The following is a 56467-nucleotide window of genomic DNA, read 5'->3' as shown; positions in this document are numbered from 1 at the left end:
CGCCCGACGCGGTACCGGATGTTGGCTTGGAGGTCGTCGTTCCCGGCTTGCACGGCCAGGTCCAGCGCCCGCGCGAACGCGGCCAGCGCGGCGGCGGGGCGGTCCTGGTCGAAGTTCGTCCAGCCGGCCAGGTTGTACAGGTCGGCGACGGCGGTGCAGAGCCTCGCCAGGACGACGGTCTTGGTCACGCCGTCCAGCAACGCGACGGCCGCGGGCAGCCGCGACTCGACGGCCACCTGGCAGGCACCGCCGCCGTAGCGGTAGTCCAAGCCCCTGAGCTCGGCGACGACGTCCTCGAGCCGTCGCGCGTCGGCGAGACCCACGCGTGCGCCACGCCGGTCGTCCCGCCCTCCACTGCCGTCCATGGCAGCCCTCCGTCCGTAGAGAGCTGCCGGGCAGCTCCCGTTCATTCCCCGCCAGGCCAGGCCGGAGCCCGCTCCTTCGAGGGACTGGCGCCGGGCAGCACCCCGGCGGCGGTCAGCACCACGCCCGTGGCGGTTTCCGCGATCTTGACGGCGGCCAGCAGGCCCGTGAGGGCGAGCGAGCCGCCGAGCCCCAGCTTCGCGAACTCGTCTTCGGAGGGTCCGGTTCCGCGTTGACGCGGTAGCGCGCCGGTCACGATCCGGCCTTCCGGCTCGGTCCGGACACCGTCGGGCGACAGCCGCGGAGAATCAACCGCTGCCGCGCGACAGAAATCCACCGCATGGTCGAAGTCCTGGTTTCCTGTTGTCCACGCCACGAGTTCTCGAACTGAATACGCGCGCACACGGCGCCGCCTCCCGCACTGCAGATCGATTCCTGATGATCGCCCGGATCGTCAAATTCCGGACCACCGTAGCCAGCCGATCGCCCCGAAATCAGCCACCAACCAGGTCATATCCTGAAATGCGCGTGCAGCCGCACGCGCGGCGCCGGTTCGGCTCCTGCACGAGCAGAATGCAATTTCATCGTAAAGGACCCGATTACCCGCACACGAAAACATCGGCGGGAAATCGTTTTATCCCGCCGATGTTCCGAGAATTCCGGAAGTCGATCAGGATTTCACGAGTTCGACCCACGTGCGCACCGATTCGGCGTCCACGGGAGCCTGCCAGCCGCCGGGCCGGACCGCGCTCCCGACATGGAACCCGCGTACCCCGCCCGCGCGCAAGAGGTGCACCTGCTGCGCGCGCAGGCCGCCGCCGACGAGCAGGTCCGGTCCGCTGTCGCGCTGCGCGAGTCGCTGCAGCACGGAAAGCCCACTGCCTACCCCGTTCGGGTGCCCGGCCGCGAGCACCGTGTCACAGCCCAGCTCGGCCAGCTGGTCGTACGCGCGCAACGGGTCCCGCGTGCGGTCGATGGCGCGGTGGAACGTCCACGGCAGACCGTCGACCTCCTTGATGAGCGCCTCACAGGCGTCCAGGTCGATCTCGCTGTCGATGTTGAGGAACCCGAAGACGAACTCGCGCGCGCCCGCGTCGATCAGCCGGGCGGTGTCGGCACGCAGCCCTTCGAGGTCGCCGATGGCGAAAGAACCGTTGTCCCGCAACATGACCCGCACCGGGAGGTCGGTCGCCGAAAGCACGTCGCGCAGGGTCTCGATCGTCGGCGTCAGGCCGTCCTGCGCCATGTCCGTCACCAGTTCGAGGCGGTCGGCCCCGCCCGCCTGCGCGCCTTCGGCGTCCGCCGCGTCCAGCGCGATCACTTCCAGCAGGGGCGTCTTCGAGCTCATGCCTCATCCGTTTCACTGGTTCCGGGTGTCGTCTCCCCTCGCATGACGCCCTCGCCGGAAGCCGCCTTGAAGGCTCGTCATCCGCTCGCGCACCGCTTCCGGGGAAAGAGAGAGTATCGGCCGCTGCTCCGGCACCGCTCCGGGGCTCGCCGCCGAATCGGCGGCCTGCAGGAACGGCCAGGTGTCCTCGGCGCCGTCCTCCTGCTCCAGCTCGGCCGGCGTCGGCCACTCGTAGTCGGGCTCGATCGCGGCCGGCGGCGGCGCGACGGGCGTGAGCCGCGGCTCGGTGTCCTCGTCGTCCGGGCTCGGCCCGGAGCTTTCCCGTGAAAGCGGCGGAGGTGGTGGAGGAGGCGGCGGGGGTGCGGCGGCCAGCGCGTGGCGCGGCTCGGGCTGGACGGCTCGCGGTTGCTCGGCCACCGGACGCGGTTCCACCGCCGGCCGGGGCGTCTCGGAGGCCCCGGTCGCCCCGGGCGCCGCGGACGCGTCGAACCAGCGCGACAGAACGTCGCGGTAGGCCGGCATCCGCTCGGTCGGGGCGTCGAGGTCCAGGTGCGAGTCGTCGTCCGCGGTCGGCCACTGCGGGCTCTGGTCGCGCGCCACCACCGGCGCCCGGCGCGGCGGCCCGGCCTCGATCGACGGCGGCGTCAGCTCCTCCGGCTCCGGCTCGGGCTCGGGCTCCGGCGGCGTGAGCGGGGCCAGCGGCGCCAGCAGCTCCGGTTCGGGGGCCGCGGCCGGCTCGGCAGGCGGCGGCGGCCCCGGCATCGGCGGCAGCTCGACGATCAGGCCGGTCGGCACCAGCACGGTCGCGATCAGCCCACCGTCCGGGCCCGCGCTCAGGCTGACGTCGATGCGGTGGCGCGTGGCGAGCGTCGCGACCACGAACAGGCCCATCCGGCGGGACACCTCGACGTCGACGTCCGGGGGGTGCGCGAGCCGCGCGTTGGTGCGGTCGATCTCGGCCTGGGGCATGCCGGCGCCGTGGTCGATGATCTCGATCTGCCAGTCGCCGTCGTGGGTTTCGGCGCTCGCGACGGTGACCGTCGTGTTGCCGGAGTAGCTCGTCGCGTTCTCCAGCAGCTCCGAAACGACGTGCACGAGGTCGTTGACGGCCTCCCCGCGCACGGCCACCTGCGGCGCCGGGCCGAGCTCGATGCGCTGGTAGTGCTCGACCTCCGAGAGCGCGGCGCCGATGATCTCGTCGGCCGAGACGGCGCCGGCGTCCTCGCGCGCCGAGTCCTGGCCGGAGAGCACCAGCAGGTTCTCGCTGTTGCGCCGCATCCGCGTCGCGAGGTGGTCGAGCTCGAAGAGCCCGGCGAGGGTGTCCGGGTCCTGCTCGTCGGCTTCCATCCGGTCGAGCACCGAAAGCTGCCGCTCGACGAGGTCCTGGCTGCGCTGCGAGAGGTTGACGAACATCGCGTTGACGTTCTCGCGCAGCATCGCCTGCTCGCCGGCCAGCCGGACGGCTTCGCCGTGCACCGCGTCGAACGCGCGCGCCACCTGCCCGAGCTCCTCGCGCGTGAACACTGGGACCGGGGCGACGGCGAGCCGTTTCCGCAGGTTCTCGGGCGCGGGCTCGGGATCGGTGAGCAGGTTCTGCACGGCCGCGGGCAGCCGGTGCTCGGCGACCTCGAGGGCGGTCCGCCGCAGGATTCGCAAGGGGCGCAACAGGGACCGCGCGATGACGACCGACAGCACGCCCGCGACGAGCAGGACGCCGAGCACGACGCCGCCGTCCCAGATCGCCGCCGCGCGCGCCTGCGCCGCCAGGGCGTCCGTGCGTTCCTGCAACTGGACCAGCAGCGCCTGCTGCACCTGGTGGGCGAGGTTCACCGTGTGCGTCGCCGAGACATCCCACTGGTTCGCGTCGAGACCGTTGAGGTTCTGGCCGTTCTCGGTGCGGGTGAGCGCGGACTCGACCATGTCGTTGCCGATGTCGACGACCAGGCCGATCACCGTGTCGTCGAACATCCGCTGCTGTTCGGGCGTCGCGAAGGTGCGGTAGTCGTTGCGCGCGGCGGCGAGCTCGGCTTCGGCGCCGAGCAGCGCGCGCGTGCGGTCGCGGTTGAGGCTGCCCGCGGCGAGCGCCTCGGCCAGCACCGCGCGCTTGACCGACATCTGGTCCTTGATCCGGGCCAGTGCGTTGCCGGCCAGGCGCAGCCGCGCGAGCTCCGGGTCCGCGACGTCGGCGGCGGCCGAGTCGCCGATGTCGAGCAGGCCGGAGATCAGCTCGCTGTAGGAGCGCAGCACGGCGTCGGCGGGGAACGCCGAATGTTCCGCGGAGAAGCGGAGACCACCGAGGACGCGCAACCTGTCATCGGTCTGTTGCAGGCTTTCCGCCGCTTTGGCGTCCAGGCGGGGTTTACTGTCGGCGAGGGTCCGTTCGAACGTGCCGATCGCCTGGTCGACGCGTTTGCGCTGACCGGTGAGGTCGGCGGTGTCGCCCTGGCGGTCCTGGGCGACGAACCGGACGGTGAGGTCGCGCTCGCGCTGCAGCTCGTGCAGGGCCTCGGCGACCGTGCTGTCGACGCGGTCGTGGGTGGCGAACTCGGCGAGCTGCCGGGCGTCCCGCAGGTCCGAGCTGATGCGCAGGCCGACGAGACCGATCACCGCGAGCGCGGGGATGAGGAGGACGGCGAAGAGCTTCGTGCCGAGACGCCAGTTCCGGAGCCGCCACCGGCCACCGGCCGGACGTGGATCCGCCGCGTCGCCCTTGGGGGGACGCTGATCGCGACGGGTCACCTGGTTTCCTCTTCCACCGCGGGCGGGAACCCGCGTACCTGACGACACTCGAACCTACTGAACGGTAGCCCGCTCGATGAAGATCCGAAAGCCGCGCTGGCGCGATACGGCCCTGCCCGCGATCGTATGGGGCGCGGACCATACGATCCAGCACGAGAACCAGATTCTCGCGGTAGGTGAAGGTTCATGATCAGACGCGGACGGACGATTCCGCTGGTGGCGGCACTTCTGGCGACCGCCGGCTGCAGCGTGTTCTCTTCCGGCGCGACCGCCACCCCGCCGCAATTGGAACGGACCACGTTGCGCGTCGGTGTGGGCAACGCCATCGACACGGCCCCGCTGCGGATCGCCGTCGCGGCCGGGAAGTTCGGCGCCGCGGGCCTGAACGTGCAGCTCGTCGAGCTCGGCGGCGAGGACGGGCTGGCCAAGCTGACCGCCGGTGACCTCGACGTCACGTTCGGCTCCGACATCGCGCTGTTCCGCGCCGCGGCCGGCGGGACGGCCCTGCAGCTCCAGGGCGAGGCCTACACGTCCGGCCCCAACACGATGGCGCTGGTCACCCTGCCCGGCTCCGACTACACCGTGCCAACGTCGAAGAAGAACCCCGACATCGCGGTGAACATGCTCGACGACATCGGCGCGCTGGCCGCCCGATCGGTGCTCGGGACAGCCGGGGTCGATGTGGCGAAGATCAAGTTCAAGCAGGTGGGGTTCGACGCGATGCCCCAGTCCCTGCAGTCGGGCGACGTCGACGCGGCCCTGATGATCGAGCCGTACATCACCCGCGCCGAGAAGGACCTCGGCGCGCACATCCTCGCCGACGGCGCCCGCGGCGCGACGCTCGACTTCCCGCTGTCGGCGTACGCGTCGGCCAAGCCGTTCGCGCAGGCCAACCCCCACACGCTGGCGGCGTTCCGCAAGGCGCTGGGCGCGGCCCAGCAGACCGCGACCGACCCGGCCGTGATCCGCGACTCGCTGCCGAAGTTCTCGGACATCGACCCGACCACGGCGGCGCTGATCTCGCTCGGCTCGTACCCGACATCGCTCAACGGCATCCGCCTGCAGCGCGTCGCGGACCTGATGCACAACTCGGGCCAGCTCGCGGACCGCCTCGACGTCCAGGCCTTGCTCCCCGACCAGAACAGTTATTAGCTGTCGGCATACTTGCACTTGGCCTACTTTTGCACTCAGTCTACTTGAGGAGTGCCCGATGACCGACGTCCTGATCGCCGGAGCCGGCCCGACCGGCCTGATGACCGCCGCCGAGCTCGCGCTGGCCGGGGTCGACGTGACCGTCCTCGAACGCCGGACGGGCCCGGGCCTGCCGCGACCCGTCGGCCTTCAGCCCCGCACCGCCGAACTGTTCGACCTGCGCGGCCTGGACACCGGCACGGACAGCGACGGCCCCAGCGGGCACTTCGCCGGCCTGCCGGTCCCGCTCGACCACAGCGTCTGGCACACCCGCCACCCCCGGGTCCTCAACCGCACGCAGGACGACGTCGAGGCGATGCTGGCCGAGCACGCCGTCGAGCACGGCGCCGTCATCGAGCGCGGCCACGAGGTGACGGAAATCGAGACCACCGACGACGGCGTCACGGTCGACGGGCACCGGGCCCGCTGGCTCGTGGCCTGCGACGGCGCGCACAGCACCGTCCGGCGGCTGCTCGGGGTGCCGTTCCCCGGCCGCACCGAGACCTACGTCGCCACGCTCGCGCACGTCCGGCTCGCCGCCGCCTCCGACCTCGTCCCGGCCCGCGCCGCGCACTTCAGCCAGGTGACGCGGCAGGCGAACGGCTACTGGTCGATGCTCACCCCGCTCGGCGACGGCGCCCACCGGTTCGTCTTCGGCTCCACGACGACGCAGCCGGGCCGCGACGCGCCGGTCTCGGACACCGAAGTCACCGAAGCGCTGACAGCTCTGTACGGCGCCGAGACGCGCTTGGGCGAGGTGTACGGCGCTTCGCGCTTCAACGACGCGACGCGGCAGCTGGAGCGCTACCGGCACGGCCGGGTCCTGTTCGCCGGCGACGCCGCGCACATCCACCCGCCGCTCGGCGGGCAAGGGCTCAACCTCGGCGTCCAGGACGCGCTCAACCTGGGCTGGAAGCTGGCCGCGACGGTCCGCGGCACGGCACCGGCCGGGCTGCTCGACAGCTACCACGACGAACGCCACCCGGCCGCCGAGCGCGTCCTGCGGCACACGGCGGCGCAGCGCGTGTTCACGGCCCCTGGCCGCGGCGAGAACGTCGAAGCGCTGCGCGAGATCGTCGTCGACCTCATGCGAACGCCGGACGGCAACCGCTACTTCAGCGGCCTGCTGTCCGGGCTCGGCCACCCGGAACGCGTCCCCGACCTCGACCTGACGACTTCAGCCGGTCCGACGCGGCTTTCGGCGCTGCTGCACGACGGCCGCGGGCTGCTCCTCGACCTCGGCGACCACCCCACGCCACCCGGCTTCCGCGGGCAGGTCCGCGTCGTCCGCGCGGCCACCGCCGACGCCGGGTACCGCGGCCGGCACCTGCTGATCCGGCCGGACGGCCACGCCGCCGACCCCGCGGACCTGGGCCGCTGGTTCGGCTAGATGTTCTCGCCCGGCGGCGCCAGGCACACCACGCGCATCGGCGGACCGGAGTAGATCCGGATGTCGTCGGCGTCTTCGCAGTCCTTGGGGTCGCGGGAACTGGTGAAGACCTCGGCGCGTTCCGTCGCCGCCGGGTCGGAGCAGCTCACCTTGGCGATCGTGACCTCGTCGTCGGCATCGCGGAGGCAGTCGCCGGTACGGACGTTCAGGGCGAGGCAGAGCGTCCGCTCGGCGCCGATGCCGGCCGTGGTCTTGAACCGCACGTAGCCGTTGGAGGAGCAGCGGGAGGACCCGGTGCGGGTGGCGTCGACCTTGTAGGTCGCGCTGTCCGTCCCGCAGCCGACGCGGTGGTAGGCGAGCTTGCCCGCGCTCTCGCGCGTCAGGTACAGGCAGTCACCGTCGCCGGGCGGGCCGCTGCGGTCGGCCCAGTAGACGGCCAGCGCACCCAGCGAACCCAGGGCCAGCGCCAGGACGACGCACGCGGCGAGCGTGATCTTCACCTTCGTGGTGAACCAGTTCGGGATCGGCTGCCTGCCGGGCACCGGCGGCATCGGCGCGGACGGCGTCGCGTGGTCCGGCGACCGGAACGGGTTGTCGTCGAACGGTGGTGTGGTCAACGTGCCCTCCAGTGATCCCCTCGGCAGATCGTCCCACCGGCGACCCGCGACGGGAGCGAGCCGGAGCGAGCCACGTATAACAGTAGTTGTGACTGATGGCCCGCTGATCGTCCAGTCCGACAAGACCGTGCTCCTGGAGGTCGACCACCCCCAGGCCGGTGACGCGCGCGTCGCGATCGCGCCGTTCGCCGAGCTCGAGCGCGCGCCGGAGCACGTCCACACCTACCGGATCACGCCGCTGGCCTTGTGGAACGCGCGCGCCGCGGGCCACGACGCCGAGCAGGTCGTCGACGCGCTGACGACGTACTCGCGCTTCCCGGTGCCGCAGCCGCTGCTGATCGACGTCGTCGACGTGATGGGCCGGTTCGGCCGGCTGCAGATCGCCAACCACCCGGCGCACGGCCTCGTGATGTCGACCACCGACCGCGCGGTGCTGACCGAGGTCTCCCGGAACAAGAAGATCAGCCCGATGCTCGGCGCCCGGATCGACGAGGACACGGTCATCGTGCACCCGTCCGAGCGCGGGCGGCTGAAGCAGGCGCTGCTGAAGGTCGGCTGGCCGGCCGAGGACCTCGCCGGGTACGTCGACGGCGAGGCGCACCCGATCGCGCTCGACGAGCAGGACTGGCACCTGCGCGACTACCAGCGGATGGCCGCGGAGGCGTTCTGGGCGGGCGGCTCCGGCGTCGTCGTGCTGCCGTGCGGTGCCGGCAAGACGCTGGTCGGCGCGGCGGCCATGGCGAAGGCGCAGGCCACGACGCTGATCCTGGTGACGAACACGGTCGCCGGACGGCAGTGGAAGCGCGAGCTGATCGCGCGGACGTCGCTGACCGAAGAGGAGATCGGCGAGTACTCCGGCGAGAAGAAGGAGATCCGGCCGGTCACCATCGCGACGTACCAGGTCGTCACCCGCAAGACCAAGGGCGAGTACCGGCACCTGGAGCTGTTCGACTCGCGCGACTGGGGCCTGGTCGTCTACGACGAGGTCCACCTGCTGCCGGCGCCGGTGTTCCGGATGACGGCGGACCTGCAGTCCCGCCGCCGCCTCGGCCTGACCGCGACGCTCGTGCGCGAGGACGGCCGCGAAGGCGACGTCTTCTCGCTGATCGGGCCGAAGCGCTACGACGTGCCGTGGCGCGACATCGAGGCGCAGGGCTGGATCGCGCCGGCGGAGTGCACCGAGGTCCGCGTGACACTGACCGACGCGGAGCGTCTCGAGTACGCCACGGCCGAGGCCGACGAGCGGTACAAGCTGGCCGCGACGGCGCTGACGAAGACCCCGGTGATCAAGTCCATCGTGGCGAAGCACGCGGGCGAGCCGACGCTGGTGATCGGCGCGTACCTCGACCAGCTGGAGATGCTCGGCGACGAGCTCGACGCCCCGGTGATCCAGGGCGCGACCCGCAACAAGGAACGCGAAGAGCTCTTCGACAAGTTCCGCCGGGGCGAGATCAAGACGCTGGTCGTGTCGAAGGTCGCGAACTTCTCGATCGACCTGCCCGAGGCGTCGGTGGCGATCCAGATCTCCGGGACGTTCGGTTCGCGCCAGGAGGAGGCCCAGCGACTGGGCCGGCTCCTGCGTCCCAAGGGCGACGGCCGCCAGGCGCACTTCTACTCGATCGTTTCGCGCGACACGGTCGACACGGAGTACGCGGCGCACCGGCAGCGCTTCCTGGCGGAGCAGGGGTACGCGTACCACATCGTGGACGCGGACGACCTGCTCCGGCCGCTCTGACCGAGACACGGAAGTGCGGGCCACGCCCCCTCGACGTGGCCCGCACTCACCGCCGGATCAGTAGCTCGTGAGCTGGAAGTCGCCCACCCCACTGGTCTGCTCGACCCACGCGCCGTACGGGCCGCCGTCCTTGACCGCCAATGAACCGTCTCCGCGCAGCACGCCCACCCGGCCGGTCGGGGCGTCGACCTCGATCTTCGCCGCGCCCGGGAGCTGGTTGATCCAGCCCGCGTAGAGGTTGCCCTGCTTGACCGACGCGAGGCCGTCGGTGAAGACGACGCCGAGGTAGTCGCCGGACAGGTCGACCTGCTTCACCCCGGACGTCTGCTCGACCCAAGCGCCGTACAGGCCGCCCTCCTTGACCGTCAGCGAACCGTCGTTGCGCACGACCGCGAGCCGGCCCGTGCTGGCGTCCACCTCGACGTCGGCCCCGCCGCCCAGCTCGTTCACCCAGCCCGCGTACAGGTTGCCCTGCTTGGCGAACACCGCGCCGTTGTTGTCGACGACGGCGATGTAGTCGCCCGAGAGCTCGACCTCCTTGGCGTTGTTGGTCTCTTCGACCCAGCCGCCCTGCAGGCCGCCTTCCTTGACCGCTACCGTGCCGTCGGTGCGCAGGACGGCGATGCGGCCCGCCGACGACTCGAGCGCGAAGTCCTTGACGCCGCTCGCCTGGTGGACCCACTGCTGGTACAGGTTGCCCTGCTTGACGAACAGGTCGCCCGCGCTCGTGAGCACGCCGACCATGTCACCGTGCACTTCGGACTTGACGGCGCCGCCGCCGTAGACGTTCGTCCAGCCCTCGAAGAGGTTGCCCTCCTTCACCTGCACCGAGCTGTCCCCGAACCGCACGCCGAGGCGCGGGGTGACCGGCTTCCCGGGCTCGGACAGCCCGACCGGGCTGACAAAAGCGGAGATCTGCTGCCCGGCGAGGTACTGGCCGACCCGGCCGGGCCCGGACCCGAACTGGACGCTGGTGCTACCGGGGCCGCCGTTGCCCCAGTTGCCGTTGATCGTGCGGATGGTGCCGTCGGCGTTGACCGTGTCGACCATGCCGACGTGGTCGGCGTAGCCGTTGCCCTGGTAGTTGAAGACGACCGCGTCACCCACCTGGGGGACGTAGCCGGGATCGGTGTGCAGCGTGCCCTTCTGCTGGCCGTACAGGTAGAAGCTGCCCGCCGCGGCCGTCAGCCGGTCGACGTTGAGGTTCCGGTTGCCCCACACCCATCTGACGAAGTCGGCGCACCACGCCCACTGCATCCGGCAGCTGTCCATGAACCCGGTGCCGCCGAGGCTGTTCGTACTGCAGGTCTGCTTGTGCAGGTTCGCGGCGGCGAGGTCGCGGACGTCGGTGCGCGTGTCGGCGTGGGCCGGGACCGCGCCCAGCAGGGCGAGGACCGCGGCGGCGAGGACGGTCGTGGTGGCGCGTTTGAGCGACATGGCGTTCTCCTTGCGGGAAAAGGGGATCAGCGGGTGCAGTTGATCGCGCCGTCGGCGACGGGCAGCGAGCCGCCGTTGAAGTAGGCGAGCGCCTTCTTGTAGTCGGCGCAGCGGTTGAGCGACTCGGTCGGGTCGAGGGCGTAGGAGTAGCCGATCGCCCGGCCGACCGCGCCCATGTCGTAGTTGTCGGCGGCGGCGTTGATGTTGCGGTAGCCCCAGTACCAGCGGGCGACCTTGGCGCTCCAGTCGAGCGTCGCGGCGTCGTCCGGGTGGTTCAGCAGGTCGTGGCCGAGCGCGTTGCCCGCGGCCTGGTAGTTGAAGTCGCCGGTCAGCTGGATGAACCCGCGGCCCCGGTACGGCTCGGAGTGGCCCGCTTCGCCCGCGTTGTAGCGGAATCCGCTCTCGTGCTTGAGCGTGGCGAGCAGCGCGGCCTTGCGGCTCGGCGTCGTGATGCCCCCGGCCGTCATCTCGGCGTTGAGGCTCGGCAGCCCGGCCGCGACGGTGTCCGTGGCGTAGGTCGAGCCGTAGACGGCGGTGATGTCGGCCAGCGACACCTGGCCACCCGTCGAGGGCGTGCCTGCGGCGGCGAGGGCCAGCTGCTGGACGCCGCCGATCTGCTCGACCCACGTCCCGTAGAGGCCGCCGTCCTTGACGGTGACGCTCCCGTCGGTGCGCAGCACGCCGATGCGGTCACCGGCGATCTGCAGGTTGGCGGCGTTCGGGAGCTGGTTGACCCAGCCCGCGTAGAGGTTGCCCTCCTTGACGGTCGCCAGCCCGTTGTCGAGCACGACGCCGATGCGGCTGCCGGAAAGCTTCAGCTGCTTGACGCCGGAAGTCTCCTCGACCCAGTTCGACCAGAGGTTGGACTCCTTGACCGCCACGGTGCCGTCGGTCCGCAGGACCCCGACCCGGTCGGCGGAGAGCTCGAGGTCGGCGACCCCGCCCATCTGGTCGACCCAGGGTGCGTAGAGGTTGCCTTCCTTGACGGTCGCCAGGCCGTTCTCGAACACCACGCCGACCCGGTTCGGGGTCAGCTCCAGGTCCTTGACGCCGCTGGTCTCCTCGACCCAGGCCGCGTCCAGCGCACCGTCCTTGACCGCGACCGTGGTGTCGTTGCGCACCACGCCGATCCGGTTGCCGGCGAGCCGGAAGTCACGGACGTTGTTCGCTTCCTCGACCCAGCTCGTCCAGAGGTTGCCTTCCTTGACCAGCAGCCGCGAATCGGCGGTCAGCACGCCGATCCGGTCGCCCGCGATCTCGAACTTCTTCACCCCGTCGATCTCCGGAACCCAGGAGTCGTACAGGTTCCCCTCCTTGACGAGCAGCTGCCCGCCGGCCAGCACCCCGATGCGCTGGGCGCCCGGCGGCAGCTCCCCGGCCGACGCGCTCGCCGGCAGCCCGCCGACCGCGAGGCCCGCGACGAGCGCGGCGGTGGTCAACGTGATCCTGACCGAAGACATGGTTGATCCCTTCTTCACCGTGGGAAAGATCCGCACCGTCCCGAGTGCGGTGCCGCGCACCGCCCCCTGTTCTCCTTCGGGACGGGAAGAGCCTCTCCCGGCGGGGTCAAAGAAACCTGAAAGCCGTTCTTCAGCTGCCGACCGGACGGACCGCGTCGGCGAGACGTCGTGGCTCCCGCGCCTCGCGGCTGCCGTGCAGGCGGAAGAGGCCCTCGGCTTCCACCCACGCCGCTTCGGCGCCCGCCGTCTCGCCGAGGGCGTCGAGCGTCGTGGCGAGATCGCGCAGGGTGCGCGCCCGCCAGACCGGCAGCACGAGCGCGTCCCACCACTGGACCGACCGCTCGAGGTGGGCGCGCGCCTCGGGGAACCGTCCGGCGGCGAGCTCCAGTTCGCCGAGGGTGCGCAGCATCAGGCCCTGGCCGAAGCCGTCCTGCATCTCGTGGCACGTCGCCAGGCACGCGCGCATGGCGTCGCGCACCTCCTCACCGCGACCTTGGCGGACGCGGACCTTGGCGAGCGCCTGCACGGCGTAGGCGGACATCAGCGGGTCACCGACGTCGCGCAGCAGGTCCACCGCCTCCTGGCCGTAACGGGCCGCTTCGCCGAGCCGTCCGGCGGCGCGGTGCACGAGGCTCACCGAGCGCAGGGCGACCGCCCGGCTGGTCGCGTCGCCCGTCTTCGCGTATCCCGCCGCCGCGAGCTCGACGGCGACCAGAGCGCCGTCCAGCTCGCCCTGTTCGGTGAGGACGCGGCCGAGCCCGTGCAGCGCCTGGACGACCGCCTGCTCCTCACCCAGCTCGCGCAGTTCGGGAAGCGCGAGGTCGAGGGACTGCCGCGCCTGGGCGAACTGGCCGTACTCGCACTGCACGGTGCTGAGGTCGAGGCGGCTCATGGCCTGCCCGTGCCGGTCGCCACCGAGCTCGTAGGCGGCGAGGGCCTGCTCGTGGTAGGCGATCGACTCGTCGAAGCGGTCCTGCTCGTAGCGCAGCCAGCCCAGGCCCGAGAGCAGCCTCGCCTCCCCGGTCCGGTCACCGGTCCGGCGCGCGGCCGCGAGAGCCGCGTTGTGCGTGCGCCACCACTGGCCGAACAGGTTGCGCACGGCGAACACCGACGAGCACAACGCCGCGGCCAGCCGGGTGGCGACGTCGGTGAGGTCCAGCCCGCTGACCCGCTCGACCACGCCGACGAGGCCGGTCTGCTCGGCGTCGAACCACGCGTCGGGATCGGTGAGGATCTCGTCGATCCGGGCCGGGTCGAGGTACCGGACCAGCGCGCCCGTCTCGGCGGGAACGTGCGGCGCCTGCCGGCCCGCGAGCTCGACCAGCTCCAGCCAGCACTCGGCGGCCCTGGCGGTCACCGCCTTGACGTCGTCCGCGGTCTCTTCCGCCTCCCCGCGTTCGCGGGCGAAAGCGCGCGTCAGATCGTGGATCTGGTAGCGCACCGCGCCGCCGTCGTCCACTGTGGACACGTCGAGCAGCTGGGCGTCGACGAGCCGCTCGACGACCTTCTCCGCCTCATGGCCATCGCAGCCGAGGAGCGGCGCCGCGACCCACGCGCCGAACGAGGACACGTCGAGCAGGCCGAGCCTGCGCAATGCGGTGCGCTCCCGCTCGTCCAGGCCGTCGTAGCTGAGGAAGAGGCTGCCGCGCACCTCCAGATCGCCAAGAGTCAGCTCCTGCAGGATCCGGTGCTGGCCGCGGAGACGTTCGGTGAGCTTGCCGACCTTCCACTGCGGCCGCGCGGCGAGCCGGGCGCCGGCGATGCGCACGGCGAGCGGCAGGTTGCCGCACAGGCGCACCAGCTCACGGGCGGCTTCGGGCTGCTCGGCCACCCGGGTGCCGCCGACGACCCGGCTCAGCAGTTCCAGCGCTTCCGGCTCGTCCAGCACGGGCAGGTGCAGGTGGGTGGCGCCGCCGACCGCGCCGAGGCGTTCGCGGCTGGTCACCAGTGCGGCACAGGTGTGGCCGCCGGGCAGCAGGGGACGGACCTGGCGTTCGTCGGAAGCGTCGTCGAGCACGACGAGGATGCGCCGGTCGGCGAGCATCGTGCGGTAGAGCTGGGCGCGTTCCTCCAGCCGCGCCGGGACGTCCTGGTCCGGCACGCCGAGCGCGCGCAGGAACCCGGCCAGCACTTCGGCCGGGTCGGCGCGGACGACCTGCACGCCGCGCAGCGACGCGTAGAGCTGGCCGTCGGGGAAGTGCTCGCGCACGCGGTGCGCGACGTGCGCGGCGACGGTGCTCTTGCCCGAGCCGGGCTTGCCGTAGACGGCGCACAACCGCGACCCGGCGGCCGCCTCGGACAGTTTCCGGGTCAGCTCCGCGACTTCGCGCGCCCGTCCGGTGAAGTCGGCGATGTCGAACGGGAGCTGACTCGGGACCCGGCGGCCCTCGGGGCGCGGCCGGCCGGCGGGCGGGTCGTGCTCGTCGCGCAGGACGCGTTCGTGGGCGGCCTGCAGCACGGGGCCGGGTTCCAGCCCCAGCTCGCCGAGGAGCGTCTGGCGGCCATCCTGGTAGCAGGCGAGCGCGTCACCCCGGCGGCCGCTCTGGTGCAGCGCGAGCATGAGCTGGGCGCGCAGCCGTTCCCGCAGCGGGTGCGCGGCGACGGCGGAGGTCAGTTCCGGGACCAGCGGCTCCCCTTCGCCGGTCTCGAGTTCGACGTCGACGCGGTCCTCCAGGGCCGCGACCCGCAGTTCCTCCAGCCGGGCCCGTTCGTTCTCCGCCCACCGGCCCTGCGTGCCGCCCAGCGCGGTCCCCCGCCACGCCGCAAGAGCGTCCCGGATGAGGGCACTGGCGCGGCCGGGTTCACCGGCGGCCCGCGCGCGACGGCCCGCCGACAGGTCCCGGGTGAAGACGTGCAGGTCGACCTGGTCGACGGCCAGCCGGTAGCCGCCCCCGCTGCGCGCGAGCACGTCGGGGTCACCACCGCCCGCCAGTGCCCGCCGCAGGGCCGAGACGTAGGTGTAGACGGCGGCGCGCGCCTGGTCCGGCGGGTCCTCGCCCCAGATCGCGTCGATCACCTGCTCCAGCGGGACGACGTGCCCCGCGTTCACGGCGAGCAGCGCGAGGAGCGTGCGCGGCTTCGGGCCGCCGAGGCCGATCACGCGGCCGTCGACCGCCACCTCGACCTGCCCCAGCACGTGGAACTCCATGCACCCTCTCCGATGGACCGTCGTCCTGGACGAGCCTGGCAATCGATCACGGCCCAGGCAAGATCCGCACCGGTGACCGGTCTGTCGTGTTCGTCTCCTGGCGTCCGGCCACCCCTTCGGCGCAGTGGCGTGTCTCAGCAACACCTCGTGTCACATCAGTATCAGCAACGCTCTGACCTGCAGATTTGCGGATTCACTCGAACGGATGAGCGGCCAGATCGCTGGAAATTGTCGGACCCTCGAACTACTGTTCGACATGCACCATCCGAACACAAGTTCGAGGGGACGTCATGACGATCGCACCGCTCCGCCCCGGTACGCCCGCACCACCGGTCCAGACCCTGCCACCGGGGTCGTGGCACGGCAGGCTGTGGGTGTCGGACCTGCCACTGACCCGGCCCGAGCGTTACCTGGGCTGCGTGGCCGAGTTCGAGCGGTCCGGGCTGTGGCCGGTGCTGATCCCCCACGACCAGCGTTTCGCGGCGAACGGCGAGGACTGGATCGACGACCGAGGCCGCCTGGCCCCAGCAGGCCACCGAGTGGCCTCGGCAGACGCGGCGGGAGCATTGGCCCGCTGGTGGGACAGTTCCTGCTGCGACGGCGCGTGCCTGCGCCCGTTCGGCCCGAGGTTCCCGGGCCTGGCCAAGCGCAGCCCCCGCAGGTCCGACCCCTTGGCCGAGGCGGGCAACACGGGCTCAATCCTGTCCGCGCGCGCCCCGCACCGGCTGGGCCTGGTCCAGACCGAGCGCCCGGCGGACATCCCGGCCCTGCTGGGCTGGACGGGCATGATCAAGTGCACGGACCAGGTGGCCGAGCTGTCGGCGGTGCTGCGCAGCTGGGAGGACCGTTTCGGGGCAACGCTGGTGGTGCTGGGGTTCGACACGCTGGAGCTGTCGGTGTCAGCACCCCCGAGGAACCAGGCGAGGGCATTGACGGTGGCAGCGGAGCACCGGGCGTTCAGCCTGCCGACATTCGCAGGCCAGCCGGGGAACCTGAGGGAGTACGCCTCGGGGTTGGTGCAGTCGAGGGTATGGCGGTTCTCCTGGGCATGAGGCGCGGGCCGAGGCCGCCGCGACATGAGGCGCGGGGGCCGAGGCTGGCGCGGCACGAGGCGCGGGGCCGAGACCGCCGCGACATGAGGCGCGGAATGAGGAGCGAGATCCGAGACAGGCGCGGGGCCGAGGCCAGCCACGGCATGAGAGGCGAGATCCGAGGCCGGCCGCGGAATGAGGCCCGATGGCCGAAGGCCGAGGCCGGCCGCGCGGCGCGGCCGCAGGCCGCGGTGCCCGAAAGGAGAGCTGGGAGGTCATCCCGTCGCCTGAGGCCGTCAAATCACTTTGAGCCAGGCCCGCAACCACCAGCCCAAGCCCAGAAGAAAGCGCAAGCTTGCGGGCCTGGCTCAAAGTGATAGGCCTCGATCAGGCGACGGGATGCCCCCCAGCGCCCCCCAACGCAAGCCGAGCCGACAGCAGCCCCCAAGGCCATCCCAGAGCCTGCCCGTCCGGCGAGGACAGCCTTTCACCCAGAGCCTGCCCGACCGACGAGAACAGCCTTTCACCCAGAGCCCACCCGTCCGGCGAGAACAGCCTTCCACCTACAGCAGAACCCAGGCCCCCGATGAGCAAACGACGAAAAGGCCCCACAAGACGACCGTCCGCAAAATCAGGTCACCTGTCCCACCCCACGGTCCACCCGTCCAAGATCCGCAGAGTTTGGAACCACCACCGACCGGGAACCACCCCCCGCGGAAAGGCGGTGAGGAAAATCGCCGAAATCCGCACAGGCACGTCAGGCTGGCGCTACCCACCCTGGCGCGGAGTGTTCTACCCACCGGGTCTGGCCCAGCGACGTGAGCTCGAATACCTGTCCCGCCGCATGAACACGGTCGAGATCAACGGCTCCTTCTACTCACTGCAGCGCCCCGAGCGCTACCGCGCGTGGTTCGACGAAACCCCGTCCGACTTCCTCTTCGCGGTGAAGGGCGGCCGCTTCATCACGCACATGAAGCAACTCCGCGACGTCGAAACGGCACTGGCGAACTTCTACGCCTCCGGAGTCCTCGCCCTGGGCGCGAAACTGGGCCCGTTCCTCTGGCAGCTACCCCCGAGACTGACGTTCGACCCCGACCGCCTCGCGAACTTCTTCGCCCTCCTGCCCCGCACGACGACCGACGCCGCCGAGCTGGCGACGAAGCACGACGACAAGCTGAAAGGAACCCCTTACCTGGAAGCCGGGCCGCGAAAACCGCTGCGACACGCACTCGAAGTCCGGCACCCGAGCTTCGCCGAGCCCGCGGCGAAGGAACTCCTCCGAAAGCACGGCATCGCCCTGGTCGTCGCCGACACCGCGGGCAAGTGGCCGTTCCTCGAGGACCAGACCGCGGACTTCGCCTACCTCCGCCTCCACGGCGACGAGGAGCTGTACGTCAGCGGCTACTCGGACCGCGCCCTGCGCGACTGGGCCGACAAGATCCGCACCTGGCACGACGACGGCAAGCGCGACGTCTTCGTCTACTTCGACAACGACGTGAAGGTCGAGGCCCCACGCAACGCCGAGACCCTGGCCGACCTGCTCGGCGTCACCCCGCGAACAAGACCCCGCGAGCAAGACCCCGCGAGCAAGACAGTGACGCGAACAGGACAGTGAGTGGACAGTGAGCGCCATCGGCTTGAGTGGACAGGCGGGCCGGACCGGCTTGCGTGCTGTCACTGGGGGTCGGCACGCGGGCGGTCCGCCACGCGCACCCCGTCAGCTCCCGGTGCCCACCAGAGCCGCCAGCTTCGCGCGCACGTCGTCGGCGTCCGGGTGCCCCAGCTCCGTCAGCAGCCGCACCGAGCGGACCCAGCACTCCCGCGCCACCGCCCGGTCGCCGGTGCGCAGGTGGATCGTCCCCAGCTGGGCCAGCACGTCCGCCGCCTCGTACTGCTCGCCCATCTCGAAGAACATCGCGACCGAGTCGCGGATGCAAGCGATGCCCTCGTCCACCCGGCCCAGCCCGACCAGCGCCAGCCCGCGCGTGTGCAGGGTGAACCTCCGGTCCACCGGCTCACCGTCCGGGCCGAGCACCGCCAGCGCCGCATCGGCCAGCCGGAGCGCCTGGTCGTGGTCGCCCATCGACGTGCAGATGTCGCCCAACGCCCGCAGCACGCTCGCCTCGAACGCCCCCAGTCCCAGCTCGCGGACGATCTCCAGCGCCTGCATGCCGTGCTCGTACGCCCCGGCGTAGTCGTCGAGGTTGTGCGCCGCCATCGCCAGGTTGTACTGCGCCCGCGCCTCGCCCTCCCGCGCGCCGAGCTCGCGCTGGATCGCCAGCACCTGCTCCAGGAACCGCCGCGACTCGTCGTACTTCCGCGCGACGCCGTTGACGACGCCGAGCCCGCTCAGGATGCCCGCCTCGCCCGGCCGGTGACCGCCGGCCCGCGCGGCTTCGAGCGCCACCGCGAACACCGAGCGCCACTCGTCGAGCCGCGAGCGCGTCGCGAAGTGGCTTTGCAGCAGCCAAGCCAGCTTCCAGCAGACGTCGTCGCGGCGGTGCCGCGCCAGGTGGACCGCGGCGATCAGGTTGCCGGCTTCCTCGCCGAACCAGTCCAACGCGTCGTGGTACGCCGTGAACGTCTGGCCGCCGTCCAGGTCGTCGAGGTCCAGTAGCCGGTAGTAGCGCTCCGGCCGCATCCGCCGTGACGCGTTCAGCGCCGACGCCAGGTACCAGTCCAGCAGCCGATCCAGGGCGGCGTCGCGCTGCGAAGGCGTGTCGACCTGCGAAGCGACTTCGCCGGCGTATGCCCGGATGAGGTCGTGGAACTGGTAGCGACCCGGCCGCGGCTGGGCGAGCAGGTGCGCGGCGGCCAGGGTTTCCAGCATCGGCCGCGTCGCCGACACGTCCAGCCCGGCGACCGCGGCCGCCACCGGCGCGGTGAAGTCGACGCCGGTGGGCAGCCCGAGCAGCCGCAGCAACCGCGCCGTCGGCGGTTCCAGTGCCTGGTAGGAGTACGAAAACACCGAGCGGATGTTCGTCCCCTCACCGTCGGCGAGGTCGAACGAGCCGAGCAGGTCGGCTTCGAGCGAGTCGACGAACTCGTCGAGCGGCAGGTCGGGGAACTGCGCCGCCCGCACGGCGAGGATCCGGATCGCCAGCGGCAGCCCGCCGCAGTAGCGGACGAACCGCTCGGTCGCCGCGGAATCCCGCGCCACCCGGTCGAAGCCGATGGTCGACGCGAGCAGCTCGACGGCGTCCTCCTCGCCCAGCTCCTCCAGCGCGATCCGCCGCGCGCCGTGCGTCGCGACCAGTGCGCGCAGCTGCCAGCGGCTCGTGATCACGACCAGGCAGCCCGGCCCGGGCAGCAGCGGGCGCACCTGCTCGGTGCGGTTGGCGTTGTCGAGCACGACGAGCAGCCGCCGGCCGGCGCTGTGCGTCCGCCAGCTGGCCGCACGGCCGTCGAGGTCGGCCGGGATCGCCTCGCACGGCACGCCCAGCGCCGTGAGCATCGCCTCCAGCGCCGCCGACGGCTCGACCGGCTCGCCCGGCCCGTAGCCGCGCAGGTTGAGGTAGACCTGCCCGCCGGGGAACCGGTGGGCGATCTCGTGCGCGAAGTGCACGGCCAACGTCGTCTTGCCGATGCCGCCCATGCCCTCGACGGACGCGATCGGCGTCGACGTGCCGGCGTCGATCGCTTCCGGCAGCAGCGCGTGCAACGCCTTGAGGTCGCACTCCCGCCCGGAGAAGGCCCGCAGGTCGGCGGGCAGCTGGTGCGGCACCTGCGGTTCGGCGCCGAGCCGGTAGCGCGCCAGCCGGGCGGGGTCGGCGCCCTCGCTGCCGGTGAGGATCGCCTGGCGGGTGCGCTGCAGCGACGGCCCGGGGTCGAGGCCCAGCTCCTCGGCCAGCACGCTGCTGATCCGGCGGTGGACGTCGAGCGCCTCGGCCTGCCGGCCCGACCGGTAGAGCGCGACCATCAGCTGCTCGTGCAGCCGCTCCCGCAGCGGGTTTTCCCTGGTCAACCGGGTCAGCTCGGGGATCACGGTGCCGTACTCGCCGACGTCGAGCAGGGCGTCCGCCCACTGCTCGCGGACGCGCAGCCGTTCCTCGGCGAGCTGACCGGCCTCGTCGCGGTGCAGCGCGTCCGACTCGACGTTCAGCAGCGCCGCGCCCCGCCATTGCCCGAGCGCTTCGGCGAAGTGCGCGGCCGCCCGCCGGCTTTCGCCGCGGTCCATCGCGGCCTTCCCCCGGATGGCGAGGGCGCGAAACCGCGAGAGGTCCAGCAGGTCGTCGTCGAGCTCGATCAGGTAGCCGCCGCTCTCGGTGCGGATCGAGACCTGGTCGCCGAGGGCGCGGCGCAGGCGCAGGACGTACGTCTGGAGCGCGCCCTTGGAGCGGCGGCGGTCGTCGTTCCAGAGCCAGCGGCCGAGCTCGTCGACCGGCACGACCCGGTTCGCGCGCAGCAAAAGCCCGGCCAGGACGATCAACGGCCGGCTGCCCCCGAGCGGCACCGGGTGGCCGTCTGCCGTGACCTCGGCCGGACCCAGCACGCGGAAGTCGAGGACCACGGAGTCATTCTGGCCGGAAACGCGCAGTTCGGCACCCGTTTACCGAAGTCGGGGGATGGCATGATCGGCGACGATGAAGGTCTACGCGATCCCCCTGCGCAATCGGTTCCGCGGCATCACGGTCCGGGAGGGCGTCCTGCTGCCGGGTCCGGCGGGCTGGGGCGAGTTCTGCCCGTTCGCCGACTACTCGGACGCCGAGAGCCTCCCCTGGCTGCACGCGGCGCTCGAAGCGAGCGAGACGGGCTGGCCGGCGCCGGTGCGCGACCGGGTCGAGGTGAACACGACGGTGCCGGTCGTCGGCGCGGAGAAAGCGTACGAACTGGTGCGCGCGTCCGGCTGCCGGACGGCGAAGGTGAAGGTGGCGGACCCGCGTTCGTCGTTGACGGACGACTGCGACCGGGTGGCGGCGGTCCGCGACGCGCTCGGCCCGGCCGGCGCGGTGCGGATCGACGCGAACATGGCGTGGGACGTCGACACGGCGGTCCGCGCGATCATCGACCTCGACAAGGCGGCGGGCGGCCTGGAGTACGCGGAACAGCCGTGCCCGACGATCGACGACCTGGCGGCGGTCCGCCGCCGGGTCCCGGTCCGCATCGCGGCCGACGAGTCGATCCGCCGGGCGGAGGACCCGCTGAAGGTGGCGGTCGCGGGAGCGGCGGACATCGCGGTGCTGAAGGTGGCGCCCCTGGGCGGCGTGCGGCGGGCGCTGGAGGTCGCGGAGGCGTGCGGACTGCCGTGCGTGGTGTCGTCGGCGGTGGAGACGAGCGTCGGCCTGGCCGCGGGACTCGCCTTGGCCGGCGCGCTCCCGGAGCTCGAATTCGCTTGTGGACTGGGGACGATTTCCCTGCTGGAAGGCGACGTCTGCGCGTCACCACTGTCCCCTGTGGACGGATACCTGCCGGTGCCACGCCAGGCACCGGAGCCGACGGACGCGTACCCGGCGTCAGCCGAAGTGCGGGCGGCGTGGGAAGCCCGGCTCGATCGGGTGCGCGGGCTGTCGTGAGTGGGAAACAGTGTTCTAACCCTGTTTCCCACTCACGACCTCAGGCCGCCTGCCACGCCGAGTCGTAGGCCCGCACGAGCCACCGGTCGACCCAGGCCCGGTCCGGCTGCTCCGGCAACGGCGACGCACCCCGCACCAGCCGGTCGAGCCGGTCTTCCAGCTCCGCGGCGACCGCGATGGCTTCGTCCTGCGTGTGCTTCCCGCGCCGCAGGTCGCGCAGCCAGGTCAGCCAGGGTTCGGCGATCGGGAGGGTCATCCGGCCGGTCTCGAGCAGCTCGACACCCTGGACCCCCAGCCGCACCATGTGCATGGCGTACTTGGTGTCGAAGCCGTACTTTTCGATCAGCTCCGGCCGGTTGACCTTGATCGCGCCGTCGAGCAGCCGCTGCCGCCGGGTCCGCAGGTAACCCGCGAACCGCAGGCCGGCCTGCCGCGACACGATCTTCCGGGAGTTCGCGCGCAGTTCGTGGCCCAGCTCGGTGATCCGCACGATCTCGTCGTCCGGCACGAAGAGCGGCAACAGGATCGTGGGGTTCCCGGTGACGGCCAGCCGCATCCACTTGCGCAGCGAGTAGACGATCAGGTCCAGATCGCCGGGCCCGGACCGGACGCCTTCGGGCTGGGTGCGGCAGCACGCCGCTCAGGGACCGAACAGCCCCCGCCGCTCCCAGGGGGGCTGCCCCGTGTCCATCGTATCGGCGGCCACCGACGGAAACCGGTAAATCGGGCCTGCGACGGCGATCTGTCCACATCACGGCCGGCCTGGGGACAACTCGTGGTTCGCCGGCGTGCCCCGCCGGTGGCGGGCAATATCCGGTTTTCCCCGAGGTCAAGTTCAGGGTCGGGGTCCGGGCCGTTCCGGATGTGGCAGCACCCCGCCGGGAAGCACCATTGCTGCATGACGAACAGCGTGTACACCCCGGAAACCAAGAAGCTCCGCCGCAGCACCGGCGACAAGATGCTCACCGGCGTCTGCGGTGGCTGGGCCACCTACCTCGGCATCGACGCCAGCATCCTGCGCATCGGCATGGTCGCCGCCGTTTTCCTTTCCGTCGGGATCGCCATTCCGGTCTACGTCGCCGCCGCGATCCTGACGCCGGAAGAGGGCTCCTGACCCGGGCGGGCGCCGGCTCGCAGGGGGAGCCAGTGCCCGCCGGACGATCAGGGGTGTGACGCAGGCGTCGGGGGACGCCATGAGCGCCGGTCCGCGGGGGACGTCGGCGCGGGAACGGCCCGGACGCCAAGGGGACGTCCGGGCCGTTCGGCGTAGCGCACTGGTCCGACCAGCGCAAATGGCCACCGCGAACCCCGTGCGAGGGGTTAGGGTTCGCGGTCGTGGATCAAGGGAGCAGAACGGCGGCGAAGATCGTCGTCGGGATCTTGGGCGGGCTCTACCTGATCGCCGGACTGGGGCTGACCGCCTTCTCCGCCTTCTTCGCGCTCGCCTTCAACGACACCGGCAGTACCAGCGTCACCAAAACCGTGCTCTACACCGCCGCCGCGCTCGCGATCTGGATCCTGCTCACCGGGATCGGCGCCATCGTCGTCGCGCTGGAAGCGGAAGAGGCGAGCACCGCCTGGCTCGGGGGCCTCGGGGTGCTCGCGCTCGGCGTCGTCATCCTCGGCGCCTACGCCGTCTGGTTCTTCACAAAACCATAGACAGCGCCCATAAAGAACGCCCGGCCCGCCGAAGCGGACCGGGCGTTCGAAGCAGCCGAACTCAGAAGTCCATGCCACCCATGCCACCGGACGGGTCGGCGGGAGCGGCCGAAGCCTTCTCCGGCTTGTCCGCCACGACGGCCTCGGTGGTCAGGAACAGCGCCGCGATGGAAGCGGCGTTCTGCAGCGCGGAACGGGTGACCTTCGTCGGGTCCGGCACGCCGGCGGCGAGCAGGTCCTCGTAGACACCCGTGGCGGCGTTGAGGCCGTGACCCTGCGGCAGGCCCTTGACCTTCTCCACCACGACGCCGCCTTCGAGGCCGGCGTTGATCGCGATCTGCTTGAGCGGGGCCTCGACGGCCACCTTGACGATGTTGGCGCCAGTGGCCTCGTCGCCCTCGAGCTTCAGGCCCGCGAAGGCAGCCTCGGCAGCCTGGATGAGAGCGACGCCACCACCGGCGACGATGCCCTCTTCGACGGCGGCCTTGGCGTTGCGCACCGCGTCCTCGATGCGGTGCTTGCGCTCCTTGAGCTCGACCTCGGTCGCGGCGCCGGCCTTGATGACGGCCACGCCGCCGGCCAGCTTCGCGAGCCGCTCCTGCAGCTTCTCGCGGTCGTAGTCCGAGTCCGAGTTGTCGATCTCGGCGCGGATCTGGTTGACGCGACCCTGGATCTGGTCGGCGTCGCCCGCACCCTCGACGATGGTCGTCTCGTCCTTGGTGATGACGGCCTTGCGGGCCTTGCCCAGCAGGGACAGGTCCGCGTTCTCCAGCTTGAGGCCGACGTCCTCGGAGATGACCTGGCCACCGGTCAGGATCGCGATGTCCTGCAGGATCGCCTTGCGGCGGTCACCGAAGCCCGGGGCCTTGACGGCGACGGACTTGAAGGTGCCGCGCATCTTGTTGACGATGAGGGTGGCCAGGGCCTCGCCCTCGACGTCCTCGGCGATGATCAGCAGCGGCTTGCCGGACTGGATGACCTTCTCCAGCAGCGGCAGGACGTCCTTGACGGTGGAGATCTTGGAACCGAAGAGGAGGATGTAGGGGTCCTCCAGCTCGGCTTCCTGGCGCTCCGGGTCGGTGACGAAGTAACCCGAGATGTAGCCCTTGTCGAAGCGCATGCCCTCGGTGAGCTCGAGCTCGAGACCGAAGGTGTTGCTCTCCTCGACGGTGACGACGCCTTCCTTGCCGACCTTGTCCAGCGCCTCGGCGATCAGCTCGCCGATGGTGCGGTCAGCGGCCGAGATCGAGGCGGTAGCAGCGATCTGCTCCTTGGTCTCGATCTGGACGGCGGCCTTGTGCAGCTGCTCGGTGATGGCCTCGACGGCCGCCTCGATGCCGCGCTTCAGGCTGATGGGGTCGGCCCCGGCCGCGACGTTGCGCAGGCCTTCCTTGACGAGGGCCTGGGCGAGCACGGTGGCGGTGGTGGTGCCGTCACCCGCGACGTCGTCGGTCTTCTTGGCGACCTCCTTGACGAGCTCCGCCCCGATCTTCTCCCACGGGTCCTCGAGCTCGATCTCCTTGGCGATGGAGACACCATCGTTGGTGATGGTCGGCGCGCCCCACTTCTTTTCGAGCACGACGTTCCGGCCCCGCGGGCCGAGGGTCACCTTGACGGCTTCGGCGAGGATGTTCAAGCCACGCTCGAGACCGCGGCGGGCGTCCTCGTCGAACGCGATCAGTTTGGCCATTGCGGTGTGGTCCTCCGGTATTGGGCGCCACCGCCGCGCTGCGCTGTCCGATGTCTCAGCACTGCAGCGGCGACGGCAGGACTCTTTTCCTCGGCCAGGCTCGGTGCCCGCGACGGACGACTGGACCCGGGTGGGGGCCAGCCTCACCGTCCCGACCTTTGGCACTCGACGGCGTCGAGTGCCAAGTCCGTGTTTAGCACTCTGCGGGGGAGAGTGCAAGAAGGCCAGCTCAGCGCGGCACGATCTCGTGAGCCCGCGACGTCGCGAACGACGCCCGGGTCAGTTGCCGGGCTTGATGGAGATCGACGTCGGCGGGGCGTTGAGCGACGACGTCGGGTTGCCCTGCGAGTCCCCGCCGGGGCCGACCGGGATGTTCGGGGCCGTCGTCGTGCCACCGCCACCACTGCCGCCGTCGCTGAACAGGAAGATCGCGCCGACGATCAGGCCGGCCACCACGAGCAGGCCGAGGACGAGGAAGATCCACTTCTTGCCGCCGCCGCTCTTCGGCTGGTGGAACGCGCCCGCGCCGCCGGCCGGCATCGGGGGACGCAGCCGCATCGGGTCCTGGCCGTAGCCCTGCGGCGGCATGCCCGGCTGCTGCGGGTAGCCGTACCCCGGCGGCGGGCCCTGCGGCATGCCCGGGGGCGGACCCTGCGGAGGCGGGCCCTGCTGGGGGTAGCCGTAGCCGGGCGGCGGGCCCTGCGGCGGCATGCCTTGGGGCGGCATGCTCGGGGGCGGCCCCGGCGGCCCGGGCTGCTGGCCGTAGCCGGGCTGCTGTCCTCCGTACGGATGCACGGGGGCCCCCTCTCCCTGCGGTGCGCTGTTCTGGTGCGGCCCCTGTTGTACCTGACCGGGGCGCTGCGGCGCGGGGATTCCCCCCGAATTCGACCCGGGAGGACCCGGTGGGGTGTCGGACGCCGCCAGGGGGCCGAGCGCGCGGCGGGCGGCCGCGATCAGCTCGACGCAGCTGGGGTAGCGGTCCGCGGGGCTCTTCGCCATCCCCTTCCGGATGACCTCGTCGATCGCCGGCGGCAGCGCCACGGCGCGGGAGATCGCCGGCGGGTCGCCGTTGAGGTGGCCCTTGATCACCGTCGGCACGTCGCCCTTGAACGGCGGGCTGCCGGTGAGGCAGGCGTAGAGGACGCACGTCAGCGCGTACTGGTCGGTGCGCCCGTCCAGCGGCTCGCCGCGCAGGTGCTCGGGCGCCGCGTACGTCGGCGAGCCGAGGAAGTCGCCGCCGCGCGTCCGGTGTCCCGTCGCGCCGCGCCGCGTCAGCCCGAAGTCGGCGACGTACACGTGCTCGCGCGAGGTCTCCTTCTTCGTCACGAGCACGTTGGCCGGCTTGACGTCGAGGTGGACCAGACCACGGTTGTGCAGGGTGTCGAGGGCGTCCGCGACCTGGTCGAGCATCGTCAGCGTGCGCGCGGGGGCGATCGGGCCGCCCGCGATCAGGCCGGCGAGATCGCCGCCGTCGACCATGCGCATGGCGATGTAGAGCATGCCGTCGAGCTCGCCGAAGTCGTACAGCGGCACGACGTTGGCGTGGTCGATCGCGGACGTGTTGCGCGCCTCGTCGACGAACCGCTCGCGGAACTCGGCGTCGGTCCCGAGGTGGTCACCGATGACCTTGAGCGCCACCTTCCGGCCCAGCCGCACGTCGGTGGCCTTGTAGGTCACGCTCATGCCGCCCTTGCCGAGCACTCCGTCGATGCGGTAGTTGCCCAGCCGGCGACCGGTGAGGTCCCCCGACACATCGCCTGTCACGCCCGGCAGCCTAACGTCCCTGGTTCGGAGCCTGCCGGGGGTTCGCCAATCGGGTGATGAAGGTCGTTACGACACCTTGCGCACGTCCGCGGCCTGGCTCCGCCCGTCACGCCCGGACTGGACTTCGAACTCGACGCGGTCACCTTCGTCCAAAGTGCGGAATCCGTCGGCCTGAATGGCCGAATAGTGGACGAACACGTCCGGTCCTTCGGTGGATTCGATGAACCCGTAGCCCTTTTCCGAGTTGAACCATTTGACGGTGCCGACAGCCACGGCGCCCTCCCTCAGCACAAAGGATCCGCTGGCCCGAGCGGATGCCAGCGGCGGAAGTGTCAATCACGCTACCGGAATTATTCCCCTCGGCAATGGGCAATTCGTCTGAAGATCACGCCGAAGAAAGGCGTCGGTTCCGCGCTTGCACGAGCACCGTCCCGGGCCCCGCGAAGTCGACCGCGAGCCCTTCCCCGCTGCGCAGCGACTGCGGGCCGCCGGGATCGAGCGCCCGCAACCGGCACTGCACGGTGTCGGGGTAGGCCAGCAGGTAGTCCGGCCGGACGGTGACCAGCTCGCCCTTGCCGAGCTCGAACGCGTCGACCGGGCCGGGCGCGGCCAGCACGAGCGGCCCGGCCCCGCTGTAGTGCTCGAGGAACCCGGAGTCGGCGCCGAAGAGCTGCTGCAGCGGTACCCAGTTCGGATCGTGCCGGACCGACGACGGCCGCACCAGCACGGCGTCGCGATGCACCGACCAGCCGGTGCCGCCGCCCAGGTCGAGCGGGTAGACGTCACCGGGGCGCAGCGGCGCGAAGTCGATCCAGCCGCCGTCCGAAGGCGCGGTGTAGACCGCCGTCGTGGACTTGCCCGCGCGGACGCCGCCGCGGCCCGCCGGTGCCTCGGTGACGCCGAAGCGGCTGGCGAGCAGCGTTTCGGGCGCGGCCTGGACGGACTCGCCCGGGTCGAGCAGGACGCGGGCGACACCGAAGCCGGGGGTGTGCCGGGTCTGGACGCGCATCAGCGGGAGGGGACGTGCGAGACGATCCAGCTGACCAGCGCGGACGGGTTGCGCGTCTGCGTCATGATCTGGCCGGGGCCGACGAAGTCGAACACGAGGCCCTCACCGCTCTTCATGGACTGGATGATGCCCGTCGCGACCTTCCGGATCTGGTACTGCACGGTGTCGGCGTACGCGACGACGTGCCCGGTGTCGACGGTGACCATCTCGCCCTGCTGCAGGGTGATGGTCTCGACCGCGCCGTAGCAGGCGACGAGCAGCTGGCCCTGGCCGGTGGCGTGGGTCAGGAACCCGCCTTCGCCGCCCATCAGGTTCTTCATCCCGCCCCACTTGGTCTCGGTCTGCACGCCGTGCGACGACGCGAGCCAGCAGCCGCGGGTGACGGCCCAGCCGGTCCGGCCGTCGAGGGTGATCACCTGGATGTCACCGGGCAGGTTGGCCGCGACGTCGACCCAGCCGCCGTTCTGCGGCGCGGTGAAGGTGGAGATGAAGAAGGACTCGCCGGAGAGGAACGCGCGGCCGAGGCCCTTCATGATCCCGCCCTGCGACTGGGACTGGACCTGCACGCCGTAGCTGGTGGCCATCATCGCGCCGGACTCGACCTGGCACGGCTCGCCGGGCGCCAGCATCATCCTGGCGACGGCGAACGAGGGCTGTTGACGGACCTGGACCTGCATGCGTACTCCCCGATGGCGTGCTCTCGAACGACGAGAGTCTTGCATGCCCCGCACGGGGGTGGAGGATGGTCCGGTGATCTCCGTCGACGACTACCGCGACCGCGTTGCCGCGCTCCTGGGCACCACTCCCGCGACCGACCTGCCCCTCGCCGCCGCGGCCGGTCTCGTCCTGGCCGAGGACGTGCGGGCCGGCGTTTCCCTCCCGCCCTTCGACAACTCGGCGATGGACGGCTACGCGGTCCGCGCCGCCGACATCGCCGCGCCACCGGTGACACTGCCGGTCGCCGACGACATCCCGGCGGGCCGCGTCGACGTCGGGACGCTGGAACCGGGCACGGCGCACCGGATCATGACCGGCGCCCCGCTGCCGCCCGGCGCGGACGCCGTCGTGATGGTCGAGGACACCGACGGCGGCACCGAGACCGTCACGATCTCCGCCGCCGCCAAGGAAGGCGCGCACATCCGGCACACCGGCGAGGACGTCGTCGAAGGCAGCGTCGCGCTGTCCGCCGGGACCGTCCTCGGCCATTCGCAGCTGGGCCTGGCGGCCGCCGTCGGGCTCGCCGAGGTGCGGGTGCACCGGCCGCTGCGCGTGCTGATCGCCTCGACCGGCACCGAGCTGATCGACGCGCCCGCCCCGCTGCGGCACGGCCAGATCTACGAGTCCAACAGCGTGATGCTCGCCGCCGCGGTCCGCGACCTCGGCTGCGAGGTCGAGGTGGTCCGCAGCGTCGTCGACGACGTCGAGGAGTTCCGCAAGGTCATCGAGCCGAAGCTGGCCGACGCGGACCTGCTGGTCACCTCCGGCGGGGTCAGCGCGGGCGCGTACGAAGTGGTGAAGGACGCGCTGACCGGCCAGGGCGTCGAGTTCGCGAAGATCGCGATGCAGCCGGGCGGGCCGCAGGGCTGCGGCCGCTGGCAGGGCGTCCCGGTGGTGACGCTGCCCGGCAACCCGGTGAGCGTCCTGGTGTCGTTCGAGGCGTTCCTGCGCCCGGCGATCCTGACGGCGCTGGGCCACACCGACGTCTCACGACGGCGAGTGCGGGCCCGGCTGACCGAGGCGATGTCCTCGCCGGGCGGCCGCCGCCAGTACCGCCGGGGCGTGTTCACCCCGTCCGACGGGGAGGTCACCGGGGTCGTCGGGCCGCGAGGCGGCCCCGGCTCGCACCTGCTGGCCGCGTTCACGCAGGCCAACTGCCTGATCGTGCTGCCAGAAGACGTCACAACGGCAGCGGTTGGCGACGAGGTGGACGTCCTGCTGCTCTGACCGGGAAGTCGCGCAGCTTCCGGTACGGCGCGAGCAGCGGGAGCGCCGCGATCAGCAGCACAGCGGCGACCCAGAGCGTCTCGCGGACGCCGATCGCCTCGCCCAGCGCACCGCCGAGCACCCCGGCCAGCGGGATCGTCCCGTAGGCGACGAGGGAAGCGCTCGAGGTGATCCGGCCGAACAGCTCGGGCGGGCAGTAGCGCTGCCGGAACGTCGCGGTCAGCACGTTCGAGGCGACGACGCCGGCACAGACGCCGAAGTCCGCGAGCACGAACAGCACCAGGCCGGCGCCCGGTCCGGCGAGCGGGCCGAGCAGCATCATCGGGGCCGCGAAGGCCTCGCAGAGCAGGAACGCCCGCGCGGCGCCGAAGCGCGCGCCGAGCCGGGCGGCCAGCATCGCGCCGAGCACCCCGCCCGTCGCGGCCGAAGCCAGGACCAGGCCGACGAGGCCGGGACCCGCGCCGAGCGTGCGGGACAGGAACACGATCTGGATCGACGTGTACCCGGTGAGCGCGAGGTTCGAGGCGGCGGCGAAGGCCATCATCGACCGCAGGTACCGGTCACCGGCGACGAACCGCAGCCCTTCGGCGATCTGGCTGCGCAACGGCGTGCGCTCGAGCGGGACGACCGTCTCGCGCACCCGGATCGCTCGCACGCACAGCACGGAGATCCCGAAGCTGACCGCGTCCGCGAGGATCCCGCTGACCGGGCCGAACGCCTGCGCCAGCAGCCCGGCCAGGCCCGGCCCGGCGACCTGCGTCGCGGACTCGCTGCCTTGGATCTTGGCGTTGGCGCCCAGGAGCTCGTCCTGGCCCACCAGCGCCGGGAGGTACGCGCGGTAGGCGAGGCTGAAGAAGACCTTCGCGGTACCGCCGAGCAGAGCCGCGCCCAGCAGGTACGGCATGGTCAGCACGCCGAAGGCCGCCACGGCCGGGACGCTGCCGAACACCGCCATCGACACCGTGTTGCAGACCAGCATCACCGGCCGCTTCGGCAGCCGGTCGACCCACGCGCCGGCGGGCAGCCCGACCACCAGCCACGGCAGCCACGCGACCGCGGTCAGCACGCCGACCTGGAAGGTGCTCGCCTGCAGCGTGAGCACCGCGACCAGCGGCAACGCCGTGCTCGCGACCATGCTGCCGAGCATGCTCGTGGTCTCGCCGGTCCAGAGCAGCCGGAAGTCCCTGTTCCCCCAGAGCCCCTTCACGGCTTGCCCAGCGAAGCCCGCGCGGCGAAGAAGACCGGTCGGCGCTCGACGCCGTCACCGGGTTCGGTGCGGTCCTCGAACTCGGCCAGCAGCAGCAGGACCCGCTCGTTGAGCTCTTCGAGCTCGGCGGCGGACAGGCGCATCCAGGTGTCGGTGCTGAACGCCACGCCCCGCCACTCCGGCGGGTAGGTCTCGCGCGTCGCGAGCCACTCGCGCGCGACCGCCATCTGGTGGTCGAGGGTCAACACTTCGGCGGCCTCGGCGACCGGGTCGTCCGGGAAGTCCGCGGCCGCCCACCGGAGGGTCTTCGCGGATCGTTTCCACCAGCGTTCCCGCTGGTCGCGCGCCAGCTCGGGCGCCACTTCGACCAGCTTGGCCGCGGCCAGCACCTTCATGTGGTGGCTGATGTTGCCGACCGCCTGGTCGGTCTTGCCGGCCAGCATCGACGCCGTCGCCGGGCCGTCGAGGTGGAGCAGCTCCATCAGCCGTCGCCGGAGCGGGTGTGAAACCGCCGCCAGCACCTTCGAATCCCGGATGTCCCGGACCTCGTCGCTCATGAAGCACAAGAGTAGTTGTACAAGAGTTCTTGTGCAATGACTCTTGTACATCTCGTCCGACCGGCCCCGCGTAAGCTCCCGCCATGGGTTTCGTCGCATGGGTGATCTTCGGGGCGATCGTCGGCTGGGCCGGGAACCTCGTCGTCGGCGGCCGGGACCGGCGCCGGCAAGGCTGCCTGGTCAGCGTGCTCGTCGGCGTGATCGGGGCGGCCCTGGGCGGGCTGCTCTACCGGCTCGCGACCGGCCAGTCGAAGACGTTCGACTTCGACTTCCCCAGCTTCGGCGTGGCCGTCCTCGGCGCCGTCGTGCTGCTGGCGATCCTGCGGCTCGTGAGCGGTCTCGGCCGTCGTCCGGGCGACCGTTCGTAACTTTTGCCGGACGAACCGCGATCGAGGCCGTCCAGGCCGTTAAAATGCTTCCTCACGCGCATCGCCCGGTGGCCGGGTGCCTGCGCCGTCGGGGGGCGCATGCACCCGGCCGCGTTTCTTCGCCTCGATGACGATGTCGACGGCGCGCACCGGGTCCACCAGCCGCGGCACCGGCACCTCCTCGATCTCCCGGCACCACGCGCCCAGGAGCTCGTCGAGGCGAGCTTCGGCGGGATCGCGGTGATCGGTCATCGTCCCCTCACAAGGTCTCGTGGCAGCGCCGCGAACGGCGCCGACTACTGAGTGTTATCGGTGAATTCGACCTTGCGTTACCGGGATGTGGCCGCTCCCACCCGCTGCGGGGACACCCTCACGAGGGAGCCGACCAGGGGCACGCGCCGACCCCCACCTGGGGCAGCGGTAGCGTGGGGGCGCCCGTACGCGGCCGCCGGACCCCGGCGCCGACGCGTCCTTCCGACACGAAACCAGGGGACCCGACCATGAGCGGCACCCGGCCGGATTCCGCCGGCAACCCCGTCGCGCACGCCGTCCAGCTCGCCCGCGAGACGCTGCCGCCGATGCACCCGGCCGGCCGCCCGTTCGTGGCGGGCGGGGTCGCCGCGACGCTGCTCGCGCGCCGGTTCTCCAAGCGTCTCGGCGTCCTCGGTGCGCTCACGACGGTGGCCATGGCCGCGTTCTTCCGCGAGCCCAAGCGGGTCCCGCCGCCGCGTGACGGCGTCGCGCTCGCTTCGGCCGACGGTCTCGTGTCGCTGATCGAGGAAGCCGTCCCGCCCGCCGAGCTGGGCCTGCCGGCCGAGCCGCGGATGCGCGTGTCGGTGTTCCTCTCGGTGTTCGACGTGCACGTCCAGCGCGTGCCGGCGAACGGCGTGATCGAGCGCGTCGCCTACCGCCCGGGCAAGTTCCTCTCCGCCGACCTGGACAAGGCCAGCGACGACAACGAACGCAACTCCGTGCTGATGCGCACCGAAGACGGCCACGAGCTCGTCGTCGTGCAGATCGCCGGGCTGGTCGCCCGCCGCATCCTCTGCGAGATCCGCGAGGGCGACAAGGTCGGCGCCGCCTCGACCTACGGCATCATCCGCTTCGGCTCGCGGGTCGACCTCTACCTCCCGCCGGGCTCGCGCGTGCTGGTCGCCAAGGGCCAGCGCACGGTCGGCGGCGAGACCGTGATCGCCGAACTCCCCGCCTCGCCTGTGTCGCTTTCGGAAGGCTGATCGATGGTCCGCGTGACCACCCCGGGCGTCCGGCTGCTGCCGAACGCCATCACCGTGCTCGCCCTGTGCGCGGGCCTGTCGGCCGTGCAGTTCGCGCTGACGAAGAACTTCGCGATGGCGATCGCCTCGATCGGCATCGCGGCGGTGCTCGACAGCCTGGACGGCCGGATCGCCCGCCTGCTCGACGCGACGTCGAAGATGGGCGCGGAGCTGGATTCGCTGTCCGACGGCATCTCGTTCGGCGTGGCGCCGGCGCTGGTCATCTACGTGTGGCAGACGGGCGCGGACCGGATCGGCTGGGTGGCGTCGCTGATCTTCGCCGTCTGCATGATCCTGCGGCTGGCGCGGTTCAACACGCTGCTGGACGACACCGAGCAGCCGGCGTACGCGAGCGAGTTCTTCGTCGGCGTCCCGGCGCCCGCGGGCGGGCTGCTGGGGATGCTGCCGCTGGTGGCGTACCTGCAGTGGGGCGAGGGCTGGTGGTCTTCGCAGTACGTCGTGTGGGCGTGGACGATCGCCATCGCGGCACTGCTGATCAGCCGGATCCCGACGCTGTCGCTGAAGACGGTCAAGGCCCCGGCCAAGGCGATCGCGCCGCTGCTGCTCGGCGTGGCCCTGCTGGCCGCGGCGATCATCCAGTTCCCGCTGGTCGCGCTGCTCGCGGCGATGATCCTGTACCTGGCGCACATCCCGTACGCGGTCTACCGGCACCGCTGGCTGGCCGCGCACCCGGAGGCCTGGACCGTCCCGCCGCGCGAGCGCCGCGCGATCCGCCGGGCCTCCCCGCGCCGCCTGGGCCTGCGGCGCCCGCTGCGCCGCCGGGTCGCGGGCGCGGCGATGCGCGCGGTCCGCCTCCCCCGCACCGGCGAGCCGATGCGCACCCCCCGCGAAACCTCCCAGAACGGCAACGGCCAGCGCCGCCGCTCCTGGCGCCAGATCGGCCTCCGCCGCAAGTAGCCGTGTCGACCCGCCAATCACGCGTGATGCCCTCCCAATCACGCGTGATGCCTCCCCAATCACGCGAGCCGACCGGGCCGGTACGGCGATCACCCGTGCTCCGAGGGGCTTCACGCGTGATCAGCGGGGCATCACGCGTGATTGAAGGGGCATCACGCGTGATCAGGCGGTCGACACGCGTGATTGAACGGACGACACGGGTTCTCGGCTCCTGGAGGGCCGCCGGATCGCTAGGGTTAACGGCGTGAGCCACCCGCAGATCACGCTGACCGTCCGGCACACGCCGTCCGCGCTGGACACCCGCCGCGGTGTCGTCCGGCTGCACCCCGAAGTCCTCGACGCGCTCGGCCTGCGGGCCTGGGACGCCGTGCACCTCACCGGCGCCCGGGTCAGCGCCGCCCTCGCCGCGCCCACCGACGAGGCCGACGTGCCCGGCATCGTCCTCACCGACGACGTCACCATGTCGAACCTCGGCGTCACCGAGGGCGCCGAGATCGTGGTCGCCCCCGCCGACGTCGCCGCGGCCAGGACGGTCACCGTCGCCGGGTCGCGGCTGGCCAGCGTCTCGGTCAGCCCGCACATGCTGCGGCTCGCCCTCATCGGCAAGGTGCTCACCGTCGGCGACGCCGTTTCCCTGCTGCCGCAGGACCTCGCGCCGACGCCGGGGTCCGACCCGGCCGGCCTGCGCGGCCAGCTGTCCCGCGCGATCGGCGCGACCTGGACGAACGAGCTGCTCACCGTCACCGCGACCGAGCCGGCCGGCCCCGTCGCGGTCGGACCGTCCACTGTGGTCGTCTGGCGGGACGGCGCCCGCCCGGCGCCCGAGCCCGCCACGCCCCGGGCGGCGACCGCACTCGTCCGCACCTCCGCCGTCACCGCGGCCGAGGAGTGGATCGACGCGGAGGTCGTCGAAGACGAAGTGGTGATCGTGGAGAGCGTCGAGCAGGTCGTGCCGCTGGCCGACCTCATCGGCGCCGAGGCGCCCGCGCGCAAGCTCGCCGAGTGGTTCGACCTGGCCTTCCACCGGCCCGAGCTGCTGGCCCGGCTGGGTGCGCCGGCCCACCTCGGCGTCCTGCTGTCCGGCCCCGAGGGCGTCGGCAAGGCGACGCTCGTCCATTCGGTCGCGAACGAAGCCGGCATCCGCGTGGTGCCGGTGGCCGCCCCGAACCTCTCGGTCCTGGACCCGAACGTCGCGGTCTCGCGCCTGCGCGAAGCGATCCGCGCGGCGGAGGGGCCCACGGTGCTGCTGCTCACCGACGTCGACGCGCTGCTGCCCGCGGCCACGCCGCCGCCGGTCGCCACCGTCGTGCTGGAGGAGCTGCGGACGGCGCTGCGGCGCGAACGCTTCGCCGTCGTCGCGACGACGGCCCGTGCGGAGTCCGCCGACCCGCGGCTGCGCGCCGCCGACCTGCTGGACCGCGAGCTCGGCCTCGCGCTGCCGGACGCCAAAACCCGCCGCGAGCTGCTGAACGTCCTCCTCCGCGACGTCCCGCTCGACACGGGCATCGACTGCGGCGTCCTGGCCGAGCGGACGCCGGGGTTCGTCGCCGCCGACCTGATCGCGCTGCGGCGGGACGCGGCGCTGCGAGCCGCGCTGCGCCAGCGTGAGGCGGACGAGCCGCGGATCTCGCAGCAGGACCTCCTGGACGCGCTGGCCACCGTCCGCCCGGTGTCGATGTCCACTTCGGACAACCTCGCCACCGGCGGGCTGACCCTGGACGACGTCGGCAACATGGTCGACGTCAAGCAGTCGCTCACCGAGGCGGTGCTGTGGCCGCTGCGGTACCCGGACTCGTTCGCCCGCCTGGGCGTCGAACCGCCGCGCGGCGTACTGCTCTACGGCCCGCCCGGTGGCGGCAAGACGTTCCTCGTGCGCGCGCTGGCCGGCACCGGCGCGCTGAACGTCTTCGCGGTCAAGGGCGCCGAGCTGATGGACAAGTGGGTCGGCGAGTCGGAGCGCGCCGTGCGGGAGCTGTTCCGCCGGGCCGCCGAAGCCGCGCCGTCGCTGATCTTCCTCGACGAGATCGACGCGCTCGCCCCTCGCCGCGGCCAGTCGTCGGACTCGGGTGTCGCCGATCGGGTGGTCGCGGCGCTGCTGACCGAGCTCGACGGCGTCGAGCCGATGCGCGAGGTCGTCGTCCTGGGCGCGACGAACCGGCCCGAGCTGGTCGACCCCGCGCTGCTGCGGCCGGGCCGGCTCGAGCGGCGCGTCTACGTGCCGCCGCCGGACGCCGAAGCCCGCACCGCGATCCTCGTGGCCAGCTCGAAGAACACGCCGCTGGCCTCCGATGTGGACCTCGCCGAGGTCGCGTCCACTCTGGACGGTTACTCGGCCGCCGACTGCGCGGCGCTCATCCGCGAGGCGGCGCTGACGGCGATGCGCGAGTCCCTGGAGGCCCGCGAAGTCACGGCGGCGCACCTGGACGCGGCCCGCAAGACGGTCCGGCCGAGCCTCGACCCGGCCCAGCTCGCGACCCTCGAGGCCTACGCGAAAAACCAGGCCGGCGAGTGAAAAAAGGGGCGCCACCCGCGGGTGGCGCCCCCTTTTTCCGAAGGTTGTCAGCTGCCCTTGTGGCCGGATTCGTAGTTGTTCGTCACGATGACGATCACGCCCGGGGTCGCGTCCTGGATGCCGGCGAAGCGGGGCTCGGCCTTGAAGCCGAACTCCTGCGCCAGCTGCTTGGCCGCTGCTTCCTCATCGGTGCCCGGGCGGTAGTACGCCGTGGTCGCCGGGATGACGCCCTGCGAGTAGTTGCTGACCTCGGTGACGTTCCAGCCCGAGCCGGCGAAGTCGTCCTTCGCGCGCGCGGCGAGGCCCTTGATCGTCGAGTTGTTGAACACCCGGACGGTGACCCACTTGTTGGACGCCTGCTGGTCACCCGGCTGCCCCGGCTGACCCGTCGTCGGCTGGCCGGGCGCCGGTGAGGTCGGCGGCGGCGTGGGCGACGGCGGGTTCGTCGACGTCGAGCTCGGCGGCGGCGAGGACGGTGAGGTCGGCGCCGACGAGCTGCCGGACGTGCCCGGCGGCGTCGACGACGTGCCGCTCGGCCCGGCTTCGTTCGACCCGTCACCACTCAGCGCGGTGACGCCGCCGATGACCGCGGCGATGATCGCCACCCCGATCAGGACGACGCCCGCAGCCTTCATCGGCCGGGACATTCCCGAAAACACGCTCATTTCAGCTCGATCCCCAGTCGCCGGGCGCCACGCTTGCGCTGGCGGGTGGCGCGCGTCTTGCGCAGCCGCTTCACCAGCATCGGGTCGGCTTCGATCGCCTCCGGCTTCTCCAGCAGCTTGTTGAGCAGCTGGTAGTAGCGCGTGGCAGACAAGTCGAAGCGCTCGCGGATGGCGTTCTCCTTCGCCCCGGCGTGTCGCCACCACTGGCGCTCGAAGGCGAGGATCTCGACCTCGCGTTCGGTCAGGCCGGGCACGGGCTTCGGCGGCGACGGCTGCGGCTCAGCCATCGACTCCGCGGCGTCCATCCGGATCCCTCTCAATCGGGCGACATGGGCGATCAGACCTTGCTCTTCCGCGGGCGTCATTCAACCACGGAAGCCCACGCCGACGTGGGCATCCGCGTCGGCGCGTCACGGTCTGATGCAGGTCTACCAGAAGGGTCCGACTAAACTGGCTCGCCGTGACCATCCACCCCATCGTGATCGCCGGCGAACCCGTGCTGCACCAGCCGACTCGGGAGATCACCGAGTTCGACGAGAAGCTGCGCACGCTCACCGACGACATGTTCGAGACGATGTACGCCGCCGAGGGCGTCGGCCTCGCGGCCAACCAGATCGGCCTCGACCTGCGGGTGTTCGTGTACGACTGCCCGGACGACGAAGGCGTGCGGCACAAGGGCCTCGTCGTGAACCCGAAGCTCGAGACGTCGGAGATCCCGGAGACCATGCCGGACCCGGACGACGACTGGGAGGGCTGCCTGTCGGCGCCCGGCGAGTCGTACCCGACGGGCCGCGCGAAGTGGGCGAAGGTGACCGGTTTCGACCTCGACGGCAACCCGATCGAGGTCGAGGGCACCGGTTACTTCGCGCGGTGCCTGCAGCACGAAACCGACCACCTGGACGGCTTCATCTACCTCGACCGCCTGGTCGGGCGGCACGCGCGCGCGGCCAAGAAGATGCTGAAGTCCAACAAGTGGGGCGTCCCCGGCAACTCGTGGCTGCCCCCGAAGACCCCCGAGGACGACGGCGCCGTCATCTGACCGCCCGCCCGGTCGTGAGTGAGAAACAGCGTTAGAACACTGTTTCTCACTCACGACCACTTGCGCCGAGCGTCAGCAGCCGAGGAAGTGGCAGCGGACCACCTTCGGCGTCTCCAGCACCGAGCCCGCCTTGACGTCCCAAGCCAGCCGCACGTACTGCGCGTGCGTCCAGGCCAGCGGGGTCGCCGAGGTGTTCGGCGTGCCCGTCGGGAAGCCCGGCTGACCGGACGGCGCGTTCTCGTCCCACACCTGCTCCGGCATGGTCTCCGCCGAGCTGCTCACGCGGCCGAGGTCACGCAGCCGCCGCGCGGCCGACGCCGGGTCGCCGAGCGTCAGCTCGTACTCGCCGCGCTCGCCGGCGAGCAGCGGCCACAACCGCCCGAACGTGGTGCGGCTCTCGGCCGGGAACGTGTAGTCCCACGGCGAACCGTCGGCCTGCTCGCCGTAGCCGTCCTTCGTGTACCGGTGCCAGAACTGCCCGGTCGGCGTCGTGAACGCGATGTCCTTGTCGGTGACCCTGATGCTGTTGCGGATCACCGGATCGTCGGCCCGGTAGACGCCGAGCCGGACGAGGTCGAGGAAGCCCGCGTCGGTGACCGCGCGCTGGTCCATCGTGACGCTCGAGTTGCCGAGGTTGTACGTCGTCCCGGCGTTCGCGTCGGCGTCCTTGGTGAGCCGGACGAAGTACGGGTCCTTCGACAGCGGCCCGTTCGTGGTGATCGTCTGCTTCGGCAGGTCGGCCTTGAACTTGTCGGCCGCCGCGAGGTAGCGGGCGGCGTCCGCCGGAGCGCCGTTGTGCGACGCGAGGTCCGCGGCGCAGACGAGCCCGGCGATCACCGAGGCGATGGTCGAGGGCGACCAGCCGTCCTGCTCCTCCCAGCGCTCCTGCTGGGTGTACGGCGCCCGCTGCCCGTTCGGGCCGACGTAGCCGATGATGAAGTCGGCGGCCTTCCGGACGCCGGGCCACAGGTCGGTCCGCCCGAGCTGCTGGGCCAGCACGATCGGGAAAGCGGTTTCGTCGAGCTGGATCGACGTCCAGTACGGGACGCCGTCGACGCGGCTGTTCTGCGGCATGTGCCCGTCGGCCTGCTGCTGCGTGCCGAACATGTAGCTCACCGCGCGGTTCGCGGCGGGCTGGTCGCCACCGGCGGCCAGGCCGGTCGCGATCTGGTAGAGGTCACGCGGCCAGACCAGGTGGTAGGTGCCCGACGGCGACCACTCCGGGTCGTTGTTCCCGAACCGCCACGGCATGCTCGGCGACGCGATGAAGGCGCCCGGGTGGTGCTTGTCCTCGCTCGCGGCGAGGGTCAGCATCGACGCCTTGTAGAGGTCGCGCTCGGCGTCGGTCTTCAGCGACGACGGCGGCTTGCTGACGCCGCGCAGGTACTGCTCCCAGCCACGGTCGTACGCGCGGGTGATGTCGCGGACGCCGCGTCGCTGCGACGCCTGCGCGCTGCCGAGCGCGTCGGCGGCCTTCGCGCCCATGCCGAGCGCCAGGGTGACGTGCCGGTTGCGGACGCCGTCGGCGCTCGTCTGCCCGGTCAGCACGACATTGCCCTTCGCGGCGGTGTCGTAGGAGTTCAGCTTGAAGGTCTTGGTGAGCTGCGTGTTCCCGTCGGACGCGCCCGCGTAGCCGACGCTGGTCTTCGTGAACGCGGGCTTCGCGGTGAGCGCGGCGGCGTTCGTGGCGTCCTGCGCGGTGAGCGCGTCGCCCTTGCGCACGGCCGAGTCGTCGGAGCCGTCGTTGGTCAGGTCCGGGTCGGCGACCGCGTAGAGCTGGTAGGGACGCCCGGTGAGCGACTGGAAGTCGACGTCCACCAGCACCGTCGTGGCGGCCGGGTCGGTGACGTAGGTCTTGCGCAGGCGCCAGCGGTGCTGGTCGTCGGTGATCGTCTGCTCGTAGGTCAGGCTGTTGTCGTCGGTCCGCCGCACCTGCTGCGCCTTCTCGGCGTAGTCGAGGTCGGCGAAGCTGCGACCGTCCGTGACGACGAAGTTCATCGAACGGACGCTCGGCGTCGACAGGTCCGGGTAGTAGACCTCGGACATCTGGCCGCCTTGGAGCGTGAACCAGACGTTGGACGAGCGGTCGTGAGCCGTGCCGAAGCCGGTCTTGTTCGCGGGCAGCCAGCTGGGATGGGCGCCCGGGGCGCCGGGAGCCTCGCCCTGTGCCACCGCGATCCCCGGTATCAGGCCGGTGACCAGCAGCCCGGCGAGGGCGCCGAACATGAGTTTGCGCATATCAACCCCACAGAAAGTCGCTTCTGCACCGTTACAGAAGCGCCTGGAAGTGTCTCGCCGATCCTTCACCGGCGCATGGTCCGATCCGGTGAACCACTGACCGTCACTGGTCCGGCCGGCGGTTCACGAACAGCGAACGGACTTCGCACGCTTTCCGGCGCAGACTTGTAGTACCTGCAACGGTGTAATCGAGGTGCTCATGGAAGACGCGATGGACGCCTACTCGCGGGCGGTCAGCACCGTCGCCAAGACCGTCACCCCGCATGTCGCCGGGGTCCAGCTCGCGCGCGGCAGCGGCTCGGCGGTCGTCTTCGCCGACGACGGCCACCTGCTCACCAACGCCCACGTCGTCAGCGACCACCGGCGCGGCGTCGCCACCTTCGCCGACGGCAGCGAAGCGCCCTTCGACGTCGTCGGCTCCGACCCGCTGTCCGATCTCGCCGTGCTGCGAGCGCGCGGCGAGACGCCGTCGGCGGCCGTGCTCGGCGACGCCGACGAGCTCGTCGTCGGGCAGCTCGTCGTGGCCATCGGGAGCCCGCTCGGCTTCTCCGGCACCGTCACCGCGGGCGTCGTCAGCGCGCTCGGCCGGGCACTGCCGGTGCGGCAGGGGCGCACCACCCGGGTGATCGAGGACGTCATCCAGACCGACGCGGCCCTCAACCCCGGCAACTCCGGCGGCGCGCTCGCGGACTCCGCCGGCCGGGTCGTCGGCGTCAACACCGCCGTCGCCGGCGTCGGGCTCGGGCTCGCGGTGCCGATCAACGCGACGACGCGGCGGATCATCGACACGCTCGTCGTCGAAGGCCGGGTGCGGCGCGCCTACCTCGGCGTCATCGGCGTGCCCGCGCCGTTGCCCGACGACATCGCCGAGCGCACCGGGCAGAGCGCCGGGCTGCGGGTCCGCGAAGTCGTCCCCGGCGGCCCCGCGGACCGGGCGGGCCTGCACGCCGGCGATCTCGTGCTGACCGTCGGGCGCACCCGCGTCTCGGACGCCCAGGGCATCCAGCGCCAGCTGTTCGCGGAAGTGATCGGCACCGCACTCCCGATCACCGTGCTGCGCAACGGAGCCATGGTCGACGTCTACGCCACTCCGGCCGAGTTGGTCGGGTGACTTGAGTATCGCGCTCCGGCGTGGCATGGTCGGTGGCACAACACCAACGCGGGAGCTCGCGCCATGGCGGGCTGAGAGGGTGACTTGCGTTTCGCAGGCGTCACCGACCGCATGAACCTGACCGGGTAATGCCGGCGTAGGGAGTGAAAGTCGTTGACGACGCTTGAGAACAAGGACGTCTCCGTCACGACCGGGCCGATCACGGGCTCGCACAAGGTTTATCACCAGACCGAATCCGGATTGCGGGTTCCCGCACGCCGGATCGACCTCTCGAACGACGAACACTTCGACGTCTACGACACTTCGGGCCCGTACACGGACCCCGAAGCCACCATCGACGTCCACAGTGGACTCCACCGGCTGCGCGCCGGCTGGGCCGACGGCCGTGAGCACAACACCCAGCTCGGCTGGGCCAAACAGGGTGTCATCACGCGGGAGATGGAGTACATCGCCGCCCGCGAACGGGTTTCTCCCGAGTTCGTGCGTGACGAGGTGGCCAGCGGCCGCGCGGTGATCCCGGCCAACCGGCGCCACCCCGAGTCCGAGCCGATGATCATCGGCAAGAACTTCCTGGTGAAGATCAACGCCAACATGGGCAACTCGGCCGTCTGGTCGTCGGTCGAGGAAGAGGTCGACAAGATGGTGTGGGCGACCCGCTGGGGCGCCGACACGATTATGGACCTCTCCACCGGCAAGCGGATCCACGAGACGCGGGAGTGGATCATCCGCAACTCGCCGGTCCCGGTCGGCACCGTGCCGATCTACCAGGCGCTGGAAAAGGTCGACGGCGAACCGGAAAAGCTGTCGTGGGAGATCTACCGCGACACGATCATCGAGCAGTGCGAACAGGGCGTCGACTACGTCACCGTGCACGCCGGCGTGCTGCTGCGCTACATCCCGCTGACCGCGCGGCGCGTCACCGGGATCGTCAGCCGCGGCGGGTCGATCATGGCCGCGTGGTGCCTCGCGCATCACCAGGAATCGTTCCTGTACACGCACTTCGAGGAACTCTGCGAGATCCTGCGGCAGTACGACGTCACGTTCTCCCTCGGCGACGGCCTGCGTCCCGGCTCGATCGCCGACGCGAACGACCGCGCCCAGTTCGCCGAGCTGGAAACCCTCGGAGAGCTGACGCACATCGCGCGCTCGCACGACGTCCAGGTGATGATCGAGGGCCCCGGCCACGTGCCGATGCACAAGATCAAGGAGAACGTCGAGCTGGAGGAACGGCTCTGCGGCGAGGCGCCGTTCTACACGCTCGGTCCACTCGCGACGGACATCGCGCCGGGCTACGACCACATCACGTCGGCCATCGGCGCGGCGCAGATCGGCTGGTACGGCACGGCGATGCTGTGCTACGTCACGCCGAAGGAGCACCTCGGCCTGCCGAACCGCGACGACGTCAAGACCGGCGTGATCACGTACAAGATCGCCGCGCACGCCGCGGACCTGGCCAAGGGGCACCCGTACGCGCAGGAGTGGGACGACGAGCTGTCGAAGGCCCGCTTCGAGTTCCGCTGGAACGACCAGTTCAACCTTTCGCTCGACCCGGACACGGCGCGTTCGTTCCACGACGAGACGCTGCCCGTGGAAGCCGCCAAGACCGCGCACTTCTGCTCGATGTGCGGGCCGAAGTTCTGCTCGATGCGGATCACGCAGGACGTCCGCAAGTACGCCGAGGAGCACGGACTGTCCACTGTGGAGGCCATCGAGGCCGGGATGGCTTCGAAGTCGGCGGAGTTCACCGAGTCCGGCGGCAAGGTCTACCTGCCCGTGGTGCAGCTGTGACACCGCCCACCGCCCTCACCATCGCCGGTTCCGACTCCGGCGGTGGTGCGGGCATCCAGGCGGACCTGCGCACCTTCTTCGCGAACGGGGTGCACGGGCTGGTCGCGCTGACCGCGGTCACCGTCCAGAACTCGTTGGGTGTCCAGGGTTTCACGGAGATCCCGGCCGACGTCGTCACCGCGCAGATCAAGGCGGTGGCGTCCGACATGGGCGTGGACGCGGCGAAGACGGGGATGCTGGCGACCGCCGAGATCATCCGCGCGGTGGCGAAGACCCTGGACGAGCTGGGGATGGACTTCCCGCTGGTGGTCGACCCAGTGGCGGCGTCGATGACCGGGCACGCTCTGCTGCGCGAAGACGCCCTGGAGGCGATCCGCACGGAGCTGTTCCCGCGCGCGACGCTGATCACGCCGAACCTGGACGAAGTCGGGCTCTTGACCGGCATCTCCGTTTCCGACGCGGCTTCCCAGCGCGCGGCGGCGGAGGCGCTGCTGGAGTTCGGCTCGCAGTGGGTGCTCGTCAAGGGCGGCCACATGCGGGGCACGCGGGAGTGCGTGGACCTGCTGACGGACGGCAGCTCGTACGTTTCGTTGAGCGGCCCGAGGTACGAGACGAACAACACCCACGGCGGCGGCGACACGATGGCATCGGCGATCACGGCCTCACTGGCGAAGGGCGCTTCGGTGCCGGACGCGGTGGCGGCGGGGAAGAAGTTCATCGAGCGCTGCGTGGCGGAGGCCTACCCGCTCGGCGCGGGTGTCGGACCGGTGTCGCCGTTCTGGGTCCTGGACGGTCGTGAGTGAGAAACAGGGTTAGAACACTGTTTCTCACTCACGACCCGCTGCGGCAGACCTCTCAGCGGACCGGCTGCAGCTCCCGGCCGTCGTAGGACTCGCGTGCCGAGCGGATGCGGTCGAAGTTCGCCTGGGACCACGTGCTCAGCGCCACCAGGTGCGCCCCCACCTCCGCGCCCATCTCCGTCAGTGCGTACTCCACTGTCGGGGGCGTTGTCGGGTACACCGTGCGCGTCAGGAAGCCGTCGCGCTCCAGCTGGCGGAGGTTCTGGGTCAGCATCTTCTGGCTGATGCCGTCGACCGCGCGGCGCAGCTCGCCGAAGCGGTGCGGGCCGCGGGCCAGCGCGCCCAGCATCAGCGCCGTCCACTTGTTGGCCAGCAGGTCCAGCACGTCGCGGCAGGGACAGCTCCGGAGGTAGACGTCCCAGGGTCCGTCCTGGTCACAAGTGGTTTCCATCAGGTACCTACTTCACTTATTAGTGCCTTCTGGCGAAAAGTGCCTACCCATTCGAGCATAGGAGGCGACCCCGAACAGAAGGAGTGGAGCAATGCGCATCGTGACCCAGGAGACCCTCGGCGGGCCGGAGGTGCTCCGCGTCACCGAGGCACCGCGCCCGGAACCCGGGCCGACGGAGGTCCTGGTGCGGGTGCACGCGGCCGGCATCAACCCCGTCGACTGGAAGGTGCGCGCCGGCGGCGGGTTCCTCGGCGAACCGCCGTTCACCGTCGGCTGGGACGTCGCCGGCGTCGTCGAACAGGCCGGCTTCGGTGCCACCGGTGTCCGGGAAGGCGACGAAGTCCTCGGCATGCCGTGGTTCCCGCGCCCGGGCAACGCCTACGCCGAGTACGTCACCGCGCCCTCGCGGCACTTCGTGCGCAAGCCCGCCGGGCTGTCGTTCGCCGAGGCCGCCGCGCTGCCGCTGGCCGGGCTCACCGCCTGGCAGGGGCTGGTCGACGTCGGGAACGTCCACAAGGGACAACGCGTGTTCGTCGACGCCGCCGCGGGCGGGGTCGGCCACCTCGCCGTGCAGATCGCCAAGGCACGCGGCGCGCACGTCATCGGGACGGCCAGCGCGGGCAAGCACGACCTCCTGCGCGAGCTCGGGGTCGACGAGCCGATCGACTACCACGACAAGACCGCCACCACGTCCGATGTGGACGTCTACTTCGGACTCGTCGGCGAGGAGAGCGACCTGCGCTGGCTCCCCGCGATCAAGGAGGGCGGCCTGCTGATCGCCGTGCCCAGCGGCGTCGCGGACCGCGTCGAAAAAGCCGCCGCCGCAAGGAAGGTGCGGACCGAACGGATCCTCGTCGAGCCGGACCGCGGCGGGCTGACCGGCCTCGTCGAGCTGATCGAGACCGGTCAGCTGAAGGTCCGCGTCGAGCAGACCTTCCCGCTGGAAGACGCCGCCAAGGCGCACGAGCTGGGTGAGTCGGGCCGGGTGTCCGGCAAGCTCGTGCTGACCGTCTAACCGCGGGCGAGCACCTGCGGCAGGACCGTCGTGAGCCCGGTCCAGTCGGACGTGATGACCGACGCGTGCTGCTTCGCCAGGTCGGCGACACGCTGGTTGGCCTGGTCGACCGTCGGGTTGTGCGCGTCGATCGCGGGCGCGACGTTCTGCCCGTCGGTCATCACCACGTAGTAGTGGTTGGCGTCGTACCACCACGGCCCGGTCTGCGTGACCCACGCGTTCGCGTCGCCGTCGAACACGACGAACCACGGCTTGAGGTCGGCGGTGTACTTGTCCCGCGGGTCACCGCCGGCCGCGCCGTGCACGGTCGGGAAGATGTTCGCGTCGCCGAGCTTGCCCGCGTTCTTGAGCCCGACCAGGTACCGCGCGTACTCGACGTCGGTCTTGAGCGTGTCGGTCGGGTTCTGCTCCTCCACGGTGCCCGGGATGATCTCGGTGATCACCCGGCCCCGCAACGCGTCCACGGACGGCCAGTTGTCCGCCTTCGCGGCGTCGTCGAGCGTGGCGTAGCTCCCGAGCAGCTCGGCCGGCCGGAACGCGACGCTGCCGAGGTGCGAGCGGAACGTCGCGTCGAGCTCGTCCGGGCCCATGCCGGTGTTGTCCGAGAAGCCCGTCTTCATCTCGAGCTTGAGCGTGATCGGCGTGTGCCCCGGGTGCGCGGCCAGCCAGATCCGGATGTCGTCGAGGCAGTACTCGAGGTTCTTGTTCTTCCCGCCGGTGTACAGCTGCGACGCCGAGGTGGCCGCGACGCAGTTGTTGTTGTTCCCCAACGGGTTCGAGTGGCTGACCTTCCACTCGTGGGTGAAGAAGTCCGGCCAGACGTCGAGCTCGATCAGCGACGACCCGGCGTCGAGCGCCTGGGCCAGATAGCCGTAGGCCGCCGGGTCGTAGGTGTTGTGCACGCCGACCGTGGTGACGTGGGAGAGCTTTGGGCTGTCCGCGTTGGCAGCAGTCGCTCCCGAGAACGTGAGAGCTGCCGCGAGGAGGACCACCGAGAAGAGCTTCATCCAGGCTCCTTCGAACGTGAGTAACGTTCACAATGTCTCACCGTGGTTGACTCTTGATGAAGGAAAAGCGGCCGATTGGCCTAGACCAGAAGTCGGGAAACCACCATGACGACGAGCCCGCCCACCGCGTTGACCATCGCCGGATCGGACTCCGGCGGTGCCGCCGGGCTGCAGGCGGATCTCCGCACCTTCCTGACCTGTGGGGTCCACGGCCTGGTCGCGGTCACCGCCGTCACGGTGCAGAACACCCTGGGCGTCCACGACCGCGCCGACCTGCCGCCGCACATCGTGGCCGGGCAGATCGAGGCCGTCGCGGCGGACATGGGCGTCGGCGCGGCCAAGACCGGCATGCTGGCGTCGGCGGAGATCATCCACGCGGTCGCCGCCGCGGGCGACAAGGCCGGGATCGGGCGCGACGAGAAGATCCCGTTCGTGGTCGACCCGGTGGCGGCGTCGATGCACGGCCACCCGCTGTTCGACGACGCCGGCCTGCGCGCCCTGCGCGACGAACTCCTCCCGCGCGCGACCGTGCTCACGCCCAACCTCGACGAGGTCCGGCTGCTCACCGGCATGACGGTCACCGACCGCGAAGGCATGCACACCGCGGCCGTCGTCCTCCAGCGGATGGGCCCGAAGTACGTCCTGGTCAAGAGCGGCCACCTGCAGTCCGACCCGGAGTGCGTGGACCTGCTGTTCGACGGCTCGACGTTCGTGGAGCTGCTGGGGCGGCGCTACGCGACCCCGCACACGCACGGCGCGGGCGACACGATGGCGTCCGCGCTGACGGCCGGCCTGGCCAAGGGCATGCCGGTGGTCGAAGCGGCGCGCTACGGCAAGTGGTTCGTCTCGCACGCCGTCGAGCACGCGTACCCGATGGGAGCGAAGGTCGGCCCGGTCTCGGCCTTCTGGCGGCTGGCACCCGAACAGCGCTGAGCACGCGTCCGGTTACCATCCCTGCGTTTACTGATTCTTGACTCACGCGAGGGGCGGCCTTGACCGGACGCGAGCGGACGGCGAAGGTCCTCGAGGACCGCCGCTTCCAGAACTTCATCATCGCCGTGATCGTGGTCAACGCGACCACGCTCGGCATGGAGACGTCGACGTCCCTGATGGACGGCTACGGGACGCTCCTGCACACCCTCGACCACATCGCGCTGGGCATCTTCGTCACCGAGCTGCTGGCGAAGTTCTACGCCTACCGCGGCGCCTTCTTCCGCGACAACTGGAACGTCTTCGACCTGCTGGTCGTCGGCATCGCGGTGATCCCGGCGACCGGTCCGTTCGCCGTCCTGCGGTCGCTGCGCGTGCTCCGGGTGCTGCGGCTGATCTCGGTCGTGCCGTCGATGCGCAAGGTCGTCTCCGGGCTGCTCGCGGCGATCCCCGGCATGGCGTCGATCGCGGCGCTGCTCGCGCTGATCATCTTCGTCGCCGGCGTGATGGCGACCAAGCTGTTCGGCGTGATCTCGCCGGAGAACTTCGGCGACCTCGGCACCTCGCTGTTCACGCTGTTCCAGGTGATGACCGGCGAAGCGTGGCCGGACATCGCGAAGGAGATCATGGTCCAGGCGCCGATGGCCTGGATCTTCTTCGTCGTCTACATCCTGGTGTCCAGCTTCGCGGTGCTGAACCTCTTCATCGCCGTGGTCGTCAGCGGCATGGAGGACGAGCTGCGCCAGGACATCCGCGAGGAAGAGGCCAAGCAGGCCGCGACGCAGGCCGAAGCCAACCGGGAGATCCTCGAGGAGCTGCGCGCCGTCCGCGCGGAGCTGGCCGAGCTGAGGCGGGAGCAGGCCGCTTAGCGGTCCTCGTCCGCGATCAGCGCCTCCAGCGCCGGGAGCGCCGCCGTCAGGGCCTCGCGGTGCTCCGGCGTCAAGCGGTCGAGACGCCGGTTCAGCTCCTGCACCCGCGTCGACCGCACACCGGACACCAGCCGCTCGCCCTCTTCGGTCGCCTTCGCCAGCCACGCGCGGCGGTCGACCGGGTCGGACTCGCGGCTCACGTACCCCGCCTCGACCAGGGACGCGATGATCCGCGACATGGTCGCCGCGGCGACGCCCTCCTTCGCGGCGAGATCGCCGAGACGCAGCTGGCCGGAGATCACCAGCGTCGCGAGGGCCGAGATGGCGCCGTGGCCGGGGCCGGGCACGCCGGCCTGCCGCAGTGACCGGGACAGCCTGCCGACAGCGAGGTACAACCTGCCCGAGACGTCCTGGACGGATGTGCTGGTCACGGCTGGCTCCTTCTGCCCTGCCCCGCCGCGGGTGCGCCGGAAAGTGCCGTCAACCTTACGGGTTCGCGGTGCACGTTCGGCGTTAAGGCACCCGGTGTTATACCGGGGCTCCGCCCCGGGCCGGGGGCTCCGCCACCCGGAGCCCCCGAAAGCAGCAGTTCACCGGGGTGGGCTCGAAGCCTGCGCCCAGAACCGCTGCGGCACGCGCCCGGCGCTCCGGGCCAGGTGACCGGCGACGACGGCCGAGCGCATCGCCGCGGCCATCCGTTCGGGGTCCGTCGCGCGGGTGACCGCGGTGGACAGCAGGACGGCGTCGCAGCCGAGCTCCATCGCCAGCGTCGCGTCGGACGCCGTGCCGATTCCGGCGTCCAGGATCACCGGCACGCCCGCCCGCGAAACGATCAGCTCGATGTTGTGCGGATTCCGGATGCCGAGGCCGGTGCCGATCGGCGCGCCCAGCGGCATCACGGCGGCGCAGCCCGCCTCCTCCAAGCGGAGCGCGAGCACCGGGTCGTCGTTCGTGTAGGCGAACACCGTGAACCCGTCGGCGGCCAGCCGTTCGGCGGCGTCGAGGGTTTCGATCGGGTCCGGGAGCAGCGTCCGGTCGTCGGCGTGCACCTCGAGCTTGATCAGATCGGTCCCGAGGGCCTCCCGCGCGAGCTGCGCGGTGAGCACGGCCTCGGCGGCCGTGCGGCAGCCCGCGGTGTTCGGCAGCAGCTCGATGCCGAGCCTTTTCAGGAGCTCGAGGACGCCGGAGCCGCCTTCGGCGTCGGCGCGGCGCATGGCGACGGTCGTCAGCTCGGTGCCGGACGCGACCAGCGCGCGTTCGAGCACGGCGAGGTTCGCCGCGCCGCCGGTGCCGATGATCAGCCGGGACGTCAGCTTGTGCGTGCCGATGACCAGTGGTTCTTCGTCCATTTCAGCCTCCCTGGACGGCGGTGAGCACGTCGACACCCGCGCCCTTGGGCACGGCGGTGGCCGCCCAGTCGCTCCGGCGGACGACGACGCCGTCGACCGCGACGGCGATGCCGGGCCGCTGCCCGCCGGACGCGTCGAGGACGTCCGCGACGGTCGCGCCGTCGGGGAACTCCGTCCACGTCCCGTTGAGCTTGATCTCCATCACACGTGCTCCTTCTGGTGCAGGCGGGCGGGTGAAGCCGCTTCGACGCCTTCGGGCGGCTTCTCACCCTCGAGCCAGGCAACCACGGCGTCCGCGGTCACGGGGGCCATCAGCAGGCCGTTGCGGTGGTGCCCGGTGGCGGCGAAGACGCCGTCGTCAAGGACGCCGATGTAGGGCAGCACGTCCCGGCTGCCGGCCCGCAGGCCGGCGGCGGTCTCGACGAGCTCGTACTCGGTGATCGCGGGGAAGACGCGCTCGGCGCCCTCGATCAGCTCGCGGACGCCGCGCGCGGTGACGGCCCGGTCGAAACCCGCCTCGTACTGCGTCGCGCCGAGGACGAGCTCCTGGTCGCCGCGCGGCACGAGGTAGATCGGCCGGCTCTCGACGACGGCGCGGACGGTGCGCGTGGGCGGGGGCAGGCAGCCGCGGCGGGGTTTCAGGCGCAGGATCTCGCCCTTGAGCGGGCGGACGGCGTCGGCGAGCTGCGGGTGCAGCCGTCCGGTCCAGGCGCCGGCGGCGAGCACGACGGCGTCGGCGTCCGGGACGCGTTCGACGCGTTCGCGGACGAACCGGACGTCTCGTTCTTGGCACGCCGCGTACAGGGCGTGGAGCAGTTTCCGGTTGTCCACGGCCAGGTCGCCGGGCACGTGGAGTCCACTTCGGACGGACCCGGTGCCCGGTTCGAGCCGCTTCGTCTCGCGACTGGTGAGGCGTTCGGCCACGCGGCCGAGCGAGTGCAGGTGCGCGGCGAGGATGTCGAGGTGGCCGGCGTCGGCGCTGTCGAACGCGACGACGAGCGTGCCGTGTTCGGCCAGGCCGGGGTCGAGGCCTTCCTGAGCGAGGTCGCTCGCGAAGCCGGGCCACCTTTTCAGCGATTCTTCGCCGAGGCGCAGGACGTCTTCCTCGCCCGGCCAGGCCTCGGTGACCGGGGCGAGCATGCCGCCGGCCAGCCAGGACGCGCCGCCGCGGACGGGCTCGGGGTCGTAGAGGGTCACTTCGCGGCCGGCTCGTGCGGCTCGCCACGCCGTGGACAGGCCGATCACGCCGCCGCCGACCACGGCCAAGGTGTTCGTCATGGGAATCACGCTCCCTGCGCCGGCATGACCCGGATCAGGTTCCACGGTCGGAGCGGCAGCTCCCTCTCAGCCCGTCCCTCGGGCTCCCGTGCGGACCAGTCCACCCTAGCTCCCAAGGTACGGTCGCCGCTATGCCCGCCCTTTCCGGTGACAAGATCCGCGCCCGCCTCGACGCGGCGCGCCTGTACCTCTGCACGGACGCCCGCACGTCCCGCGGCGACTTGGCGTCCTTCGCCGACGCGGCCCTGGCCGGTGGCGTCGACATCATCCAGCTGCGCGACAAGACCGGCGCTTTGGAAGCCGCCGGCGAGATCGCGGCGCTGGAGGTGCTGGCCGAGGCGTGCGCGCGCCACGGAGCACTGCTGTCGGTGAACGACCGGGCGGACGTGGCACTGGCGGTGGGCGCGGACGTGCTGCACCTGGGCCAGGACGACATCCCGGTCGGGTTGGCCCGCCGGATTCTGGGTGACGACGTGGTCATCGGGCGGTCGACGCACTCCGTCGCGCAAGCTTCGGCCGCCGCTTCGGAACCGGGGGTGGACTACTTCTGCACCGGCCCGTGCTGGCCGACACCGACGAAACCGGGCCGGTCGGCGCCGGGGTTGGACCTGGTCCGCGCGACGGCGGCGGCCGCTCCCGAACGCCCGTGGTTCGCGATCGGCGGCATCGACGGCCCGCGGCTCCCGGAGGTGCTGGAGGCGGGCGCGTCGCGGATCGTGGTGGTCCGCGCGATCACCGAGGCCGAGGACCCGGAAGCCGCGGCGCGGGAGTTGCGGTCCCACCTGGCTTGAAAACCGTGAAGGGCACATCGAGGGACTTGAACCCTTGATGTGCCCTTCACTGACCTACGGGGTCGGGGTGGTCGCCGCGCCCTTGCTGGTCGGCGGGGTCGTCGTGGCCGGGGCTGAGGTCGACGGCTGCTGTGTCGTCGTGCCCGGCGTTGTCGTCGGCGTCTCCGACGAGGTCGTCGGGGCCGTCGAGGTGTCCGACGGGGTCGTCGTCTCCGACGGGGACACCTGGGTGTCGGTCGTGCCGGTCGTCGGCGTCGTCGAGGGGGTCTTGTCCGTCTGACCGCCGCCGTTGCCGAAGATCTTGCCGATGCTCGAACCCGTCCCGCCGCCGATCTGGGTGCCCGTCGCCGACTCGAAGCCGACTATCGCCAGGATCGCCACCGCGAACGCCGCCACGCTCGTGCCGATGATCAACGGCCAGCGCAGCTTCCGCAGCCGGGACGGCTCCTCCTCGGGCGGGCCTTCCTCGGGCCGGGGCAGCTGGACCGTCGGCTGCTCGGCCGGCGCCACCTCGGAACCGGTTCCACGCCGCCGGATGCCCGACGCCGCCAGCTGACGCGCCTTCAGCGCGGCCTCGCGCGTGCGCTGCAGTGAGCGCAGGTACACCTCGCCGCCGACCGTCGTGATCACGCTCGCCACGCCCGCGCCGACGACCGTGCCCGCCACGCCGAGCGTCGACCCCAGCAGCGCCGCCGTCACCGCCGCGAGCGCCGCCGCCATCACCTGCGCGATGCGCAGACCTGACTTTTCTTCCTTCGCTTCGGAAGTCGCTGCGTTCTCCTTGCTCATGATCCCGATCCGGTAGTAAGTCTTCTCCCCTGTCCAACGTCTAAGGCGCGCGAGGAACTCCCCGCGTTGCCGGAGCGTGAGGAGCGCCACTCCGTCCGTCCACAGTGGACATTCCACGCCGAACACTTTCTTGACATACTCGGCACATGGAACTGGTGACGATCTCCGACATCGAGGCCGCGGCGAAGCGCGTCCGAGGTGTCGCCGTGCACACGCCCCTGTTGCTCCAGACGTGGGATCCCCGCGGAACCCTGTGGCTCAAACCCGAAAGCCTGCAACCGGTCGGCGCGTTCAAGGTGCGCGGCGCGTTCAACGCGATCGGTTCCCTCGACGAGGAAAGCCGCTCCCGCGGCGTCATCGCGTACTCGAGCGGTAACCACGCGCAGGCCGTCGCCTACGCCGCGCAGCAGTACGGCGTACCCGCGGTGATCGTCGTGCCGGACGTCGCGCCGCGGATCAAGGTCGAGGCCACCCGCGCGTACGGCGCTGAGGTGATCGAGGTGCCGATCGGCGAGCACGAGGGGAAAGCGCACGAACTGGCCGCCGAACGCGGGCTGACCCTCGTCCCGCCCTACGACGACGCGGCCATCATCGCCGGGCAGGGCACGGCGGGCCTCGAGATCGCCGAGGACCTCCCCGACGTCGAGGTCGTGCTGGTGCCGGTGAGCGGCGGCGGGCTGGCGTCCGGTGTCGGCGTCGCGATCAAGGCGCGCTGCCCGCGGGCTCGCGTCATCGGCGTCGAGCCGGCGCTGGCCGGGGACACGGCCGAGGGGCTGCGCCTGGGCCACCGGGTCGACTGGCCCCAGGCCGACCGCGCCCGGACGATCGCCGACGGCCTGCGCGCGCAGCCGTCCGAACTGACGTTCGCGCACCTGCGGGAGGTCGTCGACGCCATGGTCACGGTCACCGAGGACGAGATCCGCGAAGCCGTGCGCACGCTCGCCCGGAAGGCCCGGCTGGTCGCCGAGCCCAGCGGCGCGGTGACGACGGCGGCGTACATGTTCCACGCCGACGAGCTGCCGGCCGGGCGCACGGTCGCCCTCATCTCGGGCGGCAACGCCGACCCGGCGCTGTTCGCCGAGATCCTCGCGGGTCAGCCCGGCTAGGAACCGGCCACCGGGGAGCCGCCGCGGATGTGGGTCGGCGGCCCCTCGACGCCGCAGTGGTAGCACTCGCCCAGGTGGGGGCTCTCGTCGTCGGCCGCGGGAGAAGCCGGCGGCTCGGACGGCGGCTCGAGGACGCCGTTGTGGATGCCCAGCGCGATCAGCCCGCCCACGATCGCCAGCGCCGCGCAGATGACCAGCGCCATCCGCCAACCCGCGGTGAGCGCCACCGGGTCGGCGTACGCCTCGCCGGTCAGCCCGGCCGCGGCCGGCAGCACCGCGACGGCCAAGAGACCACCGGAGCGCGCGATCGCGTTGTTGACCCCCGACGCGACGCCGGCGTAGCGGTCCGGGGCCGCGGCGAGCACCGTCGCGGTCACCGGGGCCACCACCGTCGCCAGGCCCAGCCCGAACACGACGACCGCGGGCAGCACCGTCCCGAGGTAGGACGCGCCGGGCGCGATGCGCAGCATCAGCAGCATCCCGATGCCGACGATGATCGGGCCCACCACCAGCTGGGTGCGCGGCCCGATGCGCTGGGCCAGCGCACCCGAACGCCCCGACAGCAGCAGCATGATCACCGTGAGCGGCAGCCCGGCCAGGCCGGACGCCGTCGGCGAGTAGTGCAGCGACACCTGCAGCTGCATGACCAGCAGCATCATCACGCCGCCGAGCGCCGCGTACATGGCGAAGGTCAGCGCGTTGGCCAGGGTGAACGTCCGGTCGCGGAACAGCGACGGCGGCACCAGCGGCTCGCGCGAGCGGTGCTGGACGACGACGAACGCGGTCAGTCCCGCGATCCCCAGCAGGCCCGCGACCAGCACGATCGGGTCCGCGATGCCGCGAGCCGGCGCCTCCACCAGCGCACCGGTGATCCCGGCGAGGCCGATCGCGCCGAGCGCCGCGGCGCCGAAGTCGGGGTGCCCGGTCGCCTGCGGGTCGCGGGACTCGGGGACGAACTTCCGGGCCATCAGCACGACGGCGACCGCGATCGGGACGTTGATCAGGAACGCGAGCCGCCACGACCAGACCTGGACGAGGAAGCCGCCGAGCAGCGGTCCGGCGGCCGCCGCGATGCCGCCGAGGCCGGACCACGCGCCGATCGCGCGGGCGCGCGCGTCGTGCGCGAAGGACGACTGGAGGATCGCGAGCGACCCGGGCGTCAGCAGCGCGCCGCCGATGCCCTGCAGGATCCGCATCGCGACCAGCATCTCGGTGGACGTCGCGGCGGCGCACAGCCCGGACGCGACGCCGAACCAGACGACGCCGATGAGGTACATCCGGCGGCGGCCGTAGCGGTCGCCGAGCGAGCCGGCGACCAGGATGAGCGCGGCGAGCGCCAGCAGGTAGCCGTCGAGGATCCATTGGAGCCCGGCGACGGAGGCGTTCAGCTCGGTGCCGATGCGGGGCAGGGCGACGTTGACGATGGTGCCGTCGAGCATCGCCATGCCCGAACCGAGGATGGTGGTGGCGAGCACGCCGCGGGCGGCGTGCGTCCCCCAGCGGATCCCGGTGTCTTCGGTGGCAGTCACCCCGCAACTCCACCTTGCGCGGTGATCGCCGTCAACACCGGGTCACGGCATCAGCGTGGTGACGAACTTGTACCGGTCGCCGCGGTAGACGGAGCGGGCGTACTCGACCGGCTTGCCGTCGGTGGCGAACGAGTGCCGGGTCAGCCGGAGCACCGGCATGCCGACGTCGGCGCCGAGCATCTCCGCCTCTTCCGGACCGGCGAGCGACGTCTCGATCGACTCTTCGGCGCGTTCCAGTTCCACTCCGTAGTACTCGCGCAGAACGGCGTACAACGAACCGCCCGCCGAGACGTGCTTGCGGAGTCCGCGGAATCGGCCGGCCGGGAGGTGCGAAGTCTCCAGCGCCATCGGCTGCGAGTCCGCCAGTCGAAGCCGTCGAAGGCGAAGAATTTTCGCACCAGTACGGATTCCGAGCAGTTTCGCGAGGTCGCCCTCGGCCGGGAGCTCCTCGAGCTCCAGCAGCTTCGAAGACGGCTTCAGGCCTTGGCGCCGCATGTCCTCGGTGTAGGACGACAACTGCAGCCGCTGCGCGAGCTTCGGCTCGGCCGCGAACGTGCCTTTCCCCTGCACACGGTGCAGACGGCCCTCGGCCGTGAGGTCGGCCAGCGCCTGGCGCACGGTGGTGCGGGAGACCGTGAACTCCCCGGCGAGCGCGCGTTCGGTCGGGATCGGCGACCCGGGCGGCAGCACGTCCAGGAGGTCGAGGAGGTGCTGTTTCAGCGCCCAGTACTTGGGCTCGCGCTGCCCGCGCATCGCGGCGACGGCGCCCGCCTCGCCCGTGGTGGTGGTCTCCAACATGCCCGACTCCCTATGTCTTCCCTCATTGCGCGCCACGTCC

At 71.4% G+C, this 56467-nt stretch carries 49 protein-coding genes, 2 pseudogenes and 2 riboswitches (1 of these 53 running past the window's edge); of the genes and pseudogenes, 22 read left to right on the top strand and 29 right to left on the bottom strand.

What is annotated here, in order from left to right:
* The 3 genes and pseudogenes from AA23TX_RS00525 to AA23TX_RS00510 all read right to left on the bottom strand — a co-directional run.
* A pseudogene (locus AA23TX_RS00525) lies at positions 1-530 on the bottom strand (NsdA family TPR-like regulatory protein) (its annotated part extends 598 nt beyond the left edge of the window); the annotation flags it as partial.
* Between the two features lie 503 nt (positions 531-1033).
* A complete protein-coding gene (locus AA23TX_RS00515; protein WP_155540642.1) occupies positions 1034-1711 on the bottom strand; it encodes a copper homeostasis protein CutC in 678 nt (225 codons plus the stop codon).
* A 12-nt stretch (positions 1712-1723) separates the two neighbouring features.
* Positions 1724-4450: a sensor histidine kinase gene (locus AA23TX_RS00510; protein WP_196425128.1), complete on the bottom strand. Its 2727-nt coding sequence runs from the start codon at positions 4448-4450 to the stop codon at positions 1724-1726.
* 186 nt (positions 4451-4636) lie between these two features.
* On the opposite strand from AA23TX_RS00510, the gene AA23TX_RS00505 reads away from it, so the two are divergent.
* Entirely contained in the window at positions 4637-5602 is a 966-nt protein-coding gene (locus AA23TX_RS00505) for an ABC transporter substrate-binding protein (protein WP_155540640.1), read from the top strand.
* A gap of 58 nt (positions 5603-5660) precedes the next feature.
* Positions 5661-7031 (top strand): FAD-dependent oxidoreductase, encoded by a 1371-nt coding sequence (locus AA23TX_RS00500; protein ID WP_155540639.1) that lies wholly within the window; start codon positions 5661-5663, stop codon positions 7029-7031.
* Here AA23TX_RS00500 and AA23TX_RS00495 read toward each other — a convergent pair.
* Positions 7028-7648 (bottom strand): LppU/SCO3897 family protein, encoded by a 621-nt coding sequence (locus tag AA23TX_RS00495; protein WP_155540638.1) that lies wholly within the window; start codon positions 7646-7648, stop codon positions 7028-7030. The genes AA23TX_RS00500 and AA23TX_RS00495 overlap by 4 nt on opposite strands.
* Before the next feature lie 88 nt (positions 7649-7736).
* Here AA23TX_RS00495 and AA23TX_RS00490 point away from each other — a divergent pair, with 88 nt between their 5' ends.
* On the top strand, positions 7737-9383 hold the full coding sequence (locus AA23TX_RS00490) for a DNA repair helicase XPB (protein WP_155540637.1): 1647 nt from the start codon (positions 7737-7739) through the stop codon (positions 9381-9383).
* A 57-nt stretch (positions 9384-9440) separates the two neighbouring features.
* Here the strand turns inward: AA23TX_RS00490 and AA23TX_RS00485 are convergent, their stop codons facing one another.
* The 3 genes from AA23TX_RS00485 to AA23TX_RS00475 form a co-directional block, all read right to left on the bottom strand.
* Positions 9441-10820 carry a CHAP domain-containing protein gene (locus AA23TX_RS00485; protein ID WP_155540636.1) on the bottom strand — a complete coding sequence of 460 codons (1380 nt, stop codon included), beginning with the start codon at positions 10818-10820 and terminating at the stop codon, positions 9441-9443.
* Positions 10821-10846: 26 nt separating this feature from the next.
* Entirely contained in the window at positions 10847-12280 is a 1434-nt protein-coding gene (locus AA23TX_RS00480; RefSeq protein ID WP_155540635.1) for a glycoside hydrolase family 19 protein, read from the bottom strand.
* A gap of 130 nt (positions 12281-12410) precedes the next feature.
* Positions 12411-15428 (bottom strand): AfsR/SARP family transcriptional regulator, encoded by a 3018-nt coding sequence (locus AA23TX_RS00475; RefSeq protein ID WP_155540634.1) that lies wholly within the window; start codon positions 15426-15428, stop codon positions 12411-12413.
* Positions 15429-15718: 290 nt separating this feature from the next.
* Between AA23TX_RS00475 and AA23TX_RS00470 the strand changes: the two genes are divergently transcribed.
* Together AA23TX_RS00470 and AA23TX_RS00465 are read left to right on the top strand one after the other, a co-directional pair.
* Positions 15719-16480, top strand: a complete 762-nt coding sequence (locus tag AA23TX_RS00470) for a DUF4253 domain-containing protein (protein WP_155540633.1) — start codon at positions 15719-15721, stop codon at positions 16478-16480.
* A 703-nt stretch (positions 16481-17183) separates the two neighbouring features.
* Positions 17184-18074: a DUF72 domain-containing protein gene (locus AA23TX_RS00465; protein WP_155540632.1), complete on the top strand. Its 891-nt coding sequence runs from the start codon at positions 17184-17186 to the stop codon at positions 18072-18074.
* 102 nt (positions 18075-18176) lie between these two features.
* On the opposite strand, the gene AA23TX_RS00460 is transcribed toward AA23TX_RS00465, so the two are convergent.
* A complete protein-coding gene (locus AA23TX_RS00460; RefSeq protein ID WP_155540631.1) occupies positions 18177-20969 on the bottom strand; it encodes an AfsR/SARP family transcriptional regulator in 2793 nt (930 codons plus the stop codon).
* A 73-nt stretch (positions 20970-21042) separates the two neighbouring features.
* On the opposite strand from AA23TX_RS00460, the gene AA23TX_RS00455 reads away from it, so the two are divergent.
* Entirely contained in the window at positions 21043-21972 is a 930-nt protein-coding gene (locus tag AA23TX_RS00455) for an o-succinylbenzoate synthase (RefSeq protein WP_155540630.1), read from the top strand.
* 40 nt (positions 21973-22012) lie between these two features.
* On the opposite strand, the pseudogene AA23TX_RS00450 reads toward AA23TX_RS00455, so the two are convergent.
* Positions 22013-22585 (bottom strand): annotated as a pseudogene (locus AA23TX_RS00450) (DNA polymerase beta superfamily protein); the annotation flags it as partial.
* A 285-nt stretch (positions 22586-22870) separates the two neighbouring features.
* Between AA23TX_RS00450 and AA23TX_RS00445 the strand changes: the two are divergent.
* Both AA23TX_RS00445 and AA23TX_RS00440 read left to right on the top strand, forming a co-directional pair.
* A complete protein-coding gene (locus AA23TX_RS00445) occupies positions 22871-23086 on the top strand; it encodes a PspC domain-containing protein (protein WP_155540628.1) in 216 nt (71 codons plus the stop codon).
* Between the two features lie 221 nt (positions 23087-23307).
* The gene (locus tag AA23TX_RS00440; RefSeq protein WP_155540627.1) at positions 23308-23631 is read left to right on the top strand and encodes a hypothetical protein; all 324 of its coding nucleotides are present in this window, start codon (positions 23308-23310) and stop codon (positions 23629-23631) included.
* A gap of 61 nt (positions 23632-23692) precedes the next feature.
* On the opposite strand, the gene groL is transcribed toward AA23TX_RS00440, so the two are convergent.
* The 5 genes from groL to AA23TX_RS00415 form a co-directional block, all read right to left on the bottom strand.
* Positions 23693-25321: a chaperonin GroEL gene (gene groL, locus AA23TX_RS00435; RefSeq protein ID WP_155540626.1), complete on the bottom strand. Its 1629-nt coding sequence runs from the start codon at positions 25319-25321 to the stop codon at positions 23693-23695.
* A gap of 279 nt (positions 25322-25600) precedes the next feature.
* Positions 25601-27085, bottom strand: a complete 1485-nt coding sequence (locus tag AA23TX_RS00430) for a serine/threonine-protein kinase (RefSeq protein ID WP_196425127.1) — start codon at positions 27083-27085, stop codon at positions 25601-25603.
* A gap of 66 nt (positions 27086-27151) precedes the next feature.
* A complete protein-coding gene (locus AA23TX_RS00425) occupies positions 27152-27358 on the bottom strand; it encodes a cold-shock protein (RefSeq protein ID WP_005164266.1) in 207 nt (68 codons plus the stop codon).
* Between the two features lie 112 nt (positions 27359-27470).
* The gene (locus AA23TX_RS00420; protein ID WP_155540625.1) at positions 27471-28094 is read right to left on the bottom strand and encodes an AIM24 family protein; all 624 of its coding nucleotides are present in this window, start codon (positions 28092-28094) and stop codon (positions 27471-27473) included.
* Entirely contained in the window at positions 28094-28771 is a 678-nt protein-coding gene (locus AA23TX_RS00415) for a TIGR00266 family protein (RefSeq protein ID WP_155540624.1), read from the bottom strand. Before AA23TX_RS00415 ends, AA23TX_RS00420 begins: the two co-directional genes overlap by 1 nt.
* Positions 28772-28844: 73 nt before the next feature.
* Between AA23TX_RS00415 and moeA the strand changes: the two genes are divergently transcribed.
* Positions 28845-30038, top strand: a complete 1194-nt coding sequence (gene moeA / locus AA23TX_RS00410; protein ID WP_155540623.1) for a molybdopterin molybdotransferase MoeA — start codon at positions 28845-28847, stop codon at positions 30036-30038.
* On the opposite strand, the gene AA23TX_RS00405 is transcribed toward moeA, so the two are convergent.
* Both AA23TX_RS00405 and AA23TX_RS00400 read right to left on the bottom strand, forming a co-directional pair.
* Entirely contained in the window at positions 29992-31245 is a 1254-nt protein-coding gene (locus AA23TX_RS00405) for an MFS transporter (protein WP_155540622.1), read from the bottom strand. The genes moeA and AA23TX_RS00405 overlap by 47 nt on opposite strands.
* The gene (locus tag AA23TX_RS00400; RefSeq protein ID WP_155540621.1) at positions 31242-31802 is read right to left on the bottom strand and encodes an ArsR/SmtB family transcription factor; all 561 of its coding nucleotides are present in this window, start codon (positions 31800-31802) and stop codon (positions 31242-31244) included. The genes AA23TX_RS00405 and AA23TX_RS00400 overlap by 4 nt, the downstream gene beginning before the upstream one ends.
* An 83-nt stretch (positions 31803-31885) precedes the next feature.
* On the opposite strand from AA23TX_RS00400, the gene AA23TX_RS00395 reads away from it, so the two are divergent.
* Positions 31886-32170, top strand: coding sequence for a GlsB/YeaQ/YmgE family stress response membrane protein (locus AA23TX_RS00395; RefSeq protein WP_155540620.1), 285 nt, complete (start codon positions 31886-31888; stop codon positions 32168-32170).
* A 39-nt stretch (positions 32171-32209) separates the two neighbouring features.
* Here the strand turns inward: AA23TX_RS00395 and AA23TX_RS00390 are convergent, their stop codons facing one another.
* A complete protein-coding gene (locus AA23TX_RS00390; RefSeq protein ID WP_155540619.1) occupies positions 32210-32422 on the bottom strand; it encodes a hypothetical protein in 213 nt (70 codons plus the stop codon).
* 248 nt (positions 32423-32670) lie between these two features.
* Here AA23TX_RS00390 and AA23TX_RS00385 point away from each other — a divergent pair, with 248 nt between their 5' ends.
* The 3 genes from AA23TX_RS00385 to AA23TX_RS00375 all read left to right on the top strand — a co-directional run bounded on the left by AA23TX_RS00385 (position 32671) and on the right by AA23TX_RS00375 (position 36874).
* Positions 32671-33405: a phosphatidylserine decarboxylase gene (locus AA23TX_RS00385; RefSeq protein WP_155540618.1), complete on the top strand. Its 735-nt coding sequence runs from the start codon at positions 32671-32673 to the stop codon at positions 33403-33405.
* A gap of 3 nt (positions 33406-33408) precedes the next feature.
* A complete protein-coding gene (gene pssA / locus AA23TX_RS00380; protein ID WP_155540617.1) occupies positions 33409-34362 on the top strand; it encodes a CDP-diacylglycerol--serine O-phosphatidyltransferase in 954 nt (317 codons plus the stop codon).
* A 244-nt stretch (positions 34363-34606) separates the two neighbouring features.
* Positions 34607-36874, top strand: a complete 2268-nt coding sequence (locus AA23TX_RS00375; protein ID WP_155540616.1) for an AAA family ATPase — start codon at positions 34607-34609, stop codon at positions 36872-36874.
* A 47-nt stretch (positions 36875-36921) separates the two neighbouring features.
* Here the strand turns inward: AA23TX_RS00375 and AA23TX_RS00370 are convergent, their stop codons facing one another.
* Entirely contained in the window at positions 36922-37539 is a 618-nt protein-coding gene (locus AA23TX_RS00370) for a LytR C-terminal domain-containing protein (RefSeq protein ID WP_230862285.1), read from the bottom strand.
* Positions 37536-37844 (bottom strand): DUF3263 domain-containing protein, encoded by a 309-nt coding sequence (locus tag AA23TX_RS00365; RefSeq protein WP_155544154.1) that lies wholly within the window; start codon positions 37842-37844, stop codon positions 37536-37538. The genes AA23TX_RS00370 and AA23TX_RS00365 overlap by 4 nt, the downstream gene beginning before the upstream one ends.
* Before the next feature lie 155 nt (positions 37845-37999).
* Between AA23TX_RS00365 and AA23TX_RS00360 the strand changes: the two genes are divergently transcribed.
* Positions 38000-38578, top strand: a complete 579-nt coding sequence (locus AA23TX_RS00360) for a peptide deformylase (RefSeq protein ID WP_155540615.1) — start codon at positions 38000-38002, stop codon at positions 38576-38578.
* A gap of 72 nt (positions 38579-38650) precedes the next feature.
* On the opposite strand, the gene AA23TX_RS00355 is transcribed toward AA23TX_RS00360, so the two are convergent.
* The gene (locus AA23TX_RS00355) at positions 38651-40816 is read right to left on the bottom strand and encodes a glycoside hydrolase family 15 protein (RefSeq protein ID WP_155540614.1); all 2166 of its coding nucleotides are present in this window, start codon (positions 40814-40816) and stop codon (positions 38651-38653) included.
* Positions 40817-41015: 199 nt separating this feature from the next.
* Between AA23TX_RS00355 and AA23TX_RS00350 the strand changes: the two genes are divergently transcribed.
* The 3 genes from AA23TX_RS00350 to thiD (AA23TX_RS00340) all read left to right on the top strand — a co-directional run bounded on the left by AA23TX_RS00350 (position 41016) and on the right by thiD (AA23TX_RS00340) (position 44518).
* Entirely contained in the window at positions 41016-41927 is a 912-nt protein-coding gene (locus AA23TX_RS00350; RefSeq protein ID WP_155540613.1) for a S1C family serine protease, read from the top strand.
* Between the two features lie 38 nt (positions 41928-41965).
* Positions 41966-42087, top strand: a riboswitch (TPP riboswitch).
* Positions 42081-43715: a phosphomethylpyrimidine synthase ThiC gene (thiC, locus tag AA23TX_RS00345; protein ID WP_155540612.1), complete on the top strand. Its 1635-nt coding sequence runs from the start codon at positions 42081-42083 to the stop codon at positions 43713-43715. Its footprint overlaps the riboswitch before it by 7 nt.
* Positions 43712-44518, top strand: coding sequence for a bifunctional hydroxymethylpyrimidine kinase/phosphomethylpyrimidine kinase (gene thiD, locus AA23TX_RS00340; RefSeq protein WP_155540611.1), 807 nt, complete (start codon positions 43712-43714; stop codon positions 44516-44518). Before thiC ends, thiD (AA23TX_RS00340) begins: the two co-directional genes overlap by 4 nt.
* Before the next feature lie 52 nt (positions 44519-44570).
* On the opposite strand, the gene AA23TX_RS00335 is transcribed toward thiD (AA23TX_RS00340), so the two are convergent.
* Positions 44571-44966 carry a winged helix-turn-helix transcriptional regulator gene (locus tag AA23TX_RS00335; protein ID WP_155540610.1) on the bottom strand — a complete coding sequence of 132 codons (396 nt, stop codon included), beginning with the start codon at positions 44964-44966 and terminating at the stop codon, positions 44571-44573.
* Between the two features lie 91 nt (positions 44967-45057).
* On the opposite strand from AA23TX_RS00335, the gene AA23TX_RS00330 reads away from it, so the two are divergent.
* Positions 45058-45981 carry an NADP-dependent oxidoreductase gene (locus AA23TX_RS00330; RefSeq protein ID WP_155540609.1) on the top strand — a complete coding sequence of 308 codons (924 nt, stop codon included), beginning with the start codon at positions 45058-45060 and terminating at the stop codon, positions 45979-45981.
* Here AA23TX_RS00330 and AA23TX_RS00325 read toward each other — a convergent pair.
* Complete coding sequence (locus AA23TX_RS00325) at positions 45978-46988, bottom strand: phosphatidylinositol-specific phospholipase C domain-containing protein (RefSeq protein WP_155540608.1); 1011 nt, start codon at positions 46986-46988, stop codon at positions 45978-45980. The genes AA23TX_RS00330 and AA23TX_RS00325 overlap by 4 nt on opposite strands.
* A gap of 105 nt (positions 46989-47093) precedes the next feature.
* On the opposite strand from AA23TX_RS00325, the gene thiD (AA23TX_RS00320) reads away from it, so the two are divergent.
* A complete protein-coding gene (thiD, locus tag AA23TX_RS00320) occupies positions 47094-47921 on the top strand; it encodes a bifunctional hydroxymethylpyrimidine kinase/phosphomethylpyrimidine kinase (RefSeq protein WP_155540607.1) in 828 nt (275 codons plus the stop codon).
* A 59-nt stretch (positions 47922-47980) separates the two neighbouring features.
* Entirely contained in the window at positions 47981-48787 is an 807-nt protein-coding gene (locus AA23TX_RS00315; protein ID WP_155540606.1) for an ion transporter, read from the top strand.
* On the opposite strand, the gene AA23TX_RS00310 is transcribed toward AA23TX_RS00315, so the two are convergent.
* The 4 genes from AA23TX_RS00310 to thiO all read right to left on the bottom strand — a co-directional run bounded on the left by AA23TX_RS00310 (position 48784) and on the right by thiO (position 51414).
* Positions 48784-49218, bottom strand: a complete 435-nt coding sequence (locus AA23TX_RS00310) for a MarR family winged helix-turn-helix transcriptional regulator (protein ID WP_155540605.1) — start codon at positions 49216-49218, stop codon at positions 48784-48786. The genes AA23TX_RS00315 and AA23TX_RS00310 overlap by 4 nt on opposite strands.
* A 159-nt stretch (positions 49219-49377) precedes the next feature.
* A complete protein-coding gene (locus tag AA23TX_RS00305; RefSeq protein WP_155540604.1) occupies positions 49378-50136 on the bottom strand; it encodes a thiazole synthase in 759 nt (252 codons plus the stop codon).
* Position 50137: 1 nt separating this feature from the next.
* A complete protein-coding gene (thiS, locus tag AA23TX_RS00300) occupies positions 50138-50338 on the bottom strand; it encodes a sulfur carrier protein ThiS (protein ID WP_155540603.1) in 201 nt (66 codons plus the stop codon).
* Entirely contained in the window at positions 50338-51414 is a 1077-nt protein-coding gene (thiO, locus tag AA23TX_RS00295; protein ID WP_155540602.1) for a glycine oxidase ThiO, read from the bottom strand. The genes thiS and thiO overlap by 1 nt, the downstream gene beginning before the upstream one ends.
* Positions 51409-51514, bottom strand: a riboswitch (TPP riboswitch). It overlaps the preceding gene by 6 nt.
* Positions 51515-51545: 31 nt before the next feature.
* Between thiO and thiE the strand changes: the two genes are divergently transcribed.
* Complete coding sequence (gene thiE / locus AA23TX_RS00290; RefSeq protein ID WP_155540601.1) at positions 51546-52205, top strand: thiamine phosphate synthase; 660 nt, start codon at positions 51546-51548, stop codon at positions 52203-52205.
* 54 nt (positions 52206-52259) lie between these two features.
* Here the strand turns inward: thiE and AA23TX_RS00285 are convergent, their stop codons facing one another.
* Positions 52260-52994, bottom strand: a complete 735-nt coding sequence (locus tag AA23TX_RS00285) for a hypothetical protein (RefSeq protein WP_155540600.1) — start codon at positions 52992-52994, stop codon at positions 52260-52262.
* Between the two features lie 146 nt (positions 52995-53140).
* Here AA23TX_RS00285 and AA23TX_RS00280 point away from each other — a divergent pair, with 146 nt between their 5' ends.
* Complete coding sequence (locus tag AA23TX_RS00280) at positions 53141-54100, top strand: threonine ammonia-lyase (RefSeq protein WP_155540599.1); 960 nt, start codon at positions 53141-53143, stop codon at positions 54098-54100.
* On the opposite strand, the gene AA23TX_RS00275 is transcribed toward AA23TX_RS00280, so the two are convergent.
* Complete coding sequence (locus AA23TX_RS00275; RefSeq protein WP_155540598.1) at positions 54097-55629, bottom strand: MFS transporter; 1533 nt, start codon at positions 55627-55629, stop codon at positions 54097-54099. The genes AA23TX_RS00280 and AA23TX_RS00275 overlap by 4 nt on opposite strands.
* Positions 55630-55671: 42 nt before the next feature.
* Positions 55672-56427 carry a GntR family transcriptional regulator gene (locus AA23TX_RS00270; RefSeq protein ID WP_155540597.1) on the bottom strand — a complete coding sequence of 252 codons (756 nt, stop codon included), beginning with the start codon at positions 56425-56427 and terminating at the stop codon, positions 55672-55674.
* Positions 56428-56467 lie beyond the last annotated feature (40 nt).

This window comes from Amycolatopsis camponoti (genome assembly GCF_902497555.1).
Taxonomy (GTDB): domain Bacteria; phylum Actinomycetota; class Actinomycetes; order Mycobacteriales; family Pseudonocardiaceae; genus Amycolatopsis; species Amycolatopsis camponoti.
The sequence above is the reverse complement of the archived record's forward strand: the minus strand, read 5'-3'. Positions and strand labels throughout refer to the sequence as shown.

Excerpts from the sequence above, each read along its gene's own strand:
- AA23TX_RS00515 (WP_155540642.1), bottom strand. The coding sequence starts at position 1,711 with ATGAGCTCGAAGACGCCCCTGCTGGAAGTGATCGCGCTGGACGCGGCG.
- AA23TX_RS00505 (WP_155540640.1), top strand. The coding sequence starts at position 4,637 with ATGATCAGACGCGGACGGACGATTCCGCTGGTGGCGGCACTTCTGGCG.
- AA23TX_RS00500 (WP_155540639.1), top strand. The coding sequence starts at position 5,661 with ATGACCGACGTCCTGATCGCCGGAGCCGGCCCGACCGGCCTGATGACC.
- AA23TX_RS00485 (WP_155540636.1), bottom strand. The coding sequence starts at position 10,820 with ATGTCGCTCAAACGCGCCACCACGACCGTCCTCGCCGCCGCGGTCCTC.
- AA23TX_RS00480 (WP_155540635.1), bottom strand. The coding sequence starts at position 12,280 with ATGTCTTCGGTCAGGATCACGTTGACCACCGCCGCGCTCGTCGCGGGC.
- AA23TX_RS00475 (WP_155540634.1), bottom strand. The coding sequence starts at position 15,428 with ATGGAGTTCCACGTGCTGGGGCAGGTCGAGGTGGCGGTCGACGGCCGC.
- AA23TX_RS00470 (WP_155540633.1), top strand. The coding sequence starts at position 15,719 with ATGACGATCGCACCGCTCCGCCCCGGTACGCCCGCACCACCGGTCCAG.
- AA23TX_RS00455 (WP_155540630.1), top strand. The coding sequence starts at position 21,043 with ATGAAGGTCTACGCGATCCCCCTGCGCAATCGGTTCCGCGGCATCACG.
- AA23TX_RS00445 (WP_155540628.1), top strand. The coding sequence starts at position 22,871 with ATGACGAACAGCGTGTACACCCCGGAAACCAAGAAGCTCCGCCGCAGC.
- groL (WP_155540626.1), bottom strand. The coding sequence starts at position 25,321 with ATGGCCAAACTGATCGCGTTCGACGAGGACGCCCGCCGCGGTCTCGAG.
- AA23TX_RS00420 (WP_155540625.1), bottom strand. The coding sequence starts at position 28,094 with ATGCGCGTCCAGACCCGGCACACCCCCGGCTTCGGTGTCGCCCGCGTC.
- AA23TX_RS00415 (WP_155540624.1), bottom strand. The coding sequence starts at position 28,771 with ATGCAGGTCCAGGTCCGTCAACAGCCCTCGTTCGCCGTCGCCAGGATG.
- AA23TX_RS00400 (WP_155540621.1), bottom strand. The coding sequence starts at position 31,802 with ATGAGCGACGAGGTCCGGGACATCCGGGATTCGAAGGTGCTGGCGGCG.
- AA23TX_RS00395 (WP_155540620.1), top strand. The coding sequence starts at position 31,886 with ATGGGTTTCGTCGCATGGGTGATCTTCGGGGCGATCGTCGGCTGGGCC.
- AA23TX_RS00390 (WP_155540619.1), bottom strand. The coding sequence starts at position 32,422 with ATGACCGATCACCGCGATCCCGCCGAAGCTCGCCTCGACGAGCTCCTG.
- AA23TX_RS00385 (WP_155540618.1), top strand. The coding sequence starts at position 32,671 with ATGAGCGGCACCCGGCCGGATTCCGCCGGCAACCCCGTCGCGCACGCC.
- pssA (WP_155540617.1), top strand. The coding sequence starts at position 33,409 with ATGGTCCGCGTGACCACCCCGGGCGTCCGGCTGCTGCCGAACGCCATC.
- AA23TX_RS00370 (WP_230862285.1), bottom strand. The coding sequence starts at position 37,539 with ATGAGCGTGTTTTCGGGAATGTCCCGGCCGATGAAGGCTGCGGGCGTC.
- AA23TX_RS00365 (WP_155544154.1), bottom strand. The coding sequence starts at position 37,844 with ATGGACGCCGCGGAGTCGATGGCTGAGCCGCAGCCGTCGCCGCCGAAG.
- AA23TX_RS00355 (WP_155540614.1), bottom strand. The coding sequence starts at position 40,816 with ATGCGCAAACTCATGTTCGGCGCCCTCGCCGGGCTGCTGGTCACCGGC.
- AA23TX_RS00350 (WP_155540613.1), top strand. The coding sequence starts at position 41,016 with ATGGAAGACGCGATGGACGCCTACTCGCGGGCGGTCAGCACCGTCGCC.
- AA23TX_RS00335 (WP_155540610.1), bottom strand. The coding sequence starts at position 44,966 with ATGGAAACCACTTGTGACCAGGACGGACCCTGGGACGTCTACCTCCGG.
- AA23TX_RS00330 (WP_155540609.1), top strand. The coding sequence starts at position 45,058 with ATGCGCATCGTGACCCAGGAGACCCTCGGCGGGCCGGAGGTGCTCCGC.
- AA23TX_RS00325 (WP_155540608.1), bottom strand. The coding sequence starts at position 46,988 with ATGAAGCTCTTCTCGGTGGTCCTCCTCGCGGCAGCTCTCACGTTCTCG.
- thiD (WP_155540607.1), top strand. The coding sequence starts at position 47,094 with ATGACGACGAGCCCGCCCACCGCGTTGACCATCGCCGGATCGGACTCC.
- AA23TX_RS00305 (WP_155540604.1), bottom strand. The coding sequence starts at position 50,136 with ATGGACGAAGAACCACTGGTCATCGGCACGCACAAGCTGACGTCCCGG.
- thiS (WP_155540603.1), bottom strand. The coding sequence starts at position 50,338 with ATGGAGATCAAGCTCAACGGGACGTGGACGGAGTTCCCCGACGGCGCG.
- thiO (WP_155540602.1), bottom strand. The coding sequence starts at position 51,414 with ATGACGAACACCTTGGCCGTGGTCGGCGGCGGCGTGATCGGCCTGTCC.
- thiE (WP_155540601.1), top strand. The coding sequence starts at position 51,546 with ATGCCCGCCCTTTCCGGTGACAAGATCCGCGCCCGCCTCGACGCGGCG.
- AA23TX_RS00285 (WP_155540600.1), bottom strand. The coding sequence starts at position 52,994 with ATGAGCAAGGAGAACGCAGCGACTTCCGAAGCGAAGGAAGAAAAGTCA.
- AA23TX_RS00280 (WP_155540599.1), top strand. The coding sequence starts at position 53,141 with ATGGAACTGGTGACGATCTCCGACATCGAGGCCGCGGCGAAGCGCGTC.
- AA23TX_RS00270 (WP_155540597.1), bottom strand. The coding sequence starts at position 56,427 with ATGTTGGAGACCACCACCACGGGCGAGGCGGGCGCCGTCGCCGCGATG.